The following is a 57,671-nucleotide window of genomic DNA, read 5'->3' as shown; positions in this document are numbered from 1 at the left end:
GTGCGAGCCATGACCCATTACCCGGAATTTGTTGCCGGTGAAGAGAAGTTTGATACGGAATTAATGCGAGTGACTCAGGGGGAGCTGGTGAGTAAGTCGGGAGCTGAAGGCATCCAATGCATTAGCCGTATTGGGGAAGGAATGGGTTTAGCCATTAAGGTGATTGATGGCAGTAAGCGGGCCAAATATGCCGCAGCCATTTACGCCCTCAAAGAGTTAGGCTGGATCAGCCCCATGGCGGCTGATACCCTTGGAGATCAGTTCATGAGCATTGGAGACTATAAACGCCTAGAAGTGAGCGGAGAATTGTCGATTATTTAGAAATTTGGGAAAAAAGGTTGCATAATTAAAATCACTGATCTATACTAGATAAAGTGACGCGGGGTAGAGCAGTCTGGTAGCTCGTCGGGCTCATAACCCGAAGGTCAGTGGTTCAAATCCGCTCCCCGCCACCAAATCAAAACAACGACAGTAGAGCGGGTTTCCATCCTTGACCTTCAGATTATGGAAACCCCTCTGCTTAAAGTATTCCTAAATCCAGCATAGCACCCTCCAAAGTGAATAGGTTCCCATGGGGCTAAAGAGAGCAGTCAATTAGTTATCCTCAAAATGTTTCTCTTGTTGAAGATGGGTTGAAGTTCCCAAAGATGGGAATTGTTTATGCCAAAATCCATAGACCTATTGAGGGTAAAATCAAGACAGTAACGGTGTCAATGAACGCGAAAGGTCAATACTTTGCTTCTGTGTTAGTTGATGATGGAGAGGATACGCTAGAACAGTCAACAGAAGGAAAAGCGATTGGTATTGATTTAGGATTGGCTCATTTTGCGATTACTTCAGATGGGTCTAAATTTGATAATCCTAGATGGATAGCGAAGCACGAACGCAACCTAAAAGCCAAGCAAAAACGGCTATCCAGACGACAAAAAGGCTCTAACAACCGTAATAAGACCCGTAAGCAAGTAGCCAGCGTTCACAATAAAATATCTCGTTGTCGAGAGGACTTCCATCACAAACTATCACGCAGGATAGTTAACGAAAACCAAGTCATCGTGGTGGAAAATCTCGCTGTTAAGAACATGGTCAAGAACCACTATCTTGCTAAAGCAATAAGTCAGGTAGGATGGGGTCAATTCTGTACCATGCTCAAATACAAAGCTGAATGGGAAGGGAAGGTTTACCTTGAGGTAAGCCGTTTCTTTCCTAGCTCAAAGACTTGTAACGTTTGCCTCAATCAAGTTAAAAGCCTTCCCCTTGATGTGAGGTTTTGGCAGTGTGCCAAGTGCGGGACTAAACATGACCGCGACATCAACGCTGCCAAGAACATAAAAGATGAAGGGCTGCGTATTTTATCCTCTGGAACGGGGGATATCGCCTATTGTCCAGATGTAAGCCGAGACAGTAGAGGACGCAAGAAGTCTACTATTTCGCAGTCTGTTGGATAGGAAGCCGACGGTGTAATCTCTGATTCACCGCTCGGTAGTTCACCGCAACCGTCGCGGGAAAAGTCCTCATTACATTTGTATTCCCTGTTGCTCATTGGGAGGGGCAGATGGTGGTATGGTGTGGCAAATGGGTTAGTTTTCAAAGCTTATGAATGAAGACCAGGAACGCCCTCAGTCTCCTTCCTTATCTTTAGAACAAAAGATAGGTCGGTTTTTCCAATGGGATGCCTTAAAGACGAGTTGGGGCACGGAAGTATTGGCTGGGGCGACGACGTTTATTACGATGGCCTATATTTTGGTGGTCAATCCGGATATTTTGTCGAACGCCATTTTTTTACAAGAAAGTCGAGATTTATTCGGAGAATTGGTGATTGCCACAGCATTTTCGGCGGCGATCGCCTCTTTGGTGATGGGATGTTATGCCAAATATCCGTTTGCCCTGGCTCCAGGCATGGGATTGAACGCCTATTTTGCCTTTTCTATTGTCCTCAGATTGGGGATTGATTGGCGGGTCGCCTTAACAGCAGTATTTCTGGAAGGGCTGATTTTTATTGCCCTAACTCTCTTTAATATTCGCGCTCGCATGGTGACGGCCATTCCGGCTTGTATCAAACACTCGACTGCGGCTGGGATTGGTTTATTTATTACTTACATTGGGCTGAAAAATGGTGGCTTAATTGTGGCCAATGAGGTGACAACAACAGCTTTGGGTGATTTGAGTAACCCGGTAGCCTTAATCGCAATTTTTGGGATTATGATCACCTCGGCGTTTCTGGCTCGGCGCATTCGCGGGGCCCTATTGTTAGGAATTTTGGCCACGGCGGTGTTGGCTTGGATTTTGGGCGTTGCCCAGCTACCCAGTGGTATTCTGGCGGTTCCCCAATGGCCGAGTGATTTGTTCGGTCAAGCGTTGGTAGGCTTGGGAAACCTGAATCAAATTCCGTTTTGGGAACTGTTGGCGATTCTGTTTGTCCTGCTGTTTGTAGATTTATTTGATACCGTAGGGACTTTGGCTGGCATTGGAATGAAGGCGGGTTTAATTAATGATCGGGGGGAATTGCCACGGGCCAGTCAAGCGTTTATGGCGGATGCTGTGGGGACGACGGTGGGGGCAATTTTAGGCACGTCAACGGTAACGACTTACATTGAGTCGGCTTCGGGAATTTCTGAAGGGGGGCGATCGGGATTTACGGCTGTAGTTACGGCTGCATTGTTTGCACTGTCGATTTTCTTTATTCCCCTCATTTCTGGTATTCCCCCCTTTGCCACTGCCCCCGCATTGGTGATTATTGGGGTACTGATGATGGGAAGTGTACGGTCAATTCATTGGGACGATCCGGCCGAGTCTATTCCTGGGTTTCTGACGCTGGTGTTTATTCCCCTGAGCTTTTCGATCGCTGAAGGTTTGGCGATCGGATTTATCACCTATCCTTTACTCAAGTCGTTTCAAGGCAAAATGCAGGAAGTTCGACCGGCTGTATGGGCGATCGCCGCCATCTTTACCTTGCGATTTGTGTTGATGGGGCTACATATTGGAGGCTAGGGTTTCGCTCCCTAACTCTTCTGTATCAATAGCTCAAAACTTTAGTAATCCCCCAGAGGTAAGCGACCAGGGGTAAGACGTTATAATTGGGCTTGTTAATCCATCTTAGATCGAGACTCAAATGCTATCTAACTTACCTGAGCTGACTGACGAAACGATATGGGCGATAGTAGATGAAACTCTAGAAGATAGCCTAGACGATCGAATAGTCAATGAATTAGTGTGGCACTATTTAGGCTATCGTTATCATGCAGAGACCCAAACTTGGGATATTAGCCAAGTGATGGAGGATTGGGGGGAAGTGTATCCTGAACCCCCTGATTTTATCGGTTCTCGTCCAGCGACCCTAAAATTGACTCGCTCAATTCCCCCAGAAAATAAACAACTTCTGAAACAAGAATTAGGATTTAAGGGTTATAAAATTGGTGAATTTGGCCCGCGACAAACCCGGAGAGCAACGATGGCGAATTGGTTACTCAGTTATCGTAACCTTAATCGGTAAAGATATAATAAGTTTCATTGATTTCTGTTGAGTTTAATTGTAACTCTGAAACTTTTTACATAATCGCTATCTCTCTATTGGTCTTTTATTGACCAACACCAGTCATTTAAGCTTAATCGAAGTTGTCGCTCAATAGATGGATCAATTAAACTGGGTACTGGCATAACAGGAGAAATTAGTGATGAATAGTACAGAGCAGTTAAATTATCCGTTTACAGGACACTCTAGTTTTGGATTTTGGCATCAGCACAAAAACTTTTGTCCGCCTCAAATTTGGGAGCGTTTCAATTTTGTGCAAACCCAATTACAGGAAGTCATTCAAGAAAATCAAAGATTAAGGCATTTACTCAATCAAACAGAAGAACGGTATACCCTGGCTATTTCGAGTAGTCAAGTGGGAGTTTGGGATTGGAATTTACAAACCAATGAAATGTATATCTCTCCCAACTTAAAAGAAATTTTGGGATACCAAGATGAAGAAATACCCAATTGTATTGAATCTTGGGTTGCCTTAGTTCATCCTGACGATCGGGAAATGACGATGAAGTTAGCTCAAGAGCATTTAGAGGGTATAAATGGGCTGTATGAAGTTGAGCATCGGATGGTGCATAAAGATGGCAGTGTTCGCTGGATTTTAGCGCGGGGAATTGCGTTTAGAGACAGTGCAGGCAAGCCTTATCGCATGGCGGGTACAGATACAGATATTACGGCTCAAAAGCAAAGCTCTAATCTAATCCAAGGATTATTAGATCGTCTCTTACGGGTGATTAAGACAGTGGGAGAGGGGATTACTCTCAGTGATGAACGGGGATATTTTAGTATTTTTAATCCTAAGATGGAAAGTTTGACCGGATATTCTCAGGAAGAAGCCAATAAAGCTGATAACTTTTTAAGTTTATTGTATCCTAATCCAGAAAAATTAAGTAAAGTTGCTGATCAAATTGTGCAGGTGCGCGATCGCGGTAAAATAGAGGATGTAGAAACAGTGATTCGCACGAAGGATGGGCAAGAGAAAACCTTATTGGTTTCTACGTCGATTATTTGGGAAGAAGAGCGACATTGGTATTTGAGTATTTATCGAGACATTACGGATCGCAAGCGTACAGAGGAAGAGTTGCGCCAAAGTAAACGCTTTATTGAACAACTCACGGATGCTTCACCGGAATTGCTCTATTTGTATGATTTACAAAGAGAGAAAAATATTTATGTCAATCGTTCCCTAGAAGGACTGTCAGGTTATTCTCCTGAAGATATGTATTCCCAAGATACTTATTTTTTTAAGGATATATATCATCCCGATGAATTGGAGTTAGTTCAAAATATAAAACAGGAGTGGTTAGGGTTAGCCGATGGGGAAGTTCAGGAGGTGGAATATCGAGTTCGTCATCAGAATGGGTCTTGGGTGTGGCTGCGATCGCGCAATATGGTCTTTAAGCGCGATGAGCAAGGGGTTCCGATCGAAATTTTAGGGACAGCCATTGATATTACCACCCATAAATTGATTGAATTGCAACTCTGGGAAAGTGAGGCGCGACTGCATACCATTATTAATAGTGCTTCTGATGGCTTGTTAATTGTGGATCTCCAAGGAATCATTCAGTTTGTGAATCCCGCAGCCGCTCAGTTGTTTAATCGTCCCATTTCTAGCTTAGTCCATCATGAATTCGGTCAACCTCTGACCGTGGGTAATGTGACCGAAATTGATTTAATTCAAGGACAGAACCTGATGGGGGTGGGAGAAATGAGTGTTTCTCAAACCTATTGGTTGGGCGAACCCGTTTATGTGGTGAGTATTCGCGATATTACGGAACGAAGACAAGCTGAAGAAGCGCTGCGGGAGAGCGAACAACGGTTTCGCCAGTTGGCTGATAATGTTCAAGATGTATTTTGGTTGGCTACAACCCATCCCTATGAGATTGAATATATGAGTCCTGCCTATGAACAAGTGTGGGAGCGATCGCTCTCAGCCGTCTATGAGCCTGATTTTTCCTGGTTAGAGAGTGTCGATCCCCAGGATCGCGATCGCGTTAAGCAAACCTTGGACGAACAAAGACAGGGGAACTATACCTTTTGTGAATATCGGATTCGTTGTCCGAATGGCAAAACCCGGTGGATTTGGGATCGAGCCTTTCCAATAGAAGATCAATGGGGGAATATTGAACGAGTGGCTGGAATTGCAGAAGATATTACGGATCGCAAACAAGCGGAGCAAGAATTAAAATATCGTCTCAAACTGGAAACGGCTTTATCTGAAGTCTCTAAATGGTTAACCCGCCATGATGCCTTCGATTTTGACGATCTCTTGGGTATACTCGGCGAAGCGATGGCAGCCAGTCGAGTATATCTCATTCGGCTCAACCCAGAAGAAACCCAATTGAGTCTCACGGATGAATGGTTAAATGCTGAGAGTGGCTCCTTTCGCGATCGCTTTCAAAACCTAGATGTGGCTCCTTTTAGCTGGTGGTTTGAGAAGCTGCGTCAACAGGACATTTTGATTATCAATTCCCTTGAGGATCTCCCGGCGATCGCCCAAGTCGAGAAAGCCTATTTACAATCCTTGCACATTGGTTCCCTCTTAGCGGTTCCCATTTGGACTGCATCGGGAAAACTTTGGGGACAAATTAAATGCGAGTCGAATCAGGAGAACCCCAAACAATGGTCGGTTGAAGATGGCAGAATTTTACAGGTCGTTGGGGAAATGCTCTATACCCATATTGCTCGCCAACAAGCGCAACTCGAGCAACAAGAGGCGATCGCCCAACAAATCCGCCAACAGGAAGAATTAGCCCGCTCTAATGCCGAATTACAGCAATTCGCCTATATTGCCTCCCATGATTTACAGGAACCCCTGCGAGGAGTCGTCAGTTTCAGTCAACTGTTGAAAGAAGATTATGGCCATTGTCTTGATGGTGAAGGAGAAAACTATCTTCACTTTATCCTCAGTGAAGGACAACGAATGCAAGGGTTGATTCAGGATTTATTAGCCTTTTCGCGGGTGAGAACTTGCGCTCAAGAGATGTTGCCCACGGATCTTGAGGACGTGCGACAACAGGTTTTGATGAACTTAAACATCGCCATCGAGGAAAGTGGTGCTACTCTTACCCACGATCCCTTACCCACCCTTTACGCCGATCGCTCCCAGATGGTGCAACTGTGGCAAAATTTATGCAGTAATGCCCTTAAGTTTCGCAGCGATCGGCCCCTAGCAATTCACCTGGGAGCCAAATACCAAAATTCCCATTGGCTCTTTTGGGTGCAGGATAATGGCATTGGCATCGATCCCCGTTATGCCGAGCGCATCTTTGCCATCTTCCAAAGACTCCATTCCCAAAGCGCTTTTGCCGGTACAGGTATTGGGTTGGCCATCTGTCATAAAATTGTTGCCCGTCATGGGGGAAAAATTTGGGTAGAGTCCAACCTTAACCAGGGAGCAACATTTTACTTTACAATGCCTAATCGCACCTAAATGATGATTTTGTATTTTGAATTTCAGTTCTGAACCGATTCATATTTTGTTGGTAGAAGACTCGCCCAGTCAAGCTGCCTTGACCGTGCAGGCCTTTCGCAAAGGCTCGATCCAACATCAGATCCATGTCGTAGAGAGTGGAGAACAGGCGATCGCCTTTTTGCATCACCAGGAACCCTATCATCGCAGTCCACGGCCCCATATCATTCTCTTAGATATTAAATTACCCACTAAAAGCGGTTTAGAAGTCTTAGCCGAAATCAAAGCCGATCTATCTCTGCGAGTAATTCCCGTCATCATGCTCAGTAACTCAGAAAACGAAGCTGATATTCTCTCAAGTTACCAAAATTATGCCAATTGTTATCTCAATAAACCCTCTTCCTTAGATCAATTCCAAGACTTGATCCGTCTGGTCGAACAATTTTGGTTAACTTCCGTTAAGCTTCCGCCCATATCCGGTACAATATTTTAACCTTAGAAGAAGTTGCCTGTTTTTCAAGCTGTAATTTAGACTACGACAACTTAAGTATCAACAGTTCAGACATCAAGGCAGGTCAAAAAGGGAGTTATGTATAATATAAAATAATTATCAATTCCCCCTTTGCATTGAAGATGGTCAAGGATTAAACCACGTGAATCAAGTTACCCTAAATGTACTATTGATTGAAGATAATCCTGCCGATGTTCGTCTGATTGAAACCTTACTCCAGAGGACACAAGGGTGTCATTACCACATCGATCGCGTGGAAACCCTGGCCCAAGCCATAGAATCAGCGATCAAAAATTCCTATGCAGTGATTTTATTAGACTTGTCTTTACCAGATGCCAGAGGCTTAGAAACTTGTCAAACCATGTATGCACAAGCTCCCCATATTCCCATGATTGTGCTGACCGGTTTAGATGATGAAGTAACCGCGATCTCTGCCCTGAAAGCCGGGGCCCAGGATTATATTTTTAAGAATGAATTGCGTCCGAACATGCTCACCCGCGCCATTCATTATGCGATTAGACGCAAAGAAACCCTAGAAAAGTTACGGCAAAGTGAAGCCCGTTACCGAGGAATCATTGAAGATCAAACGGAATTTATTTGTCGGTTTTTAGCCGATGGAACCATTACTTTTATTAACCGAGCCTTTAGTTTGTTTTGCCATCAAGAGCCGGAATCTTTGGTGGGTCAATGTATTTCCTATGGACTCTTCAATCAAGACTGGTCTGAACTTCAGACACAGTTGGCAAAAATAACAGTCAACAGTCCTACCGTGACTCTAGAGCTACCGATCTCTTCCCACGATTCCCCTGTGATATGGCAATCGTGGACGATTCGTGGGATTTTCACCTCCCAGAAAACCCTGGCCGAATATCAGGCAGTGGGTCGCGATATTACCGATACCAAGCAGGTAGAATTAATCTTAAGACAACAAGCACAACAGGAAAAAATTTTTAGCATTATCACTCAAAAAATTCGCCAATCCCTAAATTTAGAAGAAATCTTAAAAACGACAGTTCGTGAAGTGCGTAAACTGTTGCAGGTAGATCGAGTGTTAATCTATAGCGTGCAACCTCAAGAAAGTTTAAATGTTTTGGTGGAATCCGTCGCTGCCGGTTATGGCTCAGTGGTTGGGGAAACAATTGAAAAGGTCAACCTAGAAGAGGTGTTAGATTATGGGCAAACCTCTGACTTAAAACTGGGGGTGATTGAACAAATTCCGCCCCAAGCTCGTTCTGCCTTTGAAGAAACGTTACACCAGTGGCAGGTGAAATCTCAATTAGTGATTCAAATCAAATGCTTTGAGTTACCGTTACCGGATCAAGACATGGGGATAGAGTCTCCCCAAGAGTTACTGCAAAAAACCCCAGAGTCTCTGTGGGGTCTTTTGGCTTTACAGGATTGCCGATCGCCTCGCTCGTGGCCAGAAGAACAACTAGAATTACTGCAAAAAATTACTCATCAAGTGGCGATCGCCATCCGTCAAGGGCAACTCTATCAACAACTGGCCCAAACCAATCAAATACTACAACAAATGGCCACCCTAGACGGCTTAACCGGTATCGCCAACCGACGACGCTTCGATCAATATTTAGCCATCGAATGGCGCAGACTCGCTCGCGAGGGCGCTCCCCTCTCCATTATTCTATGCGATATTGACCACTTCAAGCTCTATAATGACACCTACGGACATCAAGCCGGAGATGACTGCTTACGGAAAGTTGCCCAGGCGATCGCCTCCTCTGCCCAACGTCCAGCCGATTTAGTCGCTCGCTATGGTGGGGAAGAATTTGTGGTGGTTCTTCCTTACACTCCCCTCGACGGCGCTCTCCAAGTTGCTGAGAAGATTCAACAGCAAATTAATTCTATGCACATGGAACATCTTGCTTCCCCAATCAGCTCCTATCTCACCTTGTCTCTAGGGGTTGCGGCTCAGATTCCCCAACTCGAAATTGAACCCTATCAATTACTGATTAATGCCGATGAAGCCTTATATCAATCAAAAGCTCAGGGACGCAATACCATTCAAACCCACGGATTAAGCTTAGAGGGCCACTCCAGTTTTGTCTAGGGAGTTGACCGGAATTAAGGTATTATGCCCTAGAAGGGGCATCTAGAATCGGTAAAACTAAGCAAGTCTACTTGAACCCTCTTAAATTAACTAAAGTTCCTTCTACGCCAGATAACTAATCTCTGATGTCTTCATTGATTCTGATTGTGGAGGCAGATCCTCCGTTAGCCCAAACGCTAAGTTTATCCATCCATCCCCCTGTAGCGGAGGAGATCGCACCCCATCAGTATGTGACTCAAACCGTTAGTGAGATGGCAGAACTGACTACGGAGCAACCCCATCTGATTATTGTCGATGTTCACGATCGCAACTTAGAGCAGCTAAAAGAGGCGATCGCCTATCAACAGAATTGCCAACCTTACCCACCAGCCATTTTAGTCCTCAGTGAGTGCCAACAACCTGACTTTATTAGCCAAATTTTGGAGATGGGAGTGGATGATTATTTACCTAAACCCATTCATCCTCACCTGCTCAACAAACGCATCGCCAGCTTACTGTGCATTTCTAACCCCCAGGATCGTTGCTTAATCGACCCCTATTTAAATCAATCCTTAAATCATTTACAAGCCCTCAATGAGCTAAAATCCCGGATTATCACCACCATTTCCCATGAATATCGAACCCCCCTCACCACCATTGGCTTATCCGTAGGGATGTTAGAGCGCTATCGAGATAAGTGGGATAAGGAAAAACAGAACAAACATTTTGACCGCATTCATAAAGCCATTGGCCATATGACTAGCCTCTTAGAAGATGTTCTGTTTATCAAAGACGCAGACTTTGGCTTGTTGGCATTTAACCCCACAGTGGTAGAAGTGATCCCCCTGTTTAAGCAAGCGATCGGCCGAATGCAGGCGATCGCCGGTTCCCACTATTGTCTGGAATTTTTGCCCGAAGACTCTGTAAGCTCCTGGATGCTCGATAGTAGCTTAATTGAGCAAATGTTAGTTCACTTACTCTCCAATGCCATTAAGTATTCTCCCCAAGGGAGTAAAGTATTTATTTACGTTCGCTGTCTGGACAACACCATTCAATTTCAGATCCAAGATCGAGGCATTGGTATTCCCAAATCCGAGCAAGAGCATCTGTTTGAGTCCTTCCATCGAGGCAGCAATATTGGCAACATTGGCGGAACGGGTCTCGGACTCTCCATTGTCAAAAAATGCGTAGATTTACACCACGGAACCATTGACATTGACAGCCAAGTCAACCAAGGAACCACCTTCACCATTACCCTACCCGCTCATCCTTAATCCCCAGTTCCTAAGAGGATCTCACAATAGCGAATCAAAGCCTGAGTATAATGGCTTATCTTCTTTTTTCTCTGCTGTTGCGCCGATTCCTGGCGACTCATTTGGTAAAATGTAGTCTCAGTTACCAATAGTTTAATCTGTTTATGCATCTCCGTTTGAATCGACTGCCACGCCATCTCAGAGACAGGATAATTTTGATCCCAAGACAAAGGTGCAATCTGTTGCCCAAAAAAATCTTCAACCTCCTGACAAGTTGGGATTAATAGGTCTGGAGTCGTCTCAGTTGTGGACAAAATTAAGACTTCCTTTAAAATATCCAGAAAATTCTGGTAAATTTGCATATGCTCTTTCGATAACATACGGGTCTTTCATCCCCTCGCTTTTTTTAGAGTAGTAAAGTTATAGTATTGAATAACAGAGCATTAGAGGTAACCTGAGATCAGGTGTAAGCCTCTGCATTAACTCCTCCACCACCAGCTATTTTTCCATTCCCATCATCGAGTTCTCGTAATCGTAACACCCTTGGGTGGGTTCCGAGACTAAATTACCTATTGTATCGATCATCCCTGAACATCCACCCGCTATGAAAACGCTCACTGAATCCAACTCCCTCGATGTCACTCTTCCCAACTGGTTGACGGCCTGTTTAAACCCGGATCAATCTCCAGTTGAACTCATCCCGGTCTGTCAATCCCCAGAGGATCAGCGCTTAATTCGAGAAGCCTTTGAATTTGCTTATCAACTCCATCAAGGACAATACCGAAAATCAGGAGAAGCCTATATTTCCCATCCCGTGGCAGTGGCGGGATTATTGCGCGAACTTGGGGGAAGTGCCCCCATGATTGCCGCCGGTTTTCTCCATGATGTGGTAGAAGACACGGATGTAACCCCAGAAGAACTAGAAGAACGCTTTGGTTCGGAAGTGCGCCACTTGGTAGAAGGGGTAACGAAGCTGTCTAAATTTAAATTTTCCAGTAAAACCGAACGGCAAGCAGAAAACTTTCGCCGCATGTTTTTAGCCATGGCCCAAGATATTCGGGTGATTGTGGTCAAGTTAGCCGACCGACTGCATAACATGCGAACCCTAGAATTTATGAAGGAGGAGAAACAACGGGCGATCGCCTTAGAAACCCGTGAAATCTTTGCTCCCTTAGCTAATCGTTTAGGGATCGGGCGGATTAAGTGGGAGCTTGAAGACCTGGCATTTAAGTATTTAGAACCCCTCTCCTATCGGGAAGTGCAAGCCTTAGTTGCTGAAAAGCGTACAGACCGAGAAATGCGCCTGGATAATGTGATTGAAATTCTCCAGATTCGCTTGGAACAGATTGGGATCACCAATGTAGAAATTAGCGGCCGTCCCAAACATCTGTATGGCATTTATCGCAAAATGCAACAGCAGCAAAAAGAATTTCACGAAATCTTCGATATTGCTGGGATTCGCATGATTACCCAAACCCACGATCAATGCTATCGGGCCTTGGCGATCGTGCATGACTCCTTCCGGCCGATCCCCGGTCGATTTAAGGACTATATTGGCCTGCCAAAACCTAACCGCTATCAATCCTTGCATACGGGGGTGATTGGCCCCACGGGGCGACCCCTAGAGGTGCAAATCCGTACCCAGGAAATGCATCAGGTGGCGGAATATGGGATTGCGGCCCATTGGAAATATAAGGAAGGGGGATCGAACTATAGCCAAATGACGGATGCCGATGAAAAATTTACCTGGCTACGTCAATTGCTCGATTGGCAAAACGATCTTAAAGATGCTCAGGAATATTTGGAGAATATCAAGGACAACTTATTTGAAGATGATGTGTATGTGTTCACTCCCCGTGGGGATGTGCTGTCCCTGACTTCGGGATCGTCAACGGTGGATTTTGCCTATCGCATTCACTCGGAGGTAGGCAATCATTGCTCTGGCGCTAGGGTGAATGGGCGCATGGTTCCTTTGAATACGGTGTTGAAAAATGGCGATATTGTGGAAATTTTGACGCAAAAAAATAGCCATCCGAATTTAGATTGGCTCAATTTTGTCAAAACTGCCGGAGCGCGAAACCGAATTCGCCAATGGTACAAGCGATCGCATCGAGAAGAAAATGTTGCTAGAGGTCGGGAACTGCTGGAAAAAGAAATGGGTAAACCGGGATTTGAGTCCCTGCTGAAATCCCAACCGATGCAATTAGTGGTTGAACGGTGCAATTATCACGCTGTGGACGATTTGTTAGCAGCTTTGGGGTATGGCGAGCTGACCTTAAATTTGGTGGTCAACCGTCTCCGGGATGCCATTCGTGCCACCCAACCCCTGGAACCGGACGATCGCCAGGATAAGGAAGGACTTAAAGGTGAGGCCGTGATTCCATCTTCTGCTTCTTCTGCTTCTCATTCTTCGGCTGGGGATCACAGCTCTCCCATTGTCGGCATTGAAGGATTGCTCTATTATCTGGCAGGATGCTGTAATCCCATTCCCGGAGAGCTAATTATTGGAGTGGTGACCAGAGGGCGGGGGATTTCGATTCATCGCCAAGGGTGTCATAATGTAGAGCATGTGGAGGGCGATCGCCTGATTCCTGTAAGTTGGAATGGTAAAAACCACAAAACCCCTCCCACTGGGATGACTTATATTGTACAAGTGCAAATCCAAACCATTGACCGGGTGGGCATTCTTAAGGATATTCTTTCTCGGTTAAGCGACCAAGGAATCAATGTCCGCAATGTGGATGTGAAAACTCAGACGGGAAAACCGGCCGTGATTAATTTGGGTATGGAAATTCGCGATCGCCCCCAATTAGAATCTGTATTTACTCAAATCCGCAATATGAGCGATATTCTTAATATTCGTCGTGTGGGACAAGTAGAAGATACGGATTCTGAGTCAGAATAGACCAACAGAGATCAAGAGTAATGGTGATGACTGACAGGGTAAATAACAATCCTTTTGAGCATTTGAACATCGAAAATGCCCTAGAAAACTTAGGGGATGATTATTATGATCCCGTAGTCCCCACCGAATTTCCCGAACATATTTTGCGATGGCGCAATGACGATCTCTTGCCGAAAATGGGACTCGATCCCCAGCAGGTGAGCGATCGCCATTTTATCGACTTTTTCGGTAAATTTGACAGCGATCTTCCCTGTTTAGCTCTTAGGTATCATGGCTATCAATTTGGAGAATACAACCCTTGGCTCGGTGATGGTCGGGGGTTTTTGTATGGCCAAGTGCGAGCTGTGGATGGTCAACTGTATGATTTTGGCACAAAAGGATCGGGCATGACTCCCTATTCTAGGGGAGCAGATGGCCGGTTAACCCTGAAGGGGGGAGTGCGGGAAGTGTTAGCCGGGGAAATGCTGCATCGGTTGGGGGTAACCACCTCTCGCTGTTTGAGTCTCATTGAAACGGGAGAGTCTTTATGGCGAGGGGATGAACCCTCTCCGACGCGATCGTGTGTCATGGTACGCTGGAGTCGTTCCCATATCCGCTTTGGGACGTTTGAACGATTGCGCTATTTTGAGCGATCGGATTTAATCGCCAAACTCTTAGATCATGTCATCCAAGAGTATTATCCCGCTCCCTTCCCCCTAGTCCAACCTGAACCCGCACCAGAGCGCTACATCCGATTTTACGATCAACTGGTGCAACGGGTAGCCCAACTCGCCGCTCAATGGATGGCCGCAGGCTTTTGTCATGGAGTCTTGAATACCGATAATATGTCCATTACCGGTGAAAGTTTCGACTATGGCCCCTATGGCTTCATTCCCCACTACGACCCGAATTTTACCGCCGCCTATTTCGACTATTCCGGACGCTACAGTTATGGGAATCAACCCCTGGTGTGTCAACTCAATTTAGAACTCCTCAGTGTTGCTCTGGGTAAAGTAATCCCCAAAACAGCCATGCAAGAGAGTTTAGAGCGATTTAATGTTCATTATGAACATGCCTATCAGAACCTAATGTTATGTCGGTTAGGGTTGGAACCCGATCGAGTCCAGGACTCTGAAGCCCAAGAGTTGATCGAGCTAACTGTAAAATTACTCAAAGATACCCAGAAAGGATACCCACAATTTTTTATCGGTCTTCGGGAAACCTTTGATCCCAGTTGGTCAGTAGGAATCGATGAAATTCCCAACTGGTCTAGTGCTGGCCCCAGTCATATCTGGCAGGCTTGGAAAATCCTGTATCATAGGATATTAGGTCGAAACTCGGAAGAACAATTGGCTGAAATGGGCGATCGCCTGCAAAAGGTGAACCCCACCGTCGATCTCTTAAGACCGGCGATCGAAACCATTTGGAATTCGATTATGGTTGACGATAATTGGCAACCATTGATTGATTTTTTACAACAACTTCAACATTAAGATAATCCCGTAATATAGCTGAGAAATCGATGTTTTCTTTACTGAATACTCCATCTATTCTTAACCTTCAAATTCATGGCTTTTGAGTTCCATCATTATGATTCGTTTCTTTGAAAAAAGTCTCCTGAGAAAACTGGCATTTTATTATTCAAGTGTCTCCTTTTTAATTATTGTTTTAGTTGCTGGGAGTGCTTATCTTCTAGCTCGTTCTTCCCTCAAGCAATCAGTAATTAATCAGCTTGGATTAGCAGTTTCTCTCAAAGAAAATGAAATAAATCAATGGTTTTCCCTACAAATTCAGGATATTTTCTTATTAGCTCAGTTTCCGGAAATTATAGCCAAAACAAACCGTTTTATTAACCCTCCATTAGATTCCAGTTTTGATGCAGATCAAACTTATGCAGAACTCAAAAACATTTTAAACACCATCACTCAAGTCAAATCGAATATCAAAATCGTCTCTATCGTCAGCAATCAAGGCATTGTTCTACTCTCAACTAATCCTCTGCTGGAAAAAACTTACCAGCCATTAGGACACTTGACAACTTATATTACTAGCCCAAAAGATACCATAAATCCCATATTCTATAACTCTATTATCACTCAAAATAAAGCCATTACATTAGTCACTCCAATTTATCAAAACAATCAGAAAATTGCTTATCTTTCCATTGAGTTAGATTTAGCAGAAGTCGATAAGGTTATTCATAAAGAGGCAGATCTAAATAACAGTAGATTATACTTAATTGGTCGCATTAGTGGCAGAAATACATTTGTTAACTCTCTACATTTAGAAAATGAAGATGAAAAAATATCGATTAATAGTTTAGCCATAAACTCAGTTCTTGAAGGAAGAAATGGATCGGGTTTATATAAAAACCATGAACAGATTCCAGTCTTAGGATTTTATCGGTGGTTGGAAGATAAAAACATGGGTTTGGTTGCAGAAATTCCCCAAAAAATAGCCTTTTCTTTAGCCGAAAGACTCGCTCGCCAAATCTTACTGATTGGCTGCTTGTTTTTGGTAACTATATTAACAATAATTTATATGGTCACTCGTAAATTAGTCCAACCCATTGCTGAAATATCAGAAGCAGCCATCAAGATTTCTCAAGGGGATCTTAACTGTCATGTACCCGTATTGAGTAAAGACGAAATCGGCACTCTGGCTATGACCTTCAATGGGATGACAACAAAACTGAATCATTCTTTCCAAGAATTAGAGATCATTAATGAACAGTTGAAAATTAAAGTCGATCAACTCAAGCAAGCTAATCAAAGAGCCGAAAAAGCGAATCAAGTCAAAAGTGAGTTTATCAGTCAGATGAGTCATGAACTCAGAACCCCTTTAAATAGTATTTTGGGATTTAGTCAAGTTCTAGTTGAAGATCCGGCAATCGCAGAATCACAAAAATCCTTAGTGGTACAAATTTATAGTAGTGGATATAAACTCTTAGAATTAATCAATGATGTTATTTCGCTCTCTAAAAAAGATGATATGGATCAATACCGATGCATCAGTGTGATCTCAGTTTCAGAATTCTTAGAACAATTATTATCTGACTTTAAAACTCGATTAAATCGCAAAGATTTGTCTTTGGTTTTTCAACTCTCTCCCAATGTTCCTCGTTTTATTCAAGCAGATGCTTACTTCTTTGGTAAAATTTTTAATTACTTACTGGATAATTCTTTGAAATTCACTGAAAAAGGTGAGATCAAAATAAAAGTTACTCGATTTGAGCCAGAGAAGGAGGATAGAGAGTTTTCGAGAGATCCCAATTCTGTTAATCCAGAGTTATCAGAAATTGATTGGATTCAATGGGAAGTTGAAGATACTGGGTGTGGGATTGAACCTCAAGAGTTAGAGCATCTATTTGAACCCTTTTCACGTCATTTCAAGAGTGGAGATTTTCAAGAAGGAATGGGATTAGGGTTGCCCATGTGTAAAAAAATAGTACGGCAAATGGAGGGAGAAATTAGGGTTCAGAGTCAAGTAGGTCGGGGGACAAAAGTAACGGTAATTCTGCCGTTCCAAAGACTATCCGATCGGGTAGATATTACGTTGAATTTGGAGAAAGAACAAGTAGAAAACATAACTATTGCTGGGGGGTCTCTAGAGTCGTTAGATAACTTGCAAAAATCGATGGAATCCCTCTCTTTGGCTTGGCTGCAAAAATTGTACCAAGCCTGCTGTGAAGCAGATGATGAGCAAGTTGTCGAGCTGCTCAAGGAGTTTCCTGAGTCTGAGAGCCAAAGTCGAGAGCAGATCGGCGAATTAGCTAAAAATTATCGGTTAGATAAAATTCTGGAATTGGTTGAACCTTTAGTGATTAACGAGTAGTGATTAACGAGTAGGAGGCTGGCGATCGCGCCTAGCTTGAAACCCCAACTCCACCACTCCCCCGATCGCCGCTCCCCACAGTAACATCGACCAATGGGGTTGAGTCCAGAAACTCATCGATCCATAGGCTAAACAGGCTGTAATCACCCCATTGCGAAGAATTCGAGGCCAATCTAAAGTTTTCATCAAGACCCAGGCTCAAAACTGCTCGATCCTCGATCATTGTATAACATCTAAACCCCTGACCTTACCCTTACAAACCTGCACTCATGGAAGCCTTAACTATTCTCTTATCCAGCTTATTCCTAGTCGCCTCTCCGTCGGGGCTGTTGCTGGATCAAATCACTCAATCTTTCCTCAAATCCACCTTCGATGAGGCAGAAACTTGGCAAGTACGGGTCGATAATGCTCCCGCTCACCGACTGCTACAAGGGCAAGTGGGACAGCTAAGGATCGCCGGAAGAGGAATTATGCTCACTCCGGGGTTACAACTGGCTAAACTGGAGATAGAAACCGATGCCATTGATATCAACCCGGACAATTTCCGTGAAGGCCCCGGTTTGTCCTTTCTCGATCGACCTTTACAAGCGGGAGTAAGCATTGGGTTCACAGATACCGCCCTTAACGAGTGGTTAGACTCTCCGGAAATGAGCGATCGCCTGCGACAAATAGCGATCTCCTCCCTCCCCCGTGTAGCGGCAGCTCAACTGGAGCGCTATCATATCGTTAACCCACAAATCACCTTTTTGGACAACCGCATACGACTGCAAGTCCAACTTGTGCAACTCTCGAACCCCGAAACCGAACCCTCCTCCGAACCCTTTGAACTGGCCCTTGCCGTCGAATCGGGTTTCACTATCATAAAAGGGTGGGGTTTAGAACTCGTCGATCTGGAGGTCACAGTTAACCAAGAACCGGTTCCTCCCCTGGCGATCGATCTGATTCAAGAGGGTGTTCGCGAACAATTTGACCTCCGCACCCTCGAATCCAACTCCGTGATCCTGCGCCTATTGCAGATGCAGATTACTCCGGGTCAACTGGAAATAGCTGGATTTCTCAGAGTTCAGCCTCCCCTTGACCCTTCAGATGATCCTGATACATAGGAGTAGACCTCGATCCATATCATATGTTGGTAATGGGCTATGGGTCATAGGAAAACCAGGTTGCTTTTACCTTTTTTCCCTTGCCTTTTACCTACTGTATTCAAAATCCCGCAACTCAATAAGGACGGCAATTATGGAACAACATAAACAAAATCGCGGTATTCATATTGGCATAGTCGTTGGACTATCAGCCTTAATTTTAGGGACTGGAGGGGGTACAGCCTGGTGGATGATCCGGTCTATGCAGGCCCCAAATAGTTCCTCTTCCATCCTGGAAGAAGTCCAACCCACCCCATCGGAAAACAATACGCCTCAAGCTTATTGGCTCCAAGACACGGGAAATGCTTTAGAATTGGTCTCTACTCCGGTGCAAATGAAAGCCGTTGGGTCATCCGAAGAGCAGTTAACCCTAGCATTGAAAACGGTTTTAGAGGCTCCCGCCGATCCCGAAATGGCCAGCACCATCCCCCCAGGCACAACCTTGTTAAGCTTGGAGGAAAGAGCAGATGGTATTCACCTAAATATTTCTCAGGAATTCACCACAGGAGGCGGTAGCGCCTCGATGATGGGACGATTAGGGCAAATTTTGTATACGGCTACCAGTTTAGACCCAGAGGCTCCCGTTTGGTTGTCAGTTGAAGGTGAACCCTTAGAATATTTAGGCGGTGGAGGCTTAGAAATTCAGCAACCGATGACTCGCGAAGTCTATGACCGGGAATTTGCTCTCTAAGAAATCCCTCTAGGACACCAGTTGTTTGCCCGTCATACTAAAATCTCGGAATTGACGGGCTTGCTGTTCGATGCGACTGGCGAGGCGATCGCACACTAAATTACACAACTCAAAAATCAATTCGTCTTTAACGCTATAGTAGGCTGACGTTCCTTCCGCCCGTCGTTGCAGAATGCCCGCTTGTAACATCAGTTTGAGGTGCTTCGAGACGTTTGCTTGACTGGTTTGGGTTGCTTCCACTAGCTCTTGTACACATTGCTCGCGCTCGCGCAATAGGTTTAAGAGCTTTAAGCGCATGGGTTCTGAGAGAACACTGAAATATTCAGCAACTTGATCGACGACTTCTTGGGGAACCTGTTGGGATGCCATGTTGGTTAAAGAATCAACGACAATGAGTGGGCAGTTGTTCTTCAAATTGTAGCAATTTATTGATCAATGGCAATAGGGTCATGAAGGAGTGGGGAATAGGGAATGGGGAGTGGGGAGTGGGGAATGGGGAGTGGGGAATGGGGAATGGGGAATGGGGAATGGGGAATAGGGAATGGGGAATGGGGAATGGGGAGTGGGGAATGGGGAATGGGGAATGGGGAATGGGGAATGGGGAGTGGGGAATGGGGAATAGGCAATAGGCAATAGGGAGTGGGGAATAGGCGATTTTCCCATCTCCCTATCTCCCTATCTGCTCACGGGGAGCTTAGGATACGGTTTGATAAACGGTGGTCAGTTGGTTCAATTGGTTGACCAAGAGACTGAGGAATAAGCCTACATCGGTGACCACACCAATGGATTCTAGGGAACCGCGATCGCTCAATTTAGTCACGACAGCCGGATTAATATCTACACAAACCATCTTCACGCCCGCAGGAGTCATATTGCCCACGCCGATAGAATGGAGCATGGAGGAGAGCATCAGTACCATATCCGCGCCTTTCAGGAGTTCGGCGTATTGCTGTTGAGCCGAAATCATATCCATTTGCGTATCCGGTAATGGGCCATCATCGCGGATGGAACCGGCTAAGACAAAGGGGACTTGATTGCGGACACATTCGTACATCACCCCTTTGCTTAACACTCCAGACTCTACCGCTTGGGCGATGCTGCCACTGCGACGAATCTTATTAATCACCTTCAGATGATGACGATGCCCTCCTTGGACGGCGACTCCTTGATTCATGTCTACGCCCAAGGAGGTTCCCATCATCGCTTGTTCGATATCGTGGACGGCGATCGCATTTCCGCCGAGCAGCGCTTGCACATACCCTTCCCGGATCAGGGTAGCTAGGTGCTGTCCACCCCCAGTATGAATCACCACCGGGCCGGCTGTTACCACCACTTTACCCCCTTGATCGCGGATATGGCGCAATTCCCAAGCCACTTGCTCAACCATCAGTTCTACGCGGCGCTCACTAGAGACTCCACCGCTCATAAAGCTAAATTCTTGAGCCGCTTTTTGCTCCCGGTTTTCCACCTTATGCAAGGTGCGAATGCCGCGAGTGCCCACAATTACGTCTTCACCGATCGCCAAATCTCGGATTAATTTACATTTTGCCACCGGCCCTTGATCCGTATAGGTCACGGCGATCGAGGCATCCATGCGTTGATGTTGCACTTTCACCCAAGTGCCCCGAACCCGCACTTCTGTGGGATAAATGGTACTCACATAGAAATCATCCGGAGCCGCTCCTGGTTGGGGAACTGGTTCGCGCAAGGATTCTTGCTCATCTTCAGAAGCTGGCACTGCCCCCAAATCAATCAACTGGGACATAATATCGTCCAGCACTTCCGCCGAAGGAGCCGAAACTTTCACCTCCGCTTCCGAGGGACTTTGCCGTTGTTCGCCCAAGTTAAAGTTGAGAACCTTGAAGCTACCGCCCCCATCTACAATCAAATCTAACGCCCGGTTCATCAACCCTGCATCGAGTAAATGGCCCATCATATGAATCGTGCGGGTATCGATTTGCGTAGTGGCGTGCAGTTCCGTGCGTACCGGTTCCGTAATTCGCAGGGTGAGGCATTTAGACGCGCCCCCCGCCTTCAAAAACTCAGTTAACGGGGTTTCAATCACCCGGTAACCCACTGCTTCTAGGCGATCGCGTAACTCCTTAGTGGCTTTATTAAGAATGACAATATCGTTAATATTGACCGCATTACAAGCAAAATTCACCGCATCCGGCTCACTGATAGCAATCCGTTTTTCTGCCGGAACCCGCATTTCAATCAGGCGATTAGAATAGCCATCAAAGGCGGCTGGATAGTAGAGCAAATAGCCCCCAGTTAAGGGACAGAAACAGGTATCGAGATGGTAAAAGCGCTCATCCATTAACCGTAAGGACAAGACTTCTACATCTAACCATTCAGCGATCGCCGGATGAGCATCCAATTCTGACCGGAAACCATATCCCGCCCATAACCATCTTCCTTCCCGGTCAAACAGGGCATCACCCGCCCCTTCAAAGGGTACATCTTTGGGCAGTTCATGGACTGTGAATCCTTGAGATTCAAACCAGGCCTTAAAATGGGGTTCTTCCCCTTGTCGTTCTGGGTGATAAAACCGGCTGAGAACAACATCCTTACCCAGCACCAAACCCGCATTAGCGGTAAAGACCATATCCGGCCATCCCTGTTCGGGTTTCACTAGCTCGACAATGGCATGGTCTTTAATGATATGGTGAAGTTTCTCCCATTGTTCTGCCGCCACAGAACTAGAGGATTTGTGAATATTTCCTTCCATCCAGGGATTAATTACATAATCCACGTCATAGTGGTCAGGAGAACACATTAAAAAGCGAATTGGATCAGTCATAATTCAATTGAAGATAAGGTAGAGGCTTTCAGGATTTTGCGTCTTCTTGGAGTTGCTATAGCATTTTTCAATCAGTCGCGTTTATGTCGGCTCTCGCCGAAACATTTTCCCCTCATCCCCTAACCCCTTCTCCCGCAGGCGCTGTCCTGAGCGAAGTCGAAGGGAGAAGGGGAGCCAAAGTCCCTCTCCTGTGGGAGAGGGATATAGGAAGAGGACATTCCAAGGAGTGCGTCTTAAAATGAAAACGCTATATATCTGTTTTCCGTTTTTTAGGCTGAAAACGGTTAAGAGATAGAAGCCTTATGCCAACCCAATATCCTATCATGGTTAAGACTCTTTACCCAGAAAGAGTCAGGATTTCATAACCCGTTGAGGTGAAGCAGTTGGCTAAAAATCAGATCTTAATTATCGGAGGAACGGGAAGAATTGGCCATCATGTGGCCCAAGATTTGCAACAGCACATGGACGCAAAGCTGGTGGTCACGGGTCGTCAGCATCCGAGAAAGGATCGAGACCTAATCGGGGAATTTTTGCCCCTGGATTTAGGAAATCTGGAACAGCTCCAAAAGGCGATCGCCGAAAGTCAACTGGTGATTCATTGCGCGGGCCCCTTTCACCATCGGGATGCTAGAGTCCTCAAAAGCTGTATTGAGCAAGGAGTCAATTATCTGGATGTGAGCGATCATCGCTCGTTTACCCAAAAAGCACTGGAGTTAGCCCCCGCAGCACAAGAGGCTGGAATTACCGCGATCGTGAATACGGGGGTGTTTCCGGGCATTTCTAATGGCATGGTGCGGCAAGCGGTAGATGGCTTTGACCGAGTAGAAACCATTCGCCTCTATTATGCGGTGGGAGGGTCTGGAGGTGCTGGAATTACGGTGATGCGGACAACGTTTTTGGGGCTGCAACATCCGTTTTTAGCCTGGATGGGGGGACAATGGCAAACGATCGCCCCCTACAGCGATCGCCAAATCATCGATTTTGGCCCCCCATTTAATTCTCTGGGAGTCTATTGGTATGATGTGCCGGAAGCTTGGACATTAGCGGAAAGTTTCCCGGTACAGAATGTAATTACGAAATTTGGTTCTGCACCGGATATTTACAACCGTTTAACCGCTCTAATGACCAAATTACCCCAATCTTGGATCAACCATCCCCTCGTTATTGAAGGACTCTCGCAAATTAGTTATCGCATGACTCAGGTGAGCGATCGCTTCTCTGGAGTCGGTATCGTCATGATCGTTGAAGCGGAAGGAGAGAAAGACGGACAACGGGCCCACTATCAGAGCCGATTTTACCATCCCCACACGGCGATCGCCGCCGGATGTGGCACAGGAGCCTTAGCCGAGTGGATCTGGAATGGGAAGCTCAAAAAACCCGGAGTATGGCCGGTGGAACAGGCAATAACTTCAGAAGAATTTGCCGAAATGATGCGATCGCGAAGCGAAACGGGAGTTTTATCGCGTCAAAGTAATATAAGCAAATCATCGTAGTGGATTGTTTCAGCTAATTTGGTGCATTAGAGTTTGTTTGTAGTGATTGCTTGAGCAATCTCCAGCTAGGCTTTTAAGCACTCTTCGTGCTTACTACAAACAAAGCCCTATTTTAAATGACCCATTGTCAACGCAACCGCACATGACGACTCCAACGAGTCTTATTCCAAAACCACAAAAACGCCACTCCCGCCAGAATTGCCCCTAAATTCCACTTAACCGACTGTTTAATCAGGGTCAACCGTCTGCCTCTCCCCTGACTCTCTAACTGCTCCTCCCACTGAGCCTGAGTCTGGATTAATTCCTGCTGTAATTGTTCCTTCAGCTCTTGGGCATTATCAGGGATCGGTAAGAGGCGATCGGGAAACATCCAAACCCTTAATTCATTTAAATCTTCTAAAGATTGGCTTTGTTCAAGACGCTCCTGAGCCTGGACAAACACCTGATTATATTCAGCCATTTGGGCCTGTAACTGAATCTGGTTCATCCCATCAATCTGCCAAGTTTGGCGAATCCCCACAGGAACCATCAATAAATAGCCCAAACCCACCCACAAGGTCATCCGAGACAAAAAACGCCATAACCTCAATTCCCAGCGATCGACATAACCCCAGCGACCATAAAGAATACATGCCAATCCCAATAACGGAAACCAGCATCCCTCAACCAAATGTCCCATGGTTTCCAGCACCCAAACCGCATTCAAGGGTTGGAAAGGAATGAACAGAATCACGGTATGAATCACGGTTAAACCCAAGAGCGTGTACCCCACCAGAGGGAGTAGCAGCAGGGTGCGGTTAAAAACAGCTTCGGAAAGAAACAGTCCTGAATCCTTGGGATGGGGAGGATCGTGGAACCAGGGAGGGGATACAGTCTCAGTTGGGGGATCGGGTTTGGGTTGTTGCTCTAGCATAGGGATAGCAAGGGGTAACTGAGGGTGAAAAATTTCCAGACCCCATAAGATGCACTGAGGTTGGTCTAGACTTATGGTAGCTGATTCCCAGTCTCTCTCTGCATCTGCATCCATTCAGCAGCCGTTTAACTTTGGGTGACATCATGATAAATGGGGATCTTGGATGTAGAGATCTCTGAGCTTGTATTCTTAGGATCTTATGGATGTCTATTCGGTTTTCGACCTTAGTTCACCTGTTGAGCGCTCAGTTATCCCGTAAGATTGCGGGTTGGGTGTTTGTGAGTTTAATGGCTATTGAAGGGATTATTTTAATTCCGTCCTATTATCGGCAAGAACGACAAGAATTAAGACAACTCGAAGAGGTCTCTTGGGCCATTATTGATTCGATTGTCCGGTTAAGTTCGCCAGAAATGTATGCCGATCCAGAATTTCATCAAAAGGTGCAAACCCTGACTCAAGATTCGATTATTGTGGGGATTACGATTTACGATCGCACCGGAGAAGCGGTTTTTGAGTTGGGGGAGTTACCAGAAATTTCCTTTGAGCAAAGCCAACAGGATTGGGTTGTCCGCGATCGCACCTGGAACCAACTGCGTTATGATGTGGCTTGGTCTGGAGACTATTTAGGCATTGACTATACCCTAGTGGCACGCCACAATGCTGAACGGATTCAACCCTTGCTCAATGCCTATAAATGGCGCATTCTAGGATTAGTGATCATTATTGCTGTGGTGGTCACCTCCTCAACCTTATTGGTCTTAGGCATAACGGTAATTATCCCCATTTTACGCCTACGAGATGATTTAATCGCCGCAGGAGAGGCCTTATCTCATCCCGATCGCCGTCGGGTTGAGCAACAGTTTTATTCCTTCTCTACGGAACGCTCTGATGAATTAGGCGCAGTCATGCAAGCTTTTCATCAAATGTTCTGTCGAGTACATGAGGAGCAAGAAAAATCGGAGCGCTTATTGCTTAACATTTTGCCAGAGGCGATCGCCTCTCAATTGAGAAACGGCCAATCTACCATTGCCGATGGCTTTACCGAAGTCACCATTCTGTTTGCCGACTTAGTGGGGTTTACCGAGCTGGCCGAGCGGTTTTCACCCTCTGAATTAGTTGAGTTTCTCAATGAAATTTTTTCTCGCTTCGACGCTCTGACTCAAAAGCACCATCTAGAGAAAATCAAGACCATTGGCGATGCGTACATGGTTGCTGGAGGAATTCCCATGGAGCGCAGCGATCATGCAGAGGCGATCGCCAATATGGCCTTAGAGATGCAAGGGGCGATCGAAGAATTTAATCACCAATCTCAAGAACACTTTAAAATCCGCATTGGTATCAATACCGGGCCCGTCGTTGCCGGAGTCATCGGCACAAAAAAATTTAGTTACGATCTTTGGGGAGATGCCGTCAATACCGCCAGTCGCATGGAATCCCACGGTCTCCCTGGCACGATTCAGGTCAGTCAATCCACCTATGAAAAGCTCCAAGGAAAATATCACTTTCAAGAACGGGGAGAAATTCCCATCAAAGGCAAAGGTCTCATGAAAACCTATTTTTTAATCCGTAAACTGCAACAACAAAAAGGGCTATCCTAAACCGATAGGATAGCCGCTCATGGGAATTAAATTAGGGGTTGACATACTCACCGTTCTAGAAGAACGGGGTTTTAGACCCATTTTTCTGATAACTAGACTGTGCCATCAATAAAGGGGCCAAAGAAATCCGATCCCAGATTTTGTTGGAACGGAGTTAGGGTAATGACATCAAAGCTATTAATACCCAAGGTATAGTCTGCAAGTACCGCCAGTACACTGTTGGTCTGGTTGTTGTAGATCACTGTATCGTTCGAGGAACCTCCAGTAATATTTTGACCGGTATCAAATCTGAGATTCGCATAGACTACACCATTATCAAGCCCCAACCTATCTTCTTGGGGATTGAAATCCGTGATCACATCAGCAGCAAAGGGATTACCGGGGTCAACGGGGCCAATACCTGGGTCGAAGACGACGTAATCGGGATCGTTAGGAGACAAGTTAGGATTCACATACCGAACTCCGGCTAAGGGGTTGGGTTCATTGGCACGGATAACAAACGTATCGAAACCGTCGCTACCGGTCAGTTCGTCCACACCGAAGTCACCAAAGAGCCAGTCGTTTCCAGATCCACCATCAAGCACATCATTGCCTTGGCCTCCTCGTAAGGTATCTTCATCTTCATTACCTACGAGACCATCACTACCCAAGTTTCCTAGGAGTAAGTCTTTGCCAAAACCACCGACAAGAATATCACTGCCTTGTCCACCGGCTAGTTTGTCTTGGTCATTCCCCCCAAACAGCAGGTCATCACCTGAGTTACCTAAGATCCGTTGGTTCCCTACAGAAGCAACTACTGTATCGTCACCTTCAAGCATCCAGAGTCCACCAGTACCGGTGGCAAAGTTCCCCGCTAGACTCACATAGTCATTAATGGGTGCTGTAATTGGAGGGTTAACTAAACCAGGAGGCGTTGGGGTGGCAACAGTCCGAGATAGGCCATTAACCCCTGTGGGATCGTTGGTTAAAACGGTGGGAATTGTACCAGTTGGGAAGGGAGGTACAGGAATCGCGCCGGGCAAACCGGGTAAATTGGGTGCAGATACGGCGGGCTGAAAGGGCCCAGGAGACGGAACAGGAACAGTACCGGGTATAAATACCATAATCAATCACTCCTCACTCTATGGCTATGGTTATGGTGTACGCCTAGAAGATTATAGCAGTAGTCTCCCTGAAGTGTGTCAATCCCCCTGGTGAATCTCTTAAATTCCTTCTAGGCAAATCGCTAGGGGGTTAGACTCATTGTTTTAATCAGGTATTCTCATAGCTGGCTGCATTATAGCTCGTTGAGGTTGTTGATTGGTTAGGAATTAGGCTAAAGTTTCTGGACAATAGCCTAATCCCATCACAAATTGTTTGCGGAAGGTTTCAACTTCGATACGGTTAGGTCGTCCATGAGAGACGACGGCCACTTGGTAACGACGCATGACATGGGTGGCAGATTGGCCGGTTTCTAGACTCCATAGGGCCATTTGCACCCGAATTTCGGGTTGATAGGCAAATCCTAATTCATTGAGGACGGCACGGAAGTTACCAGCGTCTTGGGTGTTGAGTTCTCGGGCCAGCTTGATCCGGATGACCCAACCATCGATTTGATGAATAACGGTAACAAAATCGACCTGGAATTGAGGTGAAAGGTTCAGATATTCAATAATCCGGAGGGTTAAGCTGGCATTCGCGAGGTAGTAAAGATAGTCCATAAGTTTTTCCCGGTTAACCTAGCAAATGCTACAGTTTCATTTTCTCTGGTTAGCGGGGATCATGAGTAGGGGAGAGTTCCCCGATGTTACCTGGGTAGATTCCCCCAATTGTGGGTGGGGGATGGGGAATAGGGAATGGGGAATAGGGAATGGGGAATAGGGAATGGGGAATAGGGAATGGGGGAAAGGCAATAGGCAATAGGCAATAGGCAATAGGCAATAGGCAATAGGGGATGGGCAATAGGCAATAGGCAATAGGGGATGGGGTATTTTAAGAGAGTTTGGATTGGTAATTGAGTGATGAATTGAGGGCGGGGATCAGATGAATTCTCAGGATTATGATTTGGATGCTTATGATTATGTTTTGCCGGAGGGGTGTATTGCCCAAAATCCGGTGAGTCCTAGGGATAGCTCGCGGTTGTTGGTGGTGGACTCCCCCATGGGGTGTCATCATGGGGTGTTTCGGGAGTTGCCCCAATGGTTGCGCCCTGGGGATTTATTGGTGATGAATAATACGCGGGTGATCCCGGCACGGTTGTATGGCTGTAAGTCTACGGGGATGGAGATGGAGGCGCTGCTGTTGGAGAGGGTGGAGCGTCAGGTGTGGTTGGCTCTGGTGAAGCCGGGACGACGGTTGAAACCGGGGGCGGTGGTTGAGTTTTCTGCCCATGAGGATCTGGATTTACCTCCATTAAAGGCGAAGATCCGGGGAACGGATGAGGCGACTGGAGGGCGCTTTTTGGAGTTTGAGTTATCTGGGGATCAAGAGTTACAGGATCTGTTGGATGATTATGGTTATGTGCCGTTTCCGCCTTATGTGACGGATACACAAGCTGTGCCGGATCAGTATCAGACGGTGTATGCACAGGCGGCGGGTTCGGTGGCTGCGCCGACGGCGGGTTTGCATTTTACGCCTCGGTTGCTGGGGCAGTTGGATGATTTGGGGATCGAGCGGGCGATGGTGACGTTGCATGTGGGGGTGGGGACGTTTCGCCCGGTGGAGGTGAGTGATATTCGCACGCATCAGATGCATGAGGAGTGGTTGGAGGTGTCTGGGGAGACTTGGCGGAAGGTGCGGGAGGCGCAGGAGCGGGGCGGACGGGTTATTGCGGTAGGGACGACTTCGGTGAGGGCGTTGGAGGGGGCGGCTCATTGGTGGAAGGATCGGGGTTCTGTAGGGGCGGGTTCCGTAAGGGCGGGTTTACCAAGATCTGGCTTGGAAGAGGAAAAATTAAGTAAACCCGCCCCTACACCTGACGAAAAATTAGGTGAACCTGCCCCTACATCTGGGGGTAAATCTGGGTTTTATGGAAAGACGGATCTATTTATTTATCCGGGGTATGAGTGGCAGGTGGTTGAGGGGTTGATTACGAATTTCCATTTGCCGCGTTCGAGTTTGTTGATGTTGGTGAGTGCTTTGGTGGGTCGATCTCGACTTTTGGAGTTATATCAGGAGGCGATCGCCCAGAAATATCGATTTTATTCGTTTGGGGATGCGATGCTAATCTTACCGGAGGCTCGATTAATCGTCTGAACAAGAACATAAGTTCAAATGGGAGACAATATAACGATGAATGGTAATGGTGTGGTTTGGGGAACGGTTTTGGCGATCGCCTTGGGAATGGGTTTTCCGGCTCTGTCGTCGGCTGAGGAACCGAGCGCGGATGACTTCTATCGCTTTGGCGTAGTGTTGCAACAGGAAGGGTTAGTGGAGGAGGCGATCGCCCAATATCGGGAGGCTTTGCGGTTAAATCCCCAGTTGGCTCAGGTGTATGTGAATTTGGGGGTGGCGTTGATGGAGCGGGGGGATCGAGAAGGGGCGATCGCCGCCTATCAGCAAGCGTTGCAGGTTGATCCGCAGTTAGGAGAAGCCTATTTTAATTGGGGCAATGTTTTGATTCGTCAAAATCAGCTCGATGGAGCCATTGAAAAGTATCAACGGGCGGTTGAGATACAGCCCAATTATGATAAGGCTTATTACAATTTGGCTAATGCGCTGGCGCTCCTTGAAGATTTTGAGGGGGCGATCGCCGCTTGGAATCAGGCGATCCGAATCAATCCAGAGTTTGCCCAAGCCTATGCCAATTTGGGGGTGGTGTTGCATCAGCAAGAACAAATTCCCCAAGCTGTGGCGAGTTTGGAAAGGGCTTATGTTTTGTTTCAACAACAGGGCAATGTGGGGCAAGCGCAGAGAATTGAGGGATATTTGCAGCAGTTGCGCTCTTAATCTTCTGAGCTGGCGATCGCCTCCGTCACTGCGGTAATTGTCTCGAAGTCAAAACGGTTGACGAGGGTAGTTAAGGTGTGGTGTAAGGGGCGATCGCGCTCTTGAATTTCGGCAATGATATCCAGGAGCAAATCGCTGTCTGCTTCAGTGGCTGCCTGATGGAGGCGATCGAGCCAGGGTTGAGGGAGGGATTGGAGGCGATCGGGGGTTAAGGCGATCGCTTCCGGGACTAACCGTACATCCTCCTCAGCCCTCACATTTTCTTCCTCATAAACATATTCAATATCTAGATATTGAGCCATCTTTTCCAGCAATTCCACTTCCTCAAATGGCTTACTCAAATAATCATCACAACCCGTAGCCAACATCTTTTCTTGTTCCTCCGCAAAAGCATTCGCACTTAAAGCCAAAATCACCGTTTCTTTACCCTCTGGAGACGACTTGATGTGTTCCGTCGCTTCATATCCATCCATCACCGGCATTCGCATATCCATCCAAATTAAATCCGGATGCCACGCTTTCCACACCTCGATAGCATCGAGTCCATTTACCGCTTCTTGGACTTCAAACCCAATTCGTTTTAATAAATTCACAAGCAACATTCGATTCGCCCAATGATCCTCTACTACCAAAATCTTATAAGCAGGTTTATTCTCTAAAATACCAATAATATTTTCATTAGACTTAAAACAACTTTGAGGTTCACAATGTGCAGTTTTTACAGGGATATAAAACTCAAACTCTGTTCCCTCACCCAGAGTGCTACTCACCCAAATATCACCCCCCATTAACTTAATAAATTCGCGAGTAATCGGCAATCCCAACCCTGTACCTTGATTATTTTTCATTCCTTGATTGGTTTGAAAAAAAACATCAAACAAATTATCTACATCTTTTGAGTCTATGCCAACTCCTGTATCTTTGATCTTAAACATTAGAGAACTCTTTTCTCTTTCACCTTCTGGTTCATCCTCTGGACAATATTGGTCAACTTCTACCTCGATCCATCCTTGTTCAGTAAACTTAATTGAATTATCAATTAAATTAATCAAAACCTGTCTGATTTTCCCTTCATCAGCTTTAACAAATCGATCCACAGTATCGAGTCGATTAAATCTCAACGTTAACTGTTTCGATTCAGCTTTCAGTGATAGCATTTTCTCGATACTTTTAAGCAACTGCCATAAATCAATATTAACTTCATTAAGTTCCGACTTTCCCGCTTCAATTTTCGACAACTCTAAAATATTGTTAATCAATTGCAGTAAATGTTCACCGCTATGGATTATAATATCTAAATATTGACGATTTTTGGGATTTTTTGAATCTTCTTTTTTTAGCACCTGTGCAAATCCCAAAATTGCATTTAATGGCGTTCTCAATTCATGACTCATACGCGCCAAAAAATCACTTTTAGCACAATTTGCTCGATCGGCTTCTTCTTTTGCTAGTTGTAATTCTAGGGTTCGAGATTTAACTCTTTTTTCTAATTCTTCTGTCATTTCTTTCAAGGCAGCTTCTACCAACTGCCTTTCTTCAATTTCATGATGAAGCTGCTGATTCTGTTTTTCTAAGTTCTGAGTCAACAATCGCATTTGGAGATGGACATTAATTCGAGCTAATACTTCTTCTTGACGAAAGGGCTTCGTAATATAATCAACTGCACCAAGAGCAAAACCCCGCATTTTATCCTCAATTTCTCCCAATGCAGTCGTAAAAATAATGGGAATATCTTGAGTCGAAGGAGAAGACTTGAGACGACGACAGGTTTCAAATCCATCAATCCCAGGCATCATCACATCTAAAAGAATTAAGTCGGGTTTGGCATATTCAACTTGTTCAATGGCACTTTCTCCATCAACTGCGACTAAAATTTCCCATCCTAAATCTTGAAGAGCATCTGACAATACTTTTAAGTTTGTAGGATTATCATCTACAATTAGAATAACGATATCTTGTAAAGTATTGTAACTATGGGGCAAGGAATACATTAGAGGATATGAATCTTTTTTAGGCTCATGATGTCAAGACTATATCTAAATCTTAGGTCAAAACAGCATCAGTTGACCACAGTCGCAGGTCGTGTTTTGGGTAATCAGTCCCCATTGTCGGGCGATCGCTAGAAGTCATTCCCCATGAATTTGGGCGTGTATTGTACCATAAAATACTGTTTGTTTTATTTTATACGGATAATATACAGCGCCTTGCTTGTTTTATGAGGAACGCTACCTCAGATAAACTCTCCTGATAGAAAGCGTTATAATAAGAGCTAAACAACTCAAAATAATTGCTAGATAGTGACATTAAGGGTTCATCATACTTAAAATAGTTAGCACTTGTCACAATCTATGGTAGAGACCCATCTCAACCCCAAGGATAAACATATGAGAGAGAGTGAAAACAATGAACCCTTAAATCAACCTTCATTCAATGGTCAAACAAAATCTAACCGTGGTACTTCTGGGTCTCTTAATCTCTCTCAAGATATTCCCCTCAGATTACTCTTAGTCATTCCCTTTATTGTGCAAATTGTAGGAGCTGTTGGATTAACGGGATGGTTATCTTTACGCAATGGTCAACAAGCGGTGCGGGAAGTGACGCTACAACTTCGAGATGAAGCCAGCGCTAGAATTAAGCAAAACTTGGATGATTATTTAGAAGCCCCTCGGATTATTGCTGAAGTCAATACCAACAGCCTGGAATTAGGACAACTAGATACCCAAGATTATTCCCGTTTAACTCGTACCTTTTGGCGACAGAGAGATCTGTTTTCTCCCATTGAAGTTTCAGCGATTTATTTTGGTACAGTCGAAGGAGAATTTACCGGTTTAGGGTTTCAAAACGATCAAACTTGGCAAGTCGGAAGAGCTGGAGAGGAAACCCAGTTTCACTTTTATAGTTATGCTACCGATCGTCAAGGTAATCCCACTCAACTTTTAGAAAAAGGAAATCCTTACGATCCAAGAGTCCGTCCTTGGTACAAAAAAGCAGTCGATGCTCAGGAGGCAACCTGGAGTGATGTTTATACCGATTTTAAAGAACCGCGATTGAAAATCACCCTTGCTGAACCGGTGTTTCAAGAGTCTGGAGAATTGTGGGGAGTTTTGGGAGTAGATTTTGTTTTATCTCATATCCGCACGTTTTTACAAGCGATTAAAATTGGGGAATCGGGCAAAACCTTTATTATGGATCGATCTGGTTTTTTTGTGGCCACTTCTGGGTCAGAATTACCCTTTGTGATTAAACCAGAGACGGTAGAGCGCTTGCCAGCCGTTGAAAGTGAGAATACAGTCATTCAAAAGACTGCTCTATATTTGTACGATCGTTTTACTGATTTAGAAAAGATTGAAACCGCAGAAAATTTACAGTTAAAGATCGATGGAGAGCGGTATTTTTTGCAAGTCGTTCCCTTTAGCCAAGGACAAAATTTAGATTGGTTAATTGTGGTGATCGTGCCAGAGTCAGATTTTATGGGACAAATCCATAAAAATACGCAACGAACGATCGCCCTCTGTTTCGTGGCTCTATTTGTCGCTACCGGCTTTGGATGGGTGACAGCCAAATGGATCACCGATCCGATTATGCAGTTAAGCAACGGTAGTCGTCGGTTAGCGAGTGCGGCTCTGACGCGCTGGACTCACGAGAGTTTGGCGGAAAATGTGGAAGTTACCGGAGTCGCGGAGTTAAAAATTTTAGCTCAATCGTTTAATCAGATGGCTAATCAGCTTCAAGAGTCTTTTACTGCTCTGGAAAAAAGTAATGAGGAATTGGAGTTGCGGGTGGAAGAGAGAACGGCGGATTTACGTCGAGAGCAGGAAAAATCGGAGACTCTGTTGTTGAATATTCTGCCGGAGGCGATCGCCAAACAACTAAAACAGGAAACCCAGGCGATCGCGGAACATTTTGAATCGGTGACGATCTTATTTTCCGATATTGTTGGCTTTACGTCTTTATCCTCTCGCATGGCTCCGATCCATTTGGTCACTTGGCTCAATGAACTGTTCTCTAGCTTTGATTATTTAGCCGAAAAACATGGGTTAGAAAAAATAAAAACCATTGGTGATGCTTATATGGTGGTCGGAGGCTTACCGGTTCCCCAAAGTAACCATCAAGTAGCGATGGCAGCCATGGCCTTAGAAATGCAAGAGAGTATGCAACAATTTTGTTTAGACAATGGAGAATGTTTACAAATTCGCATTGGTATTCATACGGGGCCAGTGGTTGCGGGAGTGATTGGCGTGCGTAAGTTTAGCTATGATTTATGGGGAGATACGGTGAATGTGGCTTCGCGGATGGAGTCTTCGGGGATGCCGGGAAAAATTCAAGTCAGTGAGCAATTTTATGAGCGTCTTCAAGACCAGTTTGAGTTTGAAGAACGGGGGATTATTTCGGTGAAAGGTAAGGGGAAGATGAAAACTTATTGGTTGCAAGGAACAAAGGGGTATAGTGCTTTGCACTAGGCAAAAAGCAAAATTATTATTTTACAAAGATTTGAGTATTGATGAATATAAAATTAGGTGGAATAATTTTGACGATCGCCACGCTCGGTTCTCTGGAAACCGTCCAACCGGCGATCGCCCAAACCGCGATCGAGTCTACCGCTTCCGAGCTGCAAGAGTTATTCGTTCAATTAGAGATTGCCGATCCAGTCAGCGAAGCTCATGCCTTAGAAGATAAGGGGAGGATGTACTATTTAGAGGGTCACTTTTTTTCTGCACAGCAATTTTACCAGAGTGCGCTACAATTACGACAACAAATTGGCGATCGGGCCAAAATTACTGATACATTAATTAGTTTAGCGGGTGTAGAAGTCAGTTTAGAGGATTATGACACTGCCCTAGAGTTACTCATAGAAGCACAAGAAATTGCTCAATCACAAGGAGACATTGCCAGAGAAATTGAAGCCTCGATCGGTTTAAGTTTAGTGTACGAAAAGCAAGATTTACCCGATGTTGCTTTATCTAGCACTCAACAAGCATTAGAACTCAATCAAACCTTAAATGATCCGGCTAAACAGGCACATTTATATAATCAAGTGGGCAGTCTATATACGACTCTTCATTTACACTCTCAAGCCCTAGAAGCCTATCATCAAGCCTTGAGTATTTTTCGAGATATTGGCGATCAAATTGGAGAAGCTAATAGTCTGAATGGATTAGGTTTGGTCTATACTGAAGAAGGAAAATTTGAACCGGCTCTTTCCCATTTTTATCAAGCACTTCTGATGTGGCAGCAGCTCGGAGAACTGGAACATTATGGGACGACACTACATAATATTGGCCATCTACTGGAAGAAGATCGACAAATCGAATTAGCGATTATTTTTTATAAACAATCCATTAATGATCTTCAAGCTATTCATTACCAAGTCAATGATTTTTCTGTAGAAAAACAGAAGGCATTTATGGGAACTGTTTCCCATCGATATCGCCATTTAGCCGATCTTCTTTTTCAACACAATCGCCCCCATGAAGCTCATCAAGTGCTAGATTTGTTGAAACTGCAAGAATTGGATGAATATTTACATACGGTGAAAGGCGATCTCGACTTACAAACTTTGAGTTTTCATCCCGTAGAAGAGAATATTTTTAATCAATTTATAAAAGCCCAAGATCAGGGAGTAGCGTGGATTCAAGACTTAGAAGTATTAATGGAAATTCCCGAAGCCGATCGCACGGTGGAGCAAACGGAAAGGATTAATCAACTGAACTCATTATATCATCGTTTGCATGAAGATTTGAATCGGTTTCTGGAAGAGTCAGATATTACTCATATTAGCCAGAAAATCACAGATTATAACTCAGAAAATCAAGGCTGGAATGAGCATATTCAGGGTTTACAGACTGTGCTACAACAGTTTCAACATCAAACGGCGTTGGTTTATCCTTTTATTGTGGCCGATCGGCTAGAGATTATGGTCATTTTTGCCGATCGCCCACCGATCAGACGTACTGTACCGGTGAGTCAGTCAGAACTCGAACAGAAAATCGCTGAATTTCGCACCGTAGTCACGCGCAAATATCCCCTACCCCGCGTAAAATCAGTGGGTCAACAGCTTTATGAATGGTTAGTGCAACCGATTGAACAGGATTTGCATCAAGCGGGAATTGAGGCGTTAGTGTATGCACCGGATGGACAGTTGCGCTATTTGCCCTTAAGTGCCTTATATGATGGTGAGGATTGGTTGATTCAACACTTTGAGATTAATCATATTACGGCCACGAGCTTACAAAACTTTGCTCCCCAAACCCATCGAGAGCGGAAAATCTTAGCCGGAGCGTTTACCCAGGGCAATTATCAAGTCCAAGTGGGCGATCGCCAATTTGACTTTTCTGGATTACCCTTTGCTCAAAAGGAAGTGCAAAATCTGATCCAGCGATTCCCCGAACATACCACCTTATGGAATCAGGATTTTAATCGGGATGCCACCCTACCGGAACTCCAAGCTCATCAGATTATTCATTTAGCCACCCATGCAGCCTTTGTGAAAGGGGAGCCAGAAGAGTCCTTTATCTTATTAGGAAATGGCGATCGCATTACCCTACGGGATATTGAACATTGGAACCTATCGGATGTGGATCTAATAGTCCTCAGTGCCTGTCAGACGGCGATCGGTGAAATTCTCGGTAATGGGGAAGAAATCCTGGGTTTAGGCTATCAGGTGCAAAAAGCCGGAGCAAAAGCGGCGATCGCCACCCTCTGGAAAGTAGACGATCAAGGAACTCAAGTCTTAATGGATGAATTTTATCAATTGCTGGATACCGATGTTTCGATTACCCTAGCCCAAGCCCTTCGCCAAGCGCAAATCAGTTTAATTGAAGCCCAACTTCCCGCAGCCGGGAATGTTGACCCCACCTCTTTTCAACATCCCTACTATTGGGCCCCGTTTATTTTAATTGGTAATGGTCTCGACTAAAGGCGATCGCCCCAAGGCAGCCTAAAAAACGGATACGCCAGTAGCCCAGCGTGTAGCGCTATACTGGGCAAGGTGTTGGAGTGAATTGTCGAATCTATGCCCTATCCTGTCCCCCCTCAATTGCCGCCAGTTGTTCATACTATTCCCCATCAGAGTCTTAGGGTTGCCGAGCCAACTGAGGGGATCGATTGGGTGGCTCCTGCACCCGTGACTAGGGTAGAATCCCTGCTTGAAAAGGGGGACGATCGCAGCGAACCCTTCTGGACTTTGGAGACCGTAGAAAGCTTAGACACTCCTGAACCCGTCTCCCCTCCGGAAGAAACTGCGGTTGAACCCGAAGCCTTGAGTTGGGTAGGTGGAGAGACCCTATCACCTATTTCTCCCCCAGAACTCTCGTCTCCAGACGATGAACGCCTCGTCGCCAGTACCCAGGCTTCAGCGTTAGGGGGCGAGTTATCGGTGAGTTCGCAGGTGCAGGTTGTGCCGGTTCTGGATGTTGATCGGGTTGGCGATCCGAATTGGGAACCCAGGACTGAGCCGGAATTACCAGCGCTTGCCGATCCACTCTCCCCATGGCAAACTACGCCAGCTTCTGATGCGATCGAGAAAGTTTTAGCAGAAAACAGAGAAGCGATCGCCCAAACCCCTGAATCAGATCCTTTGCCCTCTTCAGACCTCGTACCCCTGAATGGGGATGAGCCAGCATCCGATCGCGAAACTCCGATCCCGATTGAATCCGCCGAACCGGAAGAGGTGGAAATTCCCATTGCTCCTCCGGGACAAGAAGCGGTGATTGAATTAACGGCCGATCGCCAAGAATTTGATGATGAGCGGCAAATTTTCACGGCTGAAGGCAATGTGGAAATGCTCTTTGATGATGCCATTTTGCGATCGGATAAATTACAGGTTAACCTCATTAACCGCTTGGCCCTGGCAGTGGGCAATGTGTCTTTAGTCAGTGGCGAACAAATTTTATTAGGCTCTCGCTTTCTCTATAACTTTGTCCAAGGAACGGGAACAGTTGAAAATGCCAGAGGCGTGGTCTATATTCCCACGGCTGGGACGGATTTTGACTTTACAGATGAGAGCGCCGATTCCCAACTTTCTCCTCCGGGAGAGCGCATTATTTTAGACCAACCACCCACAGATGTGACCAATGAAGGAGGCGTGATCATTAATGTGGGGGGCGGCGGGAGTAATGCGACCACCAGCGTGCAACAAGGGGGACAGGTACGACGGGTCAGGTTTGAGGCGCAACGGTTAGATTTTACCCCCGAAGGTTGGCAAGCGACGGAGATTCGATTTACCAACGATCCCTTTTCTCCGCCAGAGTTAGAGGTACGAGCCGATCGCGCCCAGTTAACCCGAATTTCTCCCCTAGAAGATGAGGTGTTAGCCACTCGTCCCCGGTTGGTGTTCGATCAGCGTGTAGGGGTTCCCCTGTTGCGCGATCGCCTGATTATTAGTCGAGAAGAGCGCGATCCGGCGATCGCCAATATCGGCTATGATGACCGCGATCGTGGAGGCCTCTTCATTGAACGCAGTTTTGAAATCATTGAAACTCGCCGTTTTGCCCTCCGATTAGCCCCCCAATTCTTAGTGCAACGCGCTCTAGGATTCTCCAGTGATAACCGAGATGCAGAGAGTGTATCCGAGGAAGAGTTAGAAACAGATTCCTTTTGGAGTTGGATCGGTTTACGAGCCTCTTTTGATGCCAAATTAGCCGCTCAGACCAATTTCCAAGCCAATGTCAGTTTAGCCGGACTCAATAATACCGGAGATACGGCCAGGGCTAACGTACAATTGCAACACCTAATTGCCAATCATACCTTAAGCGCCGAATATACCTATCGCAATCGATTTTATAATGGTTCCCTCGGCTTTCAAACCGTCGATCGCAGTCTAGGGGTTGTCTTTGCTTCACCCATTCAAACCATTAGCGATACGGGAATTGTCGTCAATTATCAAGCCAGTTTCCAAAATATCTACGCCCCAACCGATCGTATAGAACTATTAGATCCGTCAGATTTGAGTAATGACCGAGCTTCCTTAAATCGTACCCAGATGAGCGCCACCATTCGTCGTCCCTTTTCTCTGTGGAAGGGCGAACCCTTACCCGCAACTCCCACAGAGGGACTCAAATATACCCCTAAACCGGTCGTTCCTTATGTACAATTTTTAGCCGGATTAACGGGAACCGCCGGATTTTACAGTAATGGCGACAATCAGTCCTATGTGCAAGGATTACTAGGCCTTCAAGGACAATTTGGCCATTTCTCTCGCTCCTGGCTTGACTACACTGGGTTCAGTTTGCTCTATGCCCAGTTTATCCCCACCGGAGAATCTCCCTTTCGGTTTGACCGCGTGGCTGATGTGCGGGTTTTGCAGCTAGAACTCAATCAACAACTGTATGGCCCCATTCGCGTTGCGGCCCGTGCTGGGTTTAATCTAGATACTGGGCAGACCATTAGTACCGATTATATGGTTGAATATAGTCGTCGCACCTATGGCGTGACCTTTCGCTATAATCCAGAATTGGGGTTAGCCGCTCTCGGATTTCGCTTAGGTGATTTTAATTGGAGCGGGGTGAGTCAGTCTTTTTCAAGTCCGAATATTCGCCAAGCAACTCCCACCGTGATTCCATCTTTTTAATTTTAATTAGAACCTATAGCAAACCTAAATGAGTTATGTCATAGCTGCCCCTCATCCCCCAGCCCCCTTCGGCTACGCTCAGGGCAAGCCTTCTCCCGCAGGAGAAGGGGAGCAGAAGTCCCTCTCCCACGGGAAGAGGGATTAGGGAGAGGGCATTTCCTGTTGCACAACTCATTTAGACTAGGTATATTCCCTATTCCCTATTCCCTATTCCCTATTCCCCATTACTCCCCCATGACCGGATCGGCAAACCCATGGATTACTTTTCTGGAGAGCGTATCGGTTGGTCGAAGTGTCTCCGAAATGCGATCGCTCTGCTATGTTCCGGCATTGCTGATTTATTATAGTTTTGATTTATACGGCTATCAGGTAGACGAGTGTATACAGCGATGGTTAGAGCAGTTTAAGGGGGATTGGTTGCGTTTGGCGATCGTAGAAGCCTTATATCAGGGGCGATATAAGATTATTTCTATTGAACAGATTTTGAATCTTTGGGCTAGACGGGGACAACCGATCTGTCATTTTAATCATGAGTTCGAGCAAATTGTCTGTAGTAAATTACCCGAAGAGTTACTGCCTTTAGATTATCTGAATCTCACTCCGGAAATGCGCTTTCCGACTCCTGAAGTCCCCCCACCGGTTGAGGAGGATGAGGATTGCTCGGTGGATGAAGAGCAACCCCCCACACTCACGGATGTAAAGACAGAAGAAAACGAGGAACAATCAGACGAGGAAGAAAAAAGCCTCGATCCTGAATCTTCAGAGAGTGACGATCTGGCGATCGCCGTTGAGGTCGAATCAGAGCAAGAGAATGAGCCATCCGAGCGGCTTTCCATCGATCAACCTCCCATCGATCAATTTTCGCCCCCTTTACCCACTTCTGAGTTTTATTTGAAACTGCAATCCTTTGCCCATGATTCTCCGCCTAGTTAATCGGGGATGGGGGGAAAGCGCTGTAACTGTATCCGTGTCTCCCCGCATTTCCACATCTCCTTCTCCTACCCCACCCATAACCGCCGCGATGCCCTTTCCGGCCCTGATTTCTCTGATGTCTTCCTTGTCCTCCTCGTTCGTGAGCAGAATGGATAATAGCGTTGTATTGGTCTAGGAGTAAATGTTGGGGTTGGTACGTTTCGCCAGTTTGACGACTTAAAACGGAGACAAACGAGCGTAAATGATTGCGAGAGCCTCGCACTAAATTACGATACACTCGTTGAATATCGGGGTTTTGGGTTTGTTCGATCTTCTCTTCTAGATCGACAATATCGAGTTCTTCAATTTTTGCCCCAACTTTAAGAGCATCAGCTAAGGAGTTATGACCGGTTTTGAGTAGGGAGTCATATAGGTGTTGCAAATCTGGATTGGTAAAGACTCCTGGATGGTTATTGGCGATCGGATCTTGGAGTCCGTAACGGTTGAGCAGTCTCAGCACCGCAGCCATATGGCGAGTCTCGCTTTGGGCGATATTGTCAAAAATAGGAAGTTGCCAATGGGTATAGAGGGTTCGATAAATCTCGTGTGCCAATTTCTCCTCTTCTCGCATATAAAGCAATCCTTCTGCCTCTGAAACATGCAGAGCATTGAGCGTTAAATAGGGGTTTGAGTACATCATCGGTCTCATATCAAGTCTGGGTAATCCATTAAACTCTCACCTGAGTTTATAGTACATGGTGCTGCGAGGTAAAACCCGAACTACTTCATCTACCGTAGTTTTACCCAGAGTTACTTTATCCGTGGCTGCCTTGCGAAAGGACATAAAATCGGTATTTTGCAAATATCGGCGCAGCTCGGTTACTCCCCCTTCATAAATTAATTCCCGCATGGAGTCATCCACATTCAACAATTCAATAATTGCTTCTCGTCCTAGATATCCGGACTGAAAACATTTAACACACCCTTTTCCTTTGCGCCATTCTTCCGGGTTAGCCTCATGTAACCCAATTCCCAAAATCCTTAAATCCTCTTCACTGGGGCGATACGGTGTGCCACAGTGAGGACAAATACAACGGACTAAACGTTGAGCAATAATGCCCAATAGCGCGTCACTAATTAAACCGGGATCGGGGCCAATATCTTTGAGTCGGGGAATGGCTCCTACGGCATCATTGGTGTGTAGGGTGGTAAAGACTAAATGGCCGGTTAAAGCGGCTCGAACTGCGGTTTCTGCGGTTTCATGGTCGCGAATTTCCCCGACCATAATGATATCTGGGTCTTGACGCAAAATGGCCCGCAAGCCTGCGGCAAAGGTCATGCCTGCTCGTTCATGGACTTGGGTTTGGGTGATTCCGGATAAGATGTATTCTACGGGATCTTCAACGGTGACCACATTGACTTGCTCTGTGGCGACGGATTGCAAGCTGGTATAAAGGGTGCTGGTTTTGCCGGAACCAGTGGGCCCGGTGAGGATGATCATACCTTGGGGTTGGCGCAACCAGTCTTGATAAAGGGGTAAGGTTTGCCGATTAAATCCGAGGTCTTCGATTTTACTAAAGGGATTTTGCCGAGGGAGCAGTCGAATAACGGCTTTTTCGCCACTGACACAGGGAAGGGTGCTAACGCGCATATCCATGCCCAATTCTAGGTTGTCTTGGGTGGCGTATTTTTCGCCAATCCGACCGTCTTGGGGGCGACGACTTTCGGCTATGTCCATGTTGGACATGACTTTGAGGGCGACGATCACTTTACGGCTGACTTCTGCGGATAGGGTGGTAATATCTCGGAGTACACCGTCAATCCGATACCGAACTCGCAGGCCTTGGGGAAAGGGTTCGAGGTGAATATCGCTGGCGCGGTTGCGGAGAGCGCCGGAGATGATGGTTTTAATGCGGCTAATTTGGCCGACGGCTTTGGATAGGTAGAGTTCGGTAACTTCGGTAATATTTTCTTGTTCGAGTTCCCCGGTGATGGGGTTAACGAGGGGGGCAGAGCTGATGCGGGTATGGTCAAAGTTGCGGCTGTGATGCCAAGCGCTGTAGCTTTTTTGAGAAATGGGGATGATTTTGATGTTGGTGAGGGTACGATCGCTCATTTCTCGAATTTGATCCGGTTCTACGGTTACCGGAGAGCCGAGATAATAGCAATTACGCCACAGCAGCAAGGGAATAATGGGGGGTAGGTTTTGGCGATCGGGGAATTCCCGCCAAAACCGGGAACTGACTTCAGAATCGAGTAAAGAAAGGTTCAGTTGGCGATCGCTATCGATTAATAGCTTAATGGCTTCATCACAGTTGACTGTACCTTGTCGGAGTTGTTGCCAAGCTGAAGGAGTCAGATCGCTGGTTTGCATGGGTTTTGGCTTGAGTGGACAATAGACAAAGCGGTAAATGTTAGCTGCCGTAATAAAAGCGAATTTCCTTTTCTTTCAGGGGAGCAAAGTCGGCCGCGAGTAACTTTTGATTGAGTTCGTCTTGGGGTAAATGCTTGGCTCCGATGCGAACAATGCGCGATCGCATGGTATTACTCACTCCGCTCCGTTGGCGATCGGCTTCCAAGCCCATGACTTGATGATATAATTCTAACTTAGCCGGGGGGATGGGACTGCCATCTAAATCGAGTCCTTGGGCGATCGCTGCATCCACTGCATCTGCACCGGTTGTTTTCTGGTCTTCTGAAGCCATATTTATGATTTCCTCAACATTAAAATCAGTCTACAATAACTAAAAAACAACAGTCAACCCTCGAATTTATTAATGATTAATTATTAATTCGTCTCATGTCTTACTGTCTCAATCCCCATTGTAAATCCCCCCAAAATCCCCAGGGAGCAAACTACTGCCAGACCTGTGGAAACAGCCTGATCCTCAAACAACACTATCAAGCGATTAAAAAGATTGGTCAAGGCGGATTTGGTCGCACATTCTTGTCTATTGATAGAAGCCAAGGGAACCCGCGCCGTTGTGCGATCAAACAATTAAGCTTTGAGAGCAAAAATCCCGACATGCAACGCAAAGCAACTGACTTATTTGAACAAGAAGCTCAACGACTCTATCAACTGGGTAATCATCCCCAAATCCCTCAATTTTATAATTATTTCCACGAAGGAGACAATCACTATTTAGTCCAAGAATATCGCCCCGGAGAAAACCTAGACGTAATTTTAGAACAAACGGGAAAATGGACAGAGCCTCAAATTCGGGACTTACTGAAAAAACTCTTACCGGTTCTCAATTATATCCACGATCGCCAGGTCATCCATCGGGATATTAAACCCGCCAATATCATTCAAGGCTTAAATGGCGAGTATAGTTTAGTTGATTTTGGTTCCGCCAAGTATGTCACCGAAACCGCCCTGCTCAACACGGGAACCACCATCGGTTCCCCCGAATTTGTTGCCCCCGAACAATTGCGCGGCAAAGCTATCTATGCTAGTGATTTATATGGTTTAGGTGTAACTTGTTTATACCTGTTAACCCAGGTTTCTCCCTTCCTGCTCTTTGATAGTGCGGAAGGAGTTTGGGTGTGGCGGGAATACTTAGGAGACACCCAAATGAGTGACAAATTGGGTGCAATTTTAGATCGATTAATCCAACTGGGAACCAAGCACCGATATCGCTGTGCTAGAGATGTCTTTCATGCCCTCAAACCGGCGAAAAAACTACCGCCACCCCCTCCCCCGCGGCCTCGATTTTTCCCACCTTCAGGGACAAAAATATGGCGCTGTGTGCAAACCTTAGAAGGTCATCGAGGTTCTGTCTGTGCCTTGGCCATGAGTCCGGATGGGCAACTGTTAGCCAGTGGGAGTTTTGACAGTGGGATCAAAATTTGGAATCTAGAAACGGGGAGCTTAGAAGAGACCTTAAACCTTCATACGAACCCGGTATTGACTTTAGCGTTTAGTCCCCTAGAACATCAGTTAGCCAGTGGCAGTATTGATGATGTGATTAAGATCTGGGATTTTGGTACGGCGACAGTCTATTGTACGCCCCTAGAGCATTATGGCAGCTCCGTAACCCTGTCTTTAGCGTACCATCCCCAGGGCAAGGCGATCGCCAGTGGTGGAGACGATCGCCAATTACAAATTTGGTTAACCGAGAGCGATCGCCATCTGTCTATTCCTCATCCCCGTGGGATTAATACCGTCGCTTTTAGTCCCGATGGGAAACTTATCGCCTCTGGAAGTAGCGATAATCAAATCTATTTGTGGCATGTAGAAACCGGAGAACCCATAACCCAACTCAAGGGACATCAACGGGATATTAACGCGATCGCCTTTAGTAGAGATGGACATTTAGCCAGTGGAAGCAGCGATCTAACAGTAAAACTCTGGAACTTATCTTCACTTCACACAACCCCCTTACCTCAACATACCTTTCAACCTTCGTCCGACTGGGTAAGAGCAGTAGCCTTTAGCTCAGACTCCCAACAACTGATGGCCGGAAGTGCAGATGGGAGCTTAACCATCTGGGATTTACAAATGCTTCAAATCCGGCAAACCTTGAGAGAACATTTCAAGGATATCAATGCCATCGCCATCAGTCCTGGGCGATCGCTTATGGCTACCGCTAGTCGAGATACCACAATCAAAATTTGGATCGGGGACTAACTGCGAATAATGATACCTGAGATCAATACACAACTGACTCGCCTGTTCTGTCAGCTCTTTTAATCGCTCCGGATCGGTAGTTCGCTTAATATCATCGAGCAAATATAAAATCTCACTCAAAGTCGTATAAGTTAACTGTCTTTCTTCCAGAAGCATGGACGGATGAATACACATAGGTCACAAAATCAACAGTCTTTGTCTATAGTCTTGCTGAAAAAACATCAATTGACCTCATCTTATCGGGTGAACTGACTGGATGATTTTCTGTATGTCAATCCTTGACCCATCACCCAGCCATGGGTACCACCGATCAACGCGCTAGGGGGCAAGAATCGGTATCTGTGCAACTTCAGTTACAATAAAGTCATTCTTAATATTTGTCTACATTATTAATCTCTATTGGTGCAACTCGGAACTCTTTACGGCATTGGGATTGGTACAGGCGATCCCGAATTAATTACCCTCAAAGGATGGCGGCAACTGCAAAACGCTCCCGTTGTAGCCTTTCCCGCCGGACTCAACAACCAACCTGGTATAGCCGAAACCATCATCCAACCCTGGCTCAAACCCGAACACATCCAACTCTCTCTTACGTTTCCCTATGTACAGGATGAAAGCCTTCTGCACCAAGCCTGGACTGAGGCGGCTGAAACGGTCTGGCACTACTTAAATCAAGGGCAAGATGTGGCCTTTGCCTGTGAAGGGGATATCAGTTTCTATAGCACCTTCAACTATCTGGCTCAAATCCTCAACCAACATCATCCCCAAGTCCCCATAGAAGCGATTCCTGGCATTGCCTCACCCATGGCAGCCGCAGCCGTTCTCGGACTTCCTCTAACGGTTCGGAATCAACGGTTAACTATTTTACCTGCTCTCTACCATATCGATCGCCTGGAACAAGCCTTAAACTCTTCTGAAGTGGTGGTCTTAATGAAAGTGAGTTCTGTTTATGGGCAAGTGTGGCAATTTCTGAAACAGCGAAATTTGCTCCCACAGGCTTACATTGTCGAACGAGCCACCCAACCGAACCAGAAAATCTATTCTAATTTAGAACAATTTCCCCACCTTTCCCTTTCCTATTTCTCGGTACTGATGATCATCGGTAATTCATCCTAGTGCCCTGACACAGCTTTACTCTTTATTAAGACAAATTCTGATTGATATGGGCAGGTTGCATAATGTCGGTTAATCTAAAAAGAGCAGAGTGGCACTCTCTTAGGCATGTTGCATAATGTCCCCTAATCTATCTGGTCATAAACCCAAATTCAAGCGCCGTCCCCATTTGGCGATCGCCGTACTTCCTGATGCTACGTCAGCATTTGCTGCTTACCGATTACTCTATAGCCAGGGTGTTTCCCCCGAATACTTAGCCATTGTCGGGCGAGACTTTAATCCTCCCGAATGGGTTGGACTCTATAAACCCATGAAAATTATTTTCGCTAAGGCCTATCGACTGGGGTTACTCTCAGCCTTTGCCGGGAGTGCGATCGCTGCCATACTCCTATGGATCTTAAAGCTGGAACTCCCCAATTTTGATCCTCTCCAATGGGTCTTAGTCATTCTATCAGCCGGACTCATGAGTGCCCTGTGCGGGAGTCTCGTGGGGGCACTGATTGGCTTGTTTGGTGAAGGCAATACCTCTAGTATCTATCGCCATCACCTGCTACAGGGGCGATATTTACTGATGATTGAAGGGCCAGAACACATGGTACGGCGCTCGAAAGAAGTCTTAAGTCAATATTCGAGTTCTCCTTCTTAAACCCTGGAACATGCTTCGCGTTCAGCAACGGTTTCATCAACTTCTCCAAACCGTACCCTTGGCAGTGGCCTTAATTGTGCCTTTTGTCCTGCAAATTGTGATGGCAGTTGGCTTAACCGGATATTTGTCGTTGTACCATGGGCAAGCAGCCGTCGAGAATGTGGCCAGTGACTTACAAGCAGAAATGAGTGCCCATCTAGATAATTATCTGGTAAATACTCTTTCGATTCCCGATCGCATTAATCACCTCAATGCGAACGCCATTACCAACGGACAACTCAATCCCAACAACTTTGAGCAGTTAAGCCAAAAATTTCAGGAACAACTCCAGTTATTGCCGAGTGTGAGTGAGATTCGATTTGCGAATCCAGAAGGGGAATGGGTTGCCCTACGTTCTCGAAGGGATAATCCTGACCTCTTAGAACTGGCGATCGCCTCTTCAGAAACAAACGGTCAACTGCATATTTATTCGGTGGATCGAGGACAGCGCGGAGCATTGTTGCGATCGCTTCCTAACCCTGACCCCCGTCAATCTTCTTGGTATCAAGAAGCCACTCGCAACGCCATCCTCGATAGGGATTCTACTCAGCCTTGGACAGCCCCCTATCTTTCCAGCACGGGTGAAATGAGCCTAGATGCCGTCTTACCCATCTATGACGCAAACCAAACCCTGATTGGTGTCTTTTCCACCTCCATCTGGATCTCGAAACTTCAGCAGTTTATCCAAACTTTCAATCATCGCCTAGACAGCCAGATCCTGATTCTTGACCCTACAGAGGGGATCGTTGTACCTGACCTCACCTCCCTGGGGTCAACCGATACACTCATCCATCAGGCTGGGGACTACCTCAAAGCCTATTTAGACCAGCACCTTCTACTGCAAGAACCCACGGATCTGCACATGAGGCTCCTGAATACCCCCTACATTCTGCATCTAACTCCCCTGAGCGATCGTCAAGACTTAAATTGGCTGATGGCAATCCTTGTGCCTAAAGAGAGTTTGATGGAAGAGATTCACCAAGGACGCAACCTCACCATCATAATGGGTTTGATGGCCGCGATCGCTGCTACAGGGATGGGTTGGCTCACCAGTCGTTATATTGTCCGACCCATTCGCCAACTCTCCCAAGTGGCGATCGCCCTTTCTGAAGGCAACTGGGATCGCACGGCGGCTCCTTGGTACTATCGCACCGATGCCTTGGGGACTTTGGCTTTGGCCTTTGAGCGGATGCGCTATCAGCTTAAGCGCTCCCATCGCCAACTGCAAACCTATTCTCGCTCTTTAGAAGCAAAAATCCAAGCCAGAACGGAAGAACTCGAACAAGAGATCCGCGAGAGGCAAACCGTGGAAATCGCCTTACGAGAATCAGAAGAAAAATTCTCCAAAGCCTTTCGTCGCACTCCCCACCCGATCACCATTACTCGTTTAGCCGATGGCAAACATCTGGAAGTCAGTGACAGTTTCCTCAAGTTAACTGGGTACAGCAATCAAGAAGTGATCGGTCGCACAGCTTTAGAGCTGAACCTCTGGGTTCACGTGGAAGAACGGATGCAGTTGTTTCACCTCATTCAGCAAAAGAAGCAAGTTAAAAACTATGAATTTACCTATCGCACCAAGGCCGGAGAATATCGGGTGGCGCTGCTCTCCTCCGATGTGATTACGGTGAATGGGGAACCCTGCTTACTTTCGGTGACCACTGATATTACCGATCGCAAACACCTAGAGGAAGAATTGCTGCGATCGCAACACTTTCTCGATAGCATCATCGATCATATTCCCCTGGCTATTTATACCAAGGATATTACCCAGGATTTCCGATATCTGATTTGGAATCAAGCCAGCGAAAACATTTTTGGTTTAGGCAGCGATCGGGTGATTGGTAAAACCGATGCCCAAATCTATCCCTTAAAACAAGCCGCTCAATGCAGCTCCCATGACTTACAAGCCGTACAAAAAGGGAAACTTTTAGAGATTAGCGAACATTCTTTTCAATCTCTCACACGGGGTAAACTTCTCCTCAGAACTCTCAAATTGCCTCTCTATAACCGGCAAGGAGAGGCAACCCATTTACTCTGTATTTCTGAAGATATTAGCGCCCGCAAACAGGCAGAAACTGCCCTGCAACAAGCTAAAGAAGCGGCAGAAATGGCGAACCGCGCTAAGAGTGAATTTTTAGCCAATATGAGCCATGAATTACGCACGCCCCTGAATGCAATTTTGGGATTTAGTCAATTAATGGCCAATGACCCTAAATTTGCGGCTGGAGCTTCGGAACTGAATATTATTAACCGCAGTGGCGAACATTTACTAGAGTTGATTAATGATATTTTGGAAATGTCCAAAATTGAAGCCGGTCGGATTACGTTTCAACCCAGTGCTTTCGATCTAGAGCAATTATTACAAACTTTAGAAGGAATGTTGCATATCCGGGCCAATGCTAAAGGCTTAACCTTAACCTTCGATCGCCCCCCGGATTTAGTGCAATATATTCAGACCGATGAACAAAAACTGCGCCAAGTCTTGATTAATCTGTTGGGCAATGCGATTAAATTTACTGAAAAAGGAACCGTGAGATTACGAGTCTCTCAGGTGCGGCAAGATCCCCAAATTTGCTTAACCTTTGCTGTGGAAGATACTGGAATTGGTATTGCTGAAGATGAATTAGACCAATTGTTTAATCCCTTTGTACAAACCGAGTCCGGACGGCGATCGCATCAAGGAACGGGATTAGGGCTTTCGATTAGTCAAAAATTTGTCCAACTTATGGGGGGGAATATTGAAGTTGCAAGCATCCTGGGTCAAGGCAGTTGTTTTCGCTTTCAAATTCAAACAACCCTCGCGAATGTCGAGGCAGTAGAGCCTATGATGATGCAAAATCGGGTCATTGGTTTAGCTCCCGGCCAACCCCAATATCGGATGCTGATTGTCGATGATATCCCGGAAAATAGACTGTTATTGGTGCGCCTATTACAACCTCTAGAATTCGAGATCGCCCAAGCTGCAACGGGAGAAGAGGCGATCGCCCTTTGGCAACAGCATCATCCCCATGTCATCTGGATGGACATCCGCATGTCAGGTATGGATGGATACGAAGCAACTCGAAAAATTCGGGAATTAGAAGCTCAAGTCTCTCCACCTCATAAAACCATCATTATTGCCCTGACTGCCAGCGCCTTTTCCCAAAAACGAGATTTAGTCTTTGCTGCCGGATGTGATGATTTTATTGCCAAACCCTTTCAGGAAGAAACCATCTGGAATAGCCTAGCCAAACATTTAGATCTAGAGTATATCTATGAGGAACCTTTACCCCCAAACGATACCTCGGAACCATTTACCCTTACGCCCGATCAGCTTAAAATAATGCCATTGGAGTGGATCGAGGCTGTTCATCAATCGGCTTTAAGTGGAGATGATGAAACCATTCAACAGCTTATTGGCAAAATTCCGACCCATCATCAGCATTTGATTCATACTCTGTCTGATTTAGTGCATCATTTCCGTTTTAATACTTTAGTAGAATTAACTGATGAACAGTAAGGTTCTAGCCGATTTATTAATTGTGGACGATACCCCCGATAATTTGCGTTTGTTATCCTCCATGCTCACGGAAAAAGGGTATAAAGTGCGTAAGTCCCTAGACGCTAAAGGGGCACTGAAAGCTATTGAGATGGTAAAACCGGATTTAATTTTATTAGATATTCGGATGCCGGAAATGGATGGTTATCAGGTTTGTCAGATCCTGAAAGCGGATGCTCGCACCCAAGATATACCGGTGATTTTTATTAGTGCCTTAGATGAGACGGTGGATAAAGTGCGGGCGTTTAATGTGGGGGGAGTCGATTATATTACTAAGCCTTTTCAAGGGCCGGAGGTGTTGGCGAGGGTTGCCAATCATTTACAGATTCATCACTTGAAACAGCAGTTAGAGGCGCAAAATACTCAGTTGCAAGCGGAAATTGTGGAACGGCAAAAGGCGGAAGCGGGTTTAAAAGTGTTGTTACATGCTGTTTCCCATGATTTGCGAAATCCGGTGACGGGGATGTTAATGGTGTTTAAGAATTTGTTGAAACGGGATTCGTTTACCCTGACGCGATCGATGGTAGAACGAATGGCGGATAGTTGCGATCGCCAATTAAACTTAATTAATTCTTTGTTGGAAACCCAGCACAGCGAGATTTGGGGGGTATCTCTCCACTGTCAACCCTTGTCTTTACCTGACTTAAGCGATCAGTTAGCAGCAGATTGGGAACCGGTGTTAAACCAAAATCAGGCCCGTTTAGAGGATTGCATACCGCCTAATTTACCTCTGATTAATGGCGATCGCCAGCAACTGTGGCGGGTATTTGAAAACTTGTTCGCTAACGCCCTCAAGCATAATCCCCCTGGCTTAACCCTGACCCTCACCGCTACAGTAGAGGGGGATGTTGTCCGTTGTACTGTGAGCGATAATGGTACAGGGATGACTCCCCAGCAATGCGAAACCCTGTTTCAACCCTACACGAGGGGCGATCGGGAAAAACGCAAAACTGGGTTAGGATTAGGATTATATTTATGTTCCCAAATTATTCATGCCCATGGTGGCGAAATCGGCGTAGATAGTCTCTTACATGAAGGGACCAGTTTTTGGTTTACTTTACCCGTTCAATGAATAATAATAACCCTCAATTCAATCTAGAAGAGAAAATTGCACAGATAGAGGCCAAACTCGACCAACTGCTGGTGGAGTCTAGTCGCGCCGAGTCTGAAGAGAAAGATCATTTTATCCAACGAGAAAATGATTATTTACATCAGGCTCTGGAAATTAGCGATCGGCAAAAATCCTTACTCCAGCAAGAGTTAAGTCACTATCAACAGAGTCTAGAGTCCCTAGAAGAACATCAACAAGAGCTGCAAACAGAACTGACTCAAGTGCGCCAAATCCTGATTCAACAGGAAACCCAAATCGAGATGTTACGCCAAGCCCTGACTCAATCTCAAGAGTATGCCCAAGCGATCGAAACTCAACTGCTACAAGTGCAAAATAGTCAACGGGAAGCGACACTTTTACCCCGACCCCAACTGCAAGGGGTACTGCCGGAAATTTTAGCGGAAAAGTTGGGACTATCGACAGCCGAAGTTTTCCAACAGTGGCGATCGGGTAAACTACAAGGATGGCATTTAGGCCGAGATCAACGGTTTTATCCAGCCCGGTAATACTTACTCCCCATCTCCCTTATCTTGGAACACATCCACCAGGTAGGGGGAAAGCTCATAATTAAGTTGTCCGGCTTTGATAAACTCGGCATAAGTATCCGCTTCGATCGCCAATAGCTCCTCCCGCAATTGTTCAATGGCATATTCCCTGGTTTCAGGATGTTGTTGCCGTAGCTCTTGAATTTGAGTCTCTAACTGTTCTAATTCTCCTTGCACCAGTGCGGCTTGATAACGATAGTATTCTGGCTCAATTTCCGGTCGTTGTTTACCGGATTTCAGGGTTTCCATGACTCGATTGAGCGCAACTCGGCGAGCGACTGCTTCTAAATATTTCCGTCTTAGGGGTTCATCACCGAGGAGATTTAAGCCTTGTAAGAGGGGTTTAATCGTTAAGCCTTGCACCAAGAGCGTAAAGAGAACCACACCAAACACGGTGGCACTGATTTGATCGCGCCCTTCTAGGGCAATGGGTAAACTGAGAGCTAGGGCGATGGAAACGGAGCCGCGCAAGCCACCCCACCAGAGGACGGTTTGTTCTTTCCAATTGATATCGACTGGAGTAATCCAGTTACTCAAGGTTCCTAAGCCATAAATGGCGATCGCCCGCGTAATAATCATCGCCCCAATGGTAATCAGAATTTCGTCAAAATTTTCGATCAGACTCGACAATTGCATCTGATCGCCAATCAGCAAAAACACAATCGAATTGACGAAAAAGGCCAAAAATTCCCAAAACTCACTCACAATCACGCGAGTTCGGGGATTCATACCAATGCGGGAGCCAAAGTTACCTAAAATTAAGCCCACAGTCACCACACCAATAACTCCTGATCCTCCCACTTCTTCGATTAGAATATAGGTTCCGTAGGCAGAAATCAGAGTTAAAGATTGTTCGACTAAGGGGAGATCAAAGCGCTGGGTGAGATAGGAAATACCAAAGCCAATTAACCCACCAATGCCTAACCCTAAACCGACAAACACCACAAACTGAACAATACTCGCTTGTAGATTAAATTCTTCTACACCTAGGGGAATACCAACGAGCAAACTAAAGGCAACGACGGCTACTCCATCGTTAAATAAACTTTCCCCTTCCATTACCACACTGAGGCGTTTAGGTGCGCCCAATTCTCGGAACAGAGCCACGACGGAAACGGGGTCAGTTGCCGAGAGACTTGCCCCTAATAAAAGAGCCGTGGCTAAGGGTAAGCCGGTGAGTTGATTGACTCCCAGACCAATACCCACCACGGAAATACCTACACCAAGGATGGCAAACAGGCCAATGGGAACAATATTTTGTTTGAGTCCTGACCATTTTAGATTCCAAGCGGCTTCAAAGAGCAGGGGCGGGAGGAAAATGGAGAGAATCAGCTCCGGGGAAAGATTGACCAGACGCACATCCACAAGAGCGAGTCCGAGTCCCACAATCACCAGCAGCAGGGTGTAGGGAATCTGACGCAACCAAGGAACGATTTGGGGTAAGGTGGCAACGCTGAGGGAAACGGAGAGGACAAGGAGAAATTGCTGGAGGTTAGCGGCGATCGCTCCCTGTTCTTCTGCTACAGTCGCTATCAGCATGGTCAGTTACTCCACAGGCTTTGGCTTAAATCAGGCTTAATTGTATCCGAACCTTGAGCCGTTTGCTAGAGCGTTCCGTGGACGGTGCGTTATGCGGAAATATCATTGATTTATAACCATTCACATTTTCTGGCCGCATAACACACCCTACCCATTATGGTGTCGCCCCCGGTAGTCGCCCCCGGTAGGGTGTGTTGCGGCATCGATCAATCATGGGTTGTCACGAAAAATATTGACATCGCCGCAACGCACCACCCCCACCAACTAGGCAATAGGCAAATAGGGACGCTACTTAGCTGCTTGCTACCTGTTAGCAAACGCGATCAACCCTCATCAAAGGGGGCTTCTGAGCAAAAAATGGTTTTCCTATTACCTATTACCCACCCCCATTTTAGGTGTCGTACATCCGCGCTTCTATCGCATCAGGGTGTTCGTCACAGTATTCTTCAAACTTAGTTTTGGTGATCTTCTTGGCTTGCTGGTGAGCCGCTTCTGCTTCTAACTCTTCCACAATTTCCCAAGCAACAGCACATTCAGGAGAGTTTGGGCCTTTATCTTGGCAAGTTTTACGAGCTTCAGCAATCGCCTTTTCAATCTCTTCTTGCAGGGTGAGCGCTTTCGGTTTTTCCAGGAAATCACCCTTATTCAGAATATCGGTAATCGAAATAATGCCCAACACTTCGCCACTGATCACGGGGGCACGATGCAGTCCTAAATTCGCAAATAAACGGGCTACATATTCAACGCCTAAATCGGGATTAATCACCACACAGGGTTTGGTCATAATCTCATAAACCCGAACGGCTTTGGGGTCAGTTCCATAGGCAGTGACTTTATAAACTACGTCACTTTCCGTTACAATTCCGTAGCTATCTTGGTCGTGACGGCGCTTAACAATTAGGGAACGAATCCCTTTTGAGCGCATGAGTTTAACCGCTTCTTCTACAGTGGCTAAACCGCCTATCATCACCACGTCTTTGGTCATGATATCTGATGCTTTTAACATGGCTTGTTCCTCTTTCAACTCTTAGTTTATAATCCGGTTAAGATTGAAGGTCATGGATGTACCAATTCAGGCGCAATTTGCTTAAATTGTTCCTCTAAATAACCATACCACTGTTCGAGGCCAAAACCACTGCGGGCAGAGACTTCAAAAATTTGGGCTTGGGGGGCGACTTGCTGAATATTTTTCAGGGCAACTTCCCGATCGAATCCGACAACTTCAGCAATATCAATTTTGTTGAGCAGAATGACATCAGCACTCTTAAACAGGGTGGGATATTTGAGGGGTTTATCTTCTCCTTCTGTGGTGGAAAGCATGGCTACGCGCAGGGTTTCGCCGAGATCGTAGGCAGCAGGACAGACTAAATTGCCGACATTTTCTATGATCAAAAGCTGCAATTTGTCAAGGGGAATTTCAGTGATCGCCTGGGCAATCATATCCGATTCCAAATGGCAGATACTACCCGTGGTGATTTGCACGACGGGTGCGCCAGTTTCCCGCAATCGTTGGGCATCATTATCGGTGGCTAAATCTCCTACGATCACCCCTGCGGGGAGCCTCTCTCCGAGATCCGAGAGGGTGCGTTGAATCAGGGTCGTTTTACCCGAACCTGGAGAAGAAAGCACATTCAAAACTAACAGCCCTTTGGCTAAAAAATAGCCCCGGTTGCGTTCGGCGAGGCGGTCATTTTTGGCTAAAATGGCTTCGTGAACCGGTAGGGTATGGGTATGGGCACGATCGCCGTGATGATCGTGATGATGGTGGTGATCGTGCCCACGATCATGGGGATGATCGTGAGAGTGATGAGAATGGCTATGAATTTCAACTTTTCCAGGGGTTACGGCACAACCACAATCAGTACACATGGATTTAAGAAACCTCCAAGGATGCTAACTCTAATTCTTTCCCTTGACGAACTTCCCGGCTGAGTTGTCCACAGTGGGGACACAGATGAATCAGGTCACTGGGATAGAAGTTTTCCTGACAATGGGAACAGTAACATTCAACCGGTATGGTTTCGACCTCTAGTGTAGCACTCTGGGCAATAGTATTTTGAGTGACGACATCAAACGCAAACTTTAAAGCTTCTGGAACCACTCCAGAGAGTTCCCCCACTTTAAGTTTTATCCGATGAATTTGGCTTGCCCCCTGCTGGTGAGCATGGTTGAGAGCAATTTCTAGGGTTTGTTCCATGATACTAACTTCGTGCATAGTCAATTAAAAAATAAACATTAAAAATTAAAAAAAAATTAAAAATTGTGATGATTTTGGATCAGGTGGGTGATGTGGTTGAGGGCAATGTTAACGCGCTCTTTTGCGAGGGGAGAGAGGCGATCGCTATCGGAAAAGTCTACACCAGGTACGCTAATCAGCCAAGCTTGGGGCACAGCTTGATACAACCATTGGCACAGAGCCAGTAAACGAGTAGGACTGAGGGAATGTCCCCAGGGTAAGCCTTGTTCTGGGGCCGGTTCAAGGGGGGATCGGGTTACCTCCTCTCCTGATAGGGCAGCATCAACAAAAATGGCTAACTGCACTTCCGATAATTCTTGGGCCAGTTCTGGCATAAGCTGATGGACAGGGCGCGATCGCACTGCGGGTAACTCCCACTCCTCCACCCTCATCGCTACCGTTTGCCCAATGCCATCATCACCGCGCAAGAGATTACCATAACCAATGACTAGCACCCTAGAGGAGGGAGAGGGGGAGACCAGGGGATGGGAGGATGGGGAACTCATGGAAATTAAACCGGTATGGGATCAATTATCGTCTTAATCAGGATCTTCTCCGTCTGGTCGTCATTGTATTCTATTGGGCTTGGACTATCACTAGACGCTAACTAGACCCTATTTTGCCTATACCCTTACCAAGGTATAGATTATAATGTCCTAAAGGATTTCTTAAATCTTCTTAACCTCACTAATGTCCGGAAACTCTTTATTATCTCCTCAACGCCCCAATTCGGCATTCCCTTGGACTCGTGTCATCACGGGTTTAGTGGCCATTCCCATTGCCCTATCGGTCACATTCTTAGGGGGCTGGTATTTTACCCTCGGATTCGGGATTATCGTTTATCTGGGTCAATGGGAATACTTTGAAATGGTGCGGGCCAAGGGCATTCTCCCGGCGGCTAAAACGACGGTCGTAATCACCCAGATTTTGTTAGTCATCTGTACCATTTCGTCCTCTTTAGCCGATGCGGTTGTACCGGTGGCGGGTACATTGATTTGTTTTTATTTACTCTTTCAACCCAAGTTAGCCACGATCGCCGATATTGCTGCTTCTATTTTAGGCTTATTCTATTGTGCCTATTTGCCCAGTTATTGGGTCAGATTGCGATCGATTGGCGAAGGATCGAGTTTGCAATGGAGTTTAGCCCTTCCGAATCATTGGCCCGCTTGGCCAGATCTGCCCATGGGCTTTAAATTAACCCTGTTATCCTTTGTTTGTATCTGGGCTACGGATATTGGTGCTTATGCCTTTGGTAAACTATGGGGACGCACTCGACTCTCGGAAATCAGCCCGAAGAAAACCGTTGAAGGCGCAGTTTGTGGCGTAATTGGCAGTATTATCGTCGCCAGCGCTGGAGCCTATTATCTCCATTGGCCCTACTGGGAATTTACCGGGTTAACCTTGGGCTTGATGATTGGGATCGCCAGTTTGCTGGGAGATTTAACCGAGTCCATGATGAAACGGGATGCCGGAATTAAAGATTCTGGAAAGTTGATCCCCGGTCATGGCGGCATCCTGGATCGAGCCGATAGTTATGTATTTACCGCGCCTTTAGTGTACTATTTCGTGACTTTGGTTTTACCTTTGTTGTCTTCCGGAAGTTAGAAGGCGCAATCCAATCAAGTTCGATTAAACCGCTATGAATCGGTAATCGGTAATCGGTAATCGGAAAAGACAAGCGAGCAAGATGCCCGCACTCCTCCAATCCCTTGATATAGCGCTTTCCGCTTCGCGGACATGAACGCGCTAGGGAATAGGGAATA

General features: G+C 46.1%; 45 protein-coding genes, 1 tRNA gene and 1 pseudogene (1 of these 47 running past the window's edge). 29 read left to right on the top strand and 18 right to left on the bottom strand.

Annotated elements, in window-relative coordinates:
* From PMG25_RS19840 to PMG25_RS19800, 9 genes and pseudogenes are all read left to right on the top strand, one after another.
* Positions 1-321: the 3' end of an asparaginase gene (locus PMG25_RS19840; protein ID WP_283768630.1), read on the top strand. It extends 627 nt beyond the left edge of the window; the window shows 321 of its 948 coding nt (coding positions 628-948); the start codon falls outside the window, past its left edge; the stop codon is at positions 319-321.
* Between the two features lie 57 nt (positions 322-378).
* A tRNA-Met gene (locus tag PMG25_RS19835) sits at positions 379-455 on the top strand.
* Positions 456-584: 129 nt separating this feature from the next.
* A pseudogene (locus PMG25_RS19830) lies at positions 585-1,445 on the top strand (RNA-guided endonuclease InsQ/TnpB family protein); the annotation flags it as partial.
* A gap of 148 nt (positions 1,446-1,593) precedes the next feature.
* On the top strand, positions 1,594-2,988 hold the full coding sequence (locus PMG25_RS19825) for an NCS2 family permease (protein ID WP_283768628.1): 1,395 nt from the start codon (positions 1,594-1,596) through the stop codon (positions 2,986-2,988).
* A 121-nt stretch (positions 2,989-3,109) separates the two neighbouring features.
* Positions 3,110-3,490 (top strand): DUF1823 family protein, encoded by a 381-nt coding sequence (locus tag PMG25_RS19820; protein WP_283768627.1) that lies wholly within the window; start codon positions 3,110-3,112, stop codon positions 3,488-3,490.
* A 181-nt stretch (positions 3,491-3,671) separates the two neighbouring features.
* Entirely contained in the window at positions 3,672-6,956 is a 3,285-nt protein-coding gene (locus PMG25_RS19815; RefSeq protein WP_283768626.1) for a PAS domain-containing sensor histidine kinase, read from the top strand.
* A gap of 16 nt (positions 6,957-6,972) precedes the next feature.
* Positions 6,973-7,428, top strand: a complete 456-nt coding sequence (locus PMG25_RS19810) for a response regulator (protein ID WP_283768625.1) — start codon at positions 6,973-6,975, stop codon at positions 7,426-7,428.
* A gap of 160 nt (positions 7,429-7,588) precedes the next feature.
* Positions 7,589-9,514: a diguanylate cyclase domain-containing protein gene (locus PMG25_RS19805; RefSeq protein ID WP_283768624.1), complete on the top strand. Its 1,926-nt coding sequence runs from the start codon at positions 7,589-7,591 to the stop codon at positions 9,512-9,514.
* A 125-nt stretch (positions 9,515-9,639) separates the two neighbouring features.
* Positions 9,640-10,767 (top strand): ATP-binding response regulator, encoded by a 1,128-nt coding sequence (locus PMG25_RS19800; RefSeq protein ID WP_283768623.1) that lies wholly within the window; start codon positions 9,640-9,642, stop codon positions 10,765-10,767.
* Here PMG25_RS19800 and patD read toward each other — a convergent pair.
* On the bottom strand, positions 10,764-11,126 hold the full coding sequence (patD, locus tag PMG25_RS19795) for a heterocyst frequency control protein PatD (RefSeq protein WP_283768622.1): 363 nt from the start codon (positions 11,124-11,126) through the stop codon (positions 10,764-10,766). The two genes, PMG25_RS19800 and patD, sit on opposite strands and share 4 nt — an antisense overlap.
* Before the next feature lie 224 nt (positions 11,127-11,350).
* Here patD and PMG25_RS19790 point away from each other — a divergent pair, with 224 nt between their 5' ends.
* From PMG25_RS19790 to PMG25_RS19780, 3 genes are all read left to right on the top strand, one after another.
* The gene (locus PMG25_RS19790; protein ID WP_283768621.1) at positions 11,351-13,651 is read left to right on the top strand and encodes a RelA/SpoT family protein; all 2,301 of its coding nucleotides are present in this window, start codon (positions 11,351-11,353) and stop codon (positions 13,649-13,651) included.
* Positions 13,652-13,677: 26 nt separating this feature from the next.
* Positions 13,678-15,123 carry a protein adenylyltransferase SelO gene (locus tag PMG25_RS19785; RefSeq protein ID WP_283768620.1) on the top strand — a complete coding sequence of 482 codons (1,446 nt, stop codon included), beginning with the start codon at positions 13,678-13,680 and terminating at the stop codon, positions 15,121-15,123.
* A 97-nt stretch (positions 15,124-15,220) separates the two neighbouring features.
* Positions 15,221-17,464: an ATP-binding response regulator gene (locus PMG25_RS19780; RefSeq protein WP_283768619.1), complete on the top strand. Its 2,244-nt coding sequence runs from the start codon at positions 15,221-15,223 to the stop codon at positions 17,462-17,464.
* 3 nt (positions 17,465-17,467) lie between these two features.
* Here PMG25_RS19780 and PMG25_RS19775 read toward each other — a convergent pair whose 3' ends face one another.
* Positions 17,468-17,653, bottom strand: a complete 186-nt coding sequence (locus tag PMG25_RS19775; RefSeq protein ID WP_283768618.1) for a hypothetical protein — start codon at positions 17,651-17,653, stop codon at positions 17,468-17,470.
* An 80-nt stretch (positions 17,654-17,733) separates the two neighbouring features.
* On the opposite strand from PMG25_RS19775, the gene PMG25_RS19770 reads away from it, so the two are divergent.
* Together PMG25_RS19770 and PMG25_RS19765 are read left to right on the top strand one after the other, a co-directional pair.
* Entirely contained in the window at positions 17,734-18,567 is an 834-nt protein-coding gene (locus PMG25_RS19770; RefSeq protein ID WP_283768617.1) for an LmeA family phospholipid-binding protein, read from the top strand.
* A gap of 133 nt (positions 18,568-18,700) precedes the next feature.
* Positions 18,701-19,297 (top strand): GerMN domain-containing protein, encoded by a 597-nt coding sequence (locus PMG25_RS19765; RefSeq protein ID WP_283768616.1) that lies wholly within the window; start codon positions 18,701-18,703, stop codon positions 19,295-19,297.
* A gap of 9 nt (positions 19,298-19,306) precedes the next feature.
* Here the strand turns inward: PMG25_RS19765 and PMG25_RS19760 are convergent, their stop codons facing one another.
* The 3 genes from PMG25_RS19760 to argZ all read right to left on the bottom strand — a co-directional run bounded on the left by PMG25_RS19760 (position 19,307) and on the right by argZ (position 22,100).
* On the bottom strand, positions 19,307-19,666 hold the full coding sequence (locus PMG25_RS19760; protein ID WP_283755106.1) for an ArsR/SmtB family transcription factor: 360 nt from the start codon (positions 19,664-19,666) through the stop codon (positions 19,307-19,309).
* 78 nt (positions 19,667-19,744) lie between these two features.
* Positions 19,745-19,960 (bottom strand): hypothetical protein, encoded by a 216-nt coding sequence (locus tag PMG25_RS19755; RefSeq protein ID WP_283768615.1) that lies wholly within the window; start codon positions 19,958-19,960, stop codon positions 19,745-19,747.
* Positions 19,961-19,991: 31 nt separating this feature from the next.
* On the bottom strand, positions 19,992-22,100 hold the full coding sequence (argZ, locus tag PMG25_RS19750) for a bifunctional arginine dihydrolase/ornithine cyclodeaminase (protein WP_283768614.1): 2,109 nt from the start codon (positions 22,098-22,100) through the stop codon (positions 19,992-19,994).
* A gap of 383 nt (positions 22,101-22,483) precedes the next feature.
* Between argZ and PMG25_RS19745 the strand changes: the two genes are divergently transcribed.
* On the top strand, positions 22,484-23,593 hold the full coding sequence (locus PMG25_RS19745) for a saccharopine dehydrogenase family protein (RefSeq protein ID WP_283768613.1): 1,110 nt from the start codon (positions 22,484-22,486) through the stop codon (positions 23,591-23,593).
* 127 nt (positions 23,594-23,720) lie between these two features.
* Here the strand turns inward: PMG25_RS19745 and hpsJ-A are convergent, their stop codons facing one another.
* On the bottom strand, positions 23,721-24,506 hold the full coding sequence (gene hpsJ-A / locus PMG25_RS19740) for an HpsJ-like protein, cyanoexosortase A-associated (RefSeq protein ID WP_283768612.1): 786 nt from the start codon (positions 24,504-24,506) through the stop codon (positions 23,721-23,723).
* Between the two features lie 203 nt (positions 24,507-24,709).
* On the opposite strand from hpsJ-A, the gene PMG25_RS19735 reads away from it, so the two are divergent.
* Complete coding sequence (locus PMG25_RS19735; protein ID WP_283768611.1) at positions 24,710-26,104, top strand: adenylate/guanylate cyclase domain-containing protein; 1,395 nt, start codon at positions 24,710-24,712, stop codon at positions 26,102-26,104.
* Between the two features lie 92 nt (positions 26,105-26,196).
* On the opposite strand, the gene PMG25_RS19730 is transcribed toward PMG25_RS19735, so the two are convergent.
* The 3 genes from PMG25_RS19730 to PMG25_RS19720 form a co-directional block, all read right to left on the bottom strand.
* Positions 26,197-27,207 carry a calcium-binding protein gene (locus PMG25_RS19730; RefSeq protein WP_283768610.1) on the bottom strand — a complete coding sequence of 337 codons (1,011 nt, stop codon included), beginning with the start codon at positions 27,205-27,207 and terminating at the stop codon, positions 26,197-26,199.
* 207 nt (positions 27,208-27,414) lie between these two features.
* Positions 27,415-27,804, bottom strand: a complete 390-nt coding sequence (locus tag PMG25_RS19725; protein ID WP_283768609.1) for a hypothetical protein — start codon at positions 27,802-27,804, stop codon at positions 27,415-27,417.
* 86 nt (positions 27,805-27,890) lie between these two features.
* On the bottom strand, positions 27,891-28,052 hold the full coding sequence (locus PMG25_RS19720; protein WP_283768608.1) for a hypothetical protein: 162 nt from the start codon (positions 28,050-28,052) through the stop codon (positions 27,891-27,893).
* Positions 28,053-28,126: 74 nt separating this feature from the next.
* On the opposite strand from PMG25_RS19720, the gene queA reads away from it, so the two are divergent.
* Together queA and PMG25_RS19710 are read left to right on the top strand one after the other, a co-directional pair.
* Positions 28,127-29,338 carry a tRNA preQ1(34) S-adenosylmethionine ribosyltransferase-isomerase QueA gene (queA, locus tag PMG25_RS19715; RefSeq protein ID WP_283768607.1) on the top strand — a complete coding sequence of 404 codons (1,212 nt, stop codon included), beginning with the start codon at positions 28,127-28,129 and terminating at the stop codon, positions 29,336-29,338.
* Between the two features lie 18 nt (positions 29,339-29,356).
* Positions 29,357-30,031 carry a tetratricopeptide repeat protein gene (locus PMG25_RS19710; RefSeq protein WP_283768606.1) on the top strand — a complete coding sequence of 225 codons (675 nt, stop codon included), beginning with the start codon at positions 29,357-29,359 and terminating at the stop codon, positions 30,029-30,031.
* On the opposite strand, the gene PMG25_RS19705 is transcribed toward PMG25_RS19710, so the two are convergent.
* Positions 30,028-32,022: a response regulator gene (locus tag PMG25_RS19705; RefSeq protein WP_283768605.1), complete on the bottom strand. Its 1,995-nt coding sequence runs from the start codon at positions 32,020-32,022 to the stop codon at positions 30,028-30,030. The genes PMG25_RS19710 and PMG25_RS19705 overlap by 4 nt on opposite strands.
* A gap of 393 nt (positions 32,023-32,415) precedes the next feature.
* Between PMG25_RS19705 and PMG25_RS19700 the strand changes: the two genes are divergently transcribed.
* The 4 genes from PMG25_RS19700 (at position 32,416) to PMG25_RS19685 (ending at position 40,532) form a co-directional block, all read left to right on the top strand.
* Entirely contained in the window at positions 32,416-34,491 is a 2,076-nt protein-coding gene (locus PMG25_RS19700) for an adenylate/guanylate cyclase domain-containing protein (protein ID WP_283768604.1), read from the top strand.
* Positions 34,492-34,532: 41 nt separating this feature from the next.
* Positions 34,533-36,947 (top strand): CHAT domain-containing protein, encoded by a 2,415-nt coding sequence (locus PMG25_RS19695; RefSeq protein ID WP_283768603.1) that lies wholly within the window; start codon positions 34,533-34,535, stop codon positions 36,945-36,947.
* A 96-nt stretch (positions 36,948-37,043) separates the two neighbouring features.
* Positions 37,044-39,599, top strand: coding sequence for a DUF3769 domain-containing protein (locus PMG25_RS19690; RefSeq protein ID WP_283768602.1), 2,556 nt, complete (start codon positions 37,044-37,046; stop codon positions 39,597-39,599).
* A 162-nt stretch (positions 39,600-39,761) separates the two neighbouring features.
* Complete coding sequence (locus PMG25_RS19685) at positions 39,762-40,532, top strand: hypothetical protein (protein WP_283768601.1); 771 nt, start codon at positions 39,762-39,764, stop codon at positions 40,530-40,532.
* On the opposite strand, the gene PMG25_RS19680 is transcribed toward PMG25_RS19685, so the two are convergent.
* Genes PMG25_RS19680 through PMG25_RS19670 form a run of 3 tightly spaced genes read right to left on the bottom strand, consistent with a single transcriptional unit; the run spans position 40,525 to position 43,216 of the window.
* Positions 40,525-41,211, bottom strand: coding sequence for a DUF2202 domain-containing protein (locus PMG25_RS19680; protein WP_283768600.1), 687 nt, complete (start codon positions 41,209-41,211; stop codon positions 40,525-40,527). The genes PMG25_RS19685 and PMG25_RS19680 overlap by 8 nt on opposite strands.
* A 36-nt stretch (positions 41,212-41,247) precedes the next feature.
* Positions 41,248-42,885, bottom strand: a complete 1,638-nt coding sequence (locus PMG25_RS19675) for a GspE/PulE family protein (protein WP_283768599.1) — start codon at positions 42,883-42,885, stop codon at positions 41,248-41,250.
* Between the two features lie 40 nt (positions 42,886-42,925).
* Positions 42,926-43,216: a small RNA NsiR4-regulated ssr1528 family protein gene (locus tag PMG25_RS19670; protein ID WP_283768598.1), complete on the bottom strand. Its 291-nt coding sequence runs from the start codon at positions 43,214-43,216 to the stop codon at positions 42,926-42,928.
* Positions 43,217-43,311: 95 nt separating this feature from the next.
* Here PMG25_RS19670 and PMG25_RS19665 point away from each other — a divergent pair, with 95 nt between their 5' ends.
* The 6 genes from PMG25_RS19665 (at position 43,312) to PMG25_RS19640 (ending at position 52,094) form a co-directional block, all read left to right on the top strand.
* Positions 43,312-45,141, top strand: coding sequence for a protein kinase domain-containing protein (locus PMG25_RS19665; RefSeq protein WP_283768597.1), 1,830 nt, complete (start codon positions 43,312-43,314; stop codon positions 45,139-45,141).
* A 402-nt stretch (positions 45,142-45,543) separates the two neighbouring features.
* Entirely contained in the window at positions 45,544-46,257 is a 714-nt protein-coding gene (locus PMG25_RS19660) for a precorrin-2 C(20)-methyltransferase (protein ID WP_283768596.1), read from the top strand.
* Between the two features lie 115 nt (positions 46,258-46,372).
* A complete protein-coding gene (locus tag PMG25_RS19655; RefSeq protein WP_283768595.1) occupies positions 46,373-46,900 on the top strand; it encodes a hypothetical protein in 528 nt (175 codons plus the stop codon).
* Positions 46,901-46,910: 10 nt separating this feature from the next.
* A complete protein-coding gene (locus PMG25_RS19650) occupies positions 46,911-50,438 on the top strand; it encodes a PAS domain S-box protein (protein WP_283768594.1) in 3,528 nt (1,175 codons plus the stop codon).
* Positions 50,428-51,549, top strand: a complete 1,122-nt coding sequence (locus PMG25_RS19645; protein ID WP_283768593.1) for a hybrid sensor histidine kinase/response regulator — start codon at positions 50,428-50,430, stop codon at positions 51,547-51,549. The genes PMG25_RS19650 and PMG25_RS19645 overlap by 11 nt, the downstream gene beginning before the upstream one ends.
* On the top strand, positions 51,546-52,094 hold the full coding sequence (locus tag PMG25_RS19640) for a hypothetical protein (RefSeq protein ID WP_283768592.1): 549 nt from the start codon (positions 51,546-51,548) through the stop codon (positions 52,092-52,094). Before PMG25_RS19645 ends, PMG25_RS19640 begins: the two co-directional genes overlap by 4 nt.
* 3 nt (positions 52,095-52,097) lie before the next feature.
* Here PMG25_RS19640 and PMG25_RS19635 read toward each other — a convergent pair whose 3' ends face one another.
* The 5 genes from PMG25_RS19635 to PMG25_RS19615 form a co-directional block, all read right to left on the bottom strand.
* Positions 52,098-53,672 carry a cation:proton antiporter gene (locus tag PMG25_RS19635; protein ID WP_283768591.1) on the bottom strand — a complete coding sequence of 525 codons (1,575 nt, stop codon included), beginning with the start codon at positions 53,670-53,672 and terminating at the stop codon, positions 52,098-52,100.
* Positions 53,673-54,063: 391 nt separating this feature from the next.
* Positions 54,064-54,678, bottom strand: a complete 615-nt coding sequence (locus PMG25_RS19630) for a CP12 domain-containing protein (RefSeq protein ID WP_283768590.1) — start codon at positions 54,676-54,678, stop codon at positions 54,064-54,066.
* A gap of 50 nt (positions 54,679-54,728) precedes the next feature.
* Positions 54,729-55,541 (bottom strand): hydrogenase nickel incorporation protein HypB, encoded by an 813-nt coding sequence (hypB, locus tag PMG25_RS19625; protein ID WP_283768589.1) that lies wholly within the window; start codon positions 55,539-55,541, stop codon positions 54,729-54,731.
* A 4-nt stretch (positions 55,542-55,545) separates the two neighbouring features.
* Positions 55,546-55,887, bottom strand: a complete 342-nt coding sequence (gene hypA / locus PMG25_RS19620) for a hydrogenase maturation nickel metallochaperone HypA (protein WP_283768588.1) — start codon at positions 55,885-55,887, stop codon at positions 55,546-55,548.
* A 38-nt stretch (positions 55,888-55,925) separates the two neighbouring features.
* The gene (locus PMG25_RS19615) at positions 55,926-56,414 is read right to left on the bottom strand and encodes a hydrogenase maturation protease (RefSeq protein WP_283768587.1); all 489 of its coding nucleotides are present in this window, start codon (positions 56,412-56,414) and stop codon (positions 55,926-55,928) included.
* 184 nt (positions 56,415-56,598) lie between these two features.
* Here PMG25_RS19615 and PMG25_RS19610 point away from each other — a divergent pair, with 184 nt between their 5' ends.
* The gene (locus PMG25_RS19610) at positions 56,599-57,513 is read left to right on the top strand and encodes a phosphatidate cytidylyltransferase (RefSeq protein ID WP_283768586.1); all 915 of its coding nucleotides are present in this window, start codon (positions 56,599-56,601) and stop codon (positions 57,511-57,513) included.
* Positions 57,514-57,671: the final 158 nt, after the last annotated feature.

Source organism: Roseofilum capinflatum BLCC-M114, assembly GCF_030068505.1.
GTDB lineage: Bacteria > Cyanobacteriota > Cyanobacteriia > Cyanobacteriales > Desertifilaceae > Roseofilum > Roseofilum capinflatum.
This window is presented reverse-complemented; position numbering and strand designations above follow the sequence as displayed.

Bases quoted from the DNA above. Each gene is read 5' to 3' on its own strand.
- PMG25_RS19615 (WP_283768587.1), bottom strand. From the start codon at position 56,414: ATGAGTTCCCCATCCTCCCATCCCCTGGTCTCCCCCTCTCCCTCCTCT.
- PMG25_RS19735 (WP_283768611.1), top strand. From the start codon at position 24,710: ATGTCTATTCGGTTTTCGACCTTAGTTCACCTGTTGAGCGCTCAGTTA.
- PMG25_RS19770 (WP_283768617.1), top strand. From the start codon at position 17,734: ATGGAAGCCTTAACTATTCTCTTATCCAGCTTATTCCTAGTCGCCTCT.
- PMG25_RS19825 (WP_283768628.1), top strand. From the start codon at position 1,594: ATGAATGAAGACCAGGAACGCCCTCAGTCTCCTTCCTTATCTTTAGAA.
- patD (WP_283768622.1), bottom strand. From the start codon at position 11,126: ATGTTATCGAAAGAGCATATGCAAATTTACCAGAATTTTCTGGATATT.
- PMG25_RS19665 (WP_283768597.1), top strand. From the start codon at position 43,312: ATGTCTTACTGTCTCAATCCCCATTGTAAATCCCCCCAAAATCCCCAG.
- argZ (WP_283768614.1), bottom strand. From the start codon at position 22,100: ATGACTGATCCAATTCGCTTTTTAATGTGTTCTCCTGACCACTATGAC.
- queA (WP_283768607.1), top strand. From the start codon at position 28,127: ATGAATTCTCAGGATTATGATTTGGATGCTTATGATTATGTTTTGCCG.
- PMG25_RS19610 (WP_283768586.1), top strand. From the start codon at position 56,599: ATGTCCGGAAACTCTTTATTATCTCCTCAACGCCCCAATTCGGCATTC.
- PMG25_RS19675 (WP_283768599.1), bottom strand. From the start codon at position 42,885: ATGCAAACCAGCGATCTGACTCCTTCAGCTTGGCAACAACTCCGACAA.
- PMG25_RS19700 (WP_283768604.1), top strand. From the start codon at position 32,416: ATGAGAGAGAGTGAAAACAATGAACCCTTAAATCAACCTTCATTCAAT.
- hpsJ-A (WP_283768612.1), bottom strand. From the start codon at position 24,506: ATGCTAGAGCAACAACCCAAACCCGATCCCCCAACTGAGACTGTATCC.
- PMG25_RS19785 (WP_283768620.1), top strand. From the start codon at position 13,678: ATGACTGACAGGGTAAATAACAATCCTTTTGAGCATTTGAACATCGAA.
- PMG25_RS19705 (WP_283768605.1), bottom strand. From the start codon at position 32,022: ATGTATTCCTTGCCCCATAGTTACAATACTTTACAAGATATCGTTATT.
- PMG25_RS19780 (WP_283768619.1), top strand. From the start codon at position 15,221: ATGATTCGTTTCTTTGAAAAAAGTCTCCTGAGAAAACTGGCATTTTAT.
- PMG25_RS19730 (WP_283768610.1), bottom strand. From the start codon at position 27,207: ATGGTATTTATACCCGGTACTGTTCCTGTTCCGTCTCCTGGGCCCTTT.
- hypB (WP_283768589.1), bottom strand. From the start codon at position 55,541: ATGTGTACTGATTGTGGTTGTGCCGTAACCCCTGGAAAAGTTGAAATT.
- PMG25_RS19670 (WP_283768598.1), bottom strand. From the start codon at position 43,216: ATGGCTTCAGAAGACCAGAAAACAACCGGTGCAGATGCAGTGGATGCA.
- PMG25_RS19650 (WP_283768594.1), top strand. From the start codon at position 46,911: ATGCTTCGCGTTCAGCAACGGTTTCATCAACTTCTCCAAACCGTACCC.
- PMG25_RS19760 (WP_283755106.1), bottom strand. From the start codon at position 19,666: ATGGCATCCCAACAGGTTCCCCAAGAAGTCGTCGATCAAGTTGCTGAA.
- PMG25_RS19635 (WP_283768591.1), bottom strand. From the start codon at position 53,672: ATGCTGATAGCGACTGTAGCAGAAGAACAGGGAGCGATCGCCGCTAAC.
- PMG25_RS19645 (WP_283768593.1), top strand. From the start codon at position 50,428: ATGAACAGTAAGGTTCTAGCCGATTTATTAATTGTGGACGATACCCCC.
- PMG25_RS19695 (WP_283768603.1), top strand. From the start codon at position 34,533: ATGAATATAAAATTAGGTGGAATAATTTTGACGATCGCCACGCTCGGT.
- PMG25_RS19790 (WP_283768621.1), top strand. From the start codon at position 11,351: ATGAAAACGCTCACTGAATCCAACTCCCTCGATGTCACTCTTCCCAAC.
- PMG25_RS19725 (WP_283768609.1), bottom strand. From the start codon at position 27,804: ATGGACTATCTTTACTACCTCGCGAATGCCAGCTTAACCCTCCGGATT.
- PMG25_RS19640 (WP_283768592.1), top strand. From the start codon at position 51,546: ATGAATAATAATAACCCTCAATTCAATCTAGAAGAGAAAATTGCACAG.
- PMG25_RS19800 (WP_283768623.1), top strand. From the start codon at position 9,640: ATGTCTTCATTGATTCTGATTGTGGAGGCAGATCCTCCGTTAGCCCAA.
- PMG25_RS19820 (WP_283768627.1), top strand. From the start codon at position 3,110: ATGCTATCTAACTTACCTGAGCTGACTGACGAAACGATATGGGCGATA.
- PMG25_RS19630 (WP_283768590.1), bottom strand. From the start codon at position 54,678: ATGTTAAAAGCATCAGATATCATGACCAAAGACGTGGTGATGATAGGC.
- PMG25_RS19710 (WP_283768606.1), top strand. From the start codon at position 29,357: ATGGGAGACAATATAACGATGAATGGTAATGGTGTGGTTTGGGGAACG.
- PMG25_RS19815 (WP_283768626.1), top strand. From the start codon at position 3,672: ATGAATAGTACAGAGCAGTTAAATTATCCGTTTACAGGACACTCTAGT.
- PMG25_RS19690 (WP_283768602.1), top strand. From the start codon at position 37,044: ATGCCCTATCCTGTCCCCCCTCAATTGCCGCCAGTTGTTCATACTATT.
- PMG25_RS19765 (WP_283768616.1), top strand. From the start codon at position 18,701: ATGGAACAACATAAACAAAATCGCGGTATTCATATTGGCATAGTCGTT.
- hypA (WP_283768588.1), bottom strand. From the start codon at position 55,887: ATGCACGAAGTTAGTATCATGGAACAAACCCTAGAAATTGCTCTCAAC.
- PMG25_RS19755 (WP_283768615.1), bottom strand. From the start codon at position 19,960: ATGGGAAAATCGCCTATTCCCCACTCCCTATTGCCTATTGCCTATTCC.
- PMG25_RS19680 (WP_283768600.1), bottom strand. From the start codon at position 41,211: ATGATGTACTCAAACCCCTATTTAACGCTCAATGCTCTGCATGTTTCA.
- PMG25_RS19655 (WP_283768595.1), top strand. From the start codon at position 46,373: ATGTCCCCTAATCTATCTGGTCATAAACCCAAATTCAAGCGCCGTCCC.